Origin of the sequence: Flavihumibacter fluminis, assembly GCF_021491375.1 — a bacterium.
GTDB lineage: Bacteria > Bacteroidota > Bacteroidia > Chitinophagales > Chitinophagaceae > Flavihumibacter > Flavihumibacter fluminis.
On record NZ_JAKEVY010000003.1, the window covers coordinates 865071 to 919634 of the forward strand.

The following is a 54564-nucleotide window of genomic DNA, read 5'->3' on the forward strand; positions in this document are numbered from 1 at the left end:
CCCCTTTTACATTGGCAATGTTTCCGGTTACTTCTTTTCTTTTGATTGCGGTTCCGTAACCCACAACAACCACTTCCTGTAAATCTCTATCTTCTGCAGAGAGTGAAATGTTGAATAAACCGCGGTTACCAATAGTGATTTCCTGAGATTGGCTCCCAATGGCCGAAAACACCAATACCTTTGCATTGGGAGGGAGAGTTAATGAAAAACTACCATCTTCTCCGGTTGTAGTACCTACCGAAGTTCCTTTAACCAAAACAGATGCATTGGCTACTGCATTGCCACTAGCATCTGTCACTTTTCCGGTCACCGTGCGTGACTGGGCCAATAGTTGACTATTGAGCATAATGATGCCCAACAACAACAAGACGATTTTTCTCATGTGCGTTTAGTTTTGACTAGAAATTAAAAGAGTGTTAAAAATAAAGACAATTGATGAACGGTAAATGATGCATGCTAAACGGTTCGAAATAGAAAATTTTGGTAAATGCTATAGTTATTACAGTATAAAAAATATTATATATATATGTAATTGTAAAGCAGAATATTTGTTTCGAAAAACAAAAAAGAGACTCAAATTAAAGAGTCTCTGTATATTAAATTTCTAACCTAATTCTAATTTGTTTAAGATTTTTTTAACCCTTTTGTGAGATCAATTAACAGGGAAGGGAGCAAAACCAGGTTGGTTATGGTTGCAATAACCAGGGTCAGCGAGGTCAGCCAACCCAATCCCTGGGTACCCCCAAATCCACTGAAACAGAAGATTACAAAGCCCGCAATCAATACCAGGGAGGTATAAATAATACTGATTCCAGTGGAATGAATGGTTTCAATCACCACCTGCTGGCGCTCTTTCTCGGATCCGCCCTGCTCCTGTTTGTAGTTTACCAGGAAGCGAATGGTAATATCAATAGCAATTCCCAATGCCACACTGAAAATAAGTACGGTTGAGGGTTTAAGCGCCACACCTGCCCAGCCCATAATCCCGGCGGTAATTATCAGGGGCACCACATTAGGTATCAGGGAACACAAGAGAATACTGCCATTTTTGAAAAGGTATAACATACAAAGGGCAATCAGCAGAAAAGCCCAGAAGATACTTTCCTTTAATCCGTTGATGATAAAGGTACTGCCCTCCAAAAAAGTAATGCTACTACCGGTTAGGGTTACCCGATACTGACTGGTATCAAAATACTGATCGGTTTTGGTCTGAATTTCATTCAGGATTTCCGGCAATCGCTTACTGCCCACATCTTTCATGTTCACGCTGATCCGGGTCATCTGTTTGTCCTCATCCATAAACGAACGCACCAGCTGGCCCATCTGATCGCCCTTGTCTTCCGAACCTTTCATATTCAGGTAAACGGCCAGGAAACTGATGTCAAAACTGTTGGGTAAGCCATAATTACTGCTGTCGCCATCATAATAAGCCTGGCGGGCAAATTTCATTCCTTCCACCACTGATAATGGCCTTGCCATTTCTGGTAACCGGGTGATATAATTGGATAACGAATCAATGCGCTCGAATAATTGCAAAGGCTGCCGGCGAAGACCATTTTTAATTTTGGTATCAACCACAATCTCCAGCGGCATTACGCCTCCAAAATGTTGTTCAAAAAATTTCAGATCGGTATAGATTCTGTCTGTTTTAGGAAGGTCATCCACAATAAAGCCTTCTGATTTGAGCCGGAGAATGCCCAATATGGCAACAATAGTAACAGCCAGGGTGGTGCCATAAATCAGCTTCCGGTGATTGAGCGACCAGCGTTCCAGCCGGTCAAGAACAGCCTGGAGCCACCTGTTTTCCAGGTAGCGGGTATGCCTGTTCTTAGGTGCCGGCAGATAACTGAGCACCACCGGAATAAAAATAAAAGAGATCAGAAAAATCACCATGATGCTGATACCTGCCACCACACCAAACTCTTTCAGCACAGCACTTCTGGTCAGTGCAAAAACTGCAAAGCCAATCGCGGCAGCGATATTGCAGAACAGCGTCACAATCCCCATTTTTCCTACCATGGTCCGGATCGCTTCTTTTTGAACACCTGTCTCATTCCAGGATACATGGTATTTGTTGAGGAAGTAAATACAGTTGGGTATGCCAATCACCACAATCAGCGGTGGAATCAGCGCGGTGAGCAGGGTAATTTTATAACCGATCAATACCTGAATGCCGACACTCCAGATAACTCCCATAATTACTACCGCCAGGGAGATTATTGTGGCACTGATACTGCGGAAGAACAGCAACAGGATAACCGCCGATAAGGCAAGCGATCCGATCAGCAGCCATTTCATTTCGCGCGCAATCCTGTCTGCGATTTGCGTACGGATCAGCGGTAATCCACTATAATGTATTTCCAGCTGATGCGCCTTACCAAATTCATCAACTCTGCTGACAATATCCTGGATGATTTTTGTCCGGGCCGGAGAAGCCATCAAATCCCGGTTCATGCCCAGTGCCATCAGCCAGCTGCTGGTTTCCGGATTATATAGCAGTCCGCGATAAAAAGGAAGACTCCGGAACAATACCTGCGCACTGTCCAGTTCTGCCTGGCTGACTGTAGTATCGGGAAATATGCGTTGTGATTGAAGGCGCTCTGAAACCGGGTCCTTCACCAGGTTAACGGCACCTGGAATACCCAGGATATTTTCCACCCCCCTGATTTTTTTCAGGTCTTTCTGCAGGAGGCGATAGGACTCAAATATCGGTTGGCTAAAGAGTTGATCGGTTTGAATGCCTACCACTACCAGGTTGCCATCTTCTCCAAACTGTTGTTTAAATGCGATATAGGCCTGGTATTTCGGATTATCGGTGGGAATTGCCTTGGCGAATTCATAACTCATTTCCACCTTGCTGGCATGATATCCCATAAAGCCGGTAGCCAGCAGCAGGAGCAGAATCAATACCAATCTGTTTTTCAATACAAAAGAACCCAGTTGATGCCACATGAACAGGAGGTTTTGCAATTATAGCACGCAAAGAAAGCCATTTTAGCGCTATTAATCGGTTAAAAGCCGGACTGAAGCGGTTAACTTTGACATCTTATGCGTTCCCGCTGTCTCGTATTCGTATTGATTTTCCTGCTTTCAACTGCCTGTTTTGCTCAACCAATCGGTACCTGGCAGGAGCATTTATCCTACCAATCTGCGATCGCAACAGGAACTGATGGCAGTCAGCTGGTAGCCGCCAGTCCCTGGGCAGTTTTTCAATATGATCCCCAGGCAGCGACTTTCACCCGGTTTTCCAAAATCAATGGATTATCTGAATCCGGTATTAAAACCATTTACATAGATGGACCGCTGACGATCATTGCTTATACAAGTGGTCAGATCGATCTGTTGGAAGATGGTAAAACAAGAAGTGTAAATACCCTTCGACTCAGCAATATTCCGGCAGATAAAAAAGTGAATGCCATCTGGAAGGAAAATGAACGTTGCCTGCTGGCTACCGGCTTTGGAATTGCTGTGTTGAATATAGAAAAAGCAGAAATCGGGGATGTATATCTTATTGCTAACGGTGGAGTCTATTCGAAAATAAACAGCATCGCAGCAGATGCTGATTATTATTATGCAGCAGGCGAAGCAGGGCTCTACCGGGCTTCCCGATCAGCATCGAATCTCGCAGATTTTCGCAGCTGGACCCTCATGAGCGGATTGCCAGCCGGTGCAGTACATAAGGTGTTTATATGGCAAAATGAACTATACGTGCAAATCGGAAATCAACTTTTTAAAGAGGAGGCAGGTGGTTTCATTTCCATATATGAAGACAATTGGCAATGGCAGGGAGTTGATACCAGTTCATCAGGAATTTTACTGGCACAACGAACTAACGGTGCCGCAAGAGTGCTGCTTATAAACAATGCAGGAGAAGTTCAAACTTCACTGGTTCATCCACTGATTCAATGGCCTCATCAAACAGTTTATTTTCAGGAACAGTATTGGGTGGCGGATTCATTAAACGGACTGATAAACATAGACGGCAATTTTGTAGAGCGACTGGCGCCTAACTCACCGGCAGGAATAGGAACAGGCGGACTGGTGGCAGGAGCTACAGGCTGGTGGATGGCAAACGGAAATCGCTTAAGCCGGTTTCAAGATGGAAACTGGCAACTATCAACCACATTTGACGCTATTGGTCCATTGCTTGAAACCGGTGATGGAGGACTCTGGGTGGGATCAATGAATTCAGGATTGGGGCTGTTTCGGGATGGCAACCTGCAGGTTTTTCGGGAGGAATTGCTGGATGAATCTGTCCAGGAGCCAGGTATGTATAAAGTAGGAGGACTTGCATTGGATGCAGGCGGACAACTCTGGATCAGCAATGATGAAGCAGCAAGGGGGGTGCTGGTTAGAAGACCGGATGGTACCCGCCAGTCCTTTGAGATTCCTTTTTTTTATCCGTCACTTCGGGTAAGGGAGATCGTTATAGATGAACTAGATCAGAAATGGATCGCTTCTCCGGGAAATGGACTCTTTTGTCTGAATGGCACGAATGACCAATGGCGGTTCTACCAGGCAGGGGCCGGAAATGGTAATCTGCCTTCCAATGAGGTTCTTAGCCTTGCCAGGGATCAGTTTGGTTTTATCTGGATTGGTACCGCAGATGGTATCGGAATCATACAATGTGCCAGCCAGGTTTTTTCAGGCGATGGTTGCGATGCAATCCTGCCGGTTGTGCAATCCGATAATTTTGCCGGTTTCCTTTTTAAGGGAGAAGCTGTTCAGACCATTGCGGTGGATGGAGCCAATAGAAAATGGATAGGGACAAAAAATGGTGTCTGGCTAATCAGTGCAGGTGGTGAACAAACCTTATTAAGATTTACGACAGCAAATAGTCCCTTGCCGGATAATGATATTCGTAAGATTGCAATTGATCCTAAAACCGGAACGGTTTTGATTTCAACTGCAAAAGGACTGATGAGCTATCAGTCAACAGCAACCGAAGGGAGCAGAACGAATACTAACGTACTGGTATATCCGAATCCCGTTCCTCCCGGATATACTGGAACGATCGCCATTCGTGGCCTGGTAAGCAATGCGGTGGTCAAGATTACAGAGTTAAATGGTAGATTGATTTACCAGGGACGCGCATTAGGCGGGCAGTTTATCTGGAATGGTTTAGACCTGAACGGGAAAAAAGTTGCTACGGGAGTATATCCGGTTTGGATCAGTAATGATGGAAGAACAGAGCAGGCAGTTACTAAAATTGTTTTTATTCAACAATAGTCATGAATTTTCATACCAAAGGAGTTGTGTTGCGGACAGTAAAGTATGGAGAAACAAGCGTCATTGTTTCCATCTTTACCGAATTGTTTGGTATGCAATCCTACATTGTAAATGGCGTACGATCCTCTTCAAAGAAAGCAGGCACCAAATCCAACCTATTTCAGCCTACGGCTTTGCTTGACCTGGTAGTCTATCACAATGAACAGAAAAATCTGCAGCGCATTAAAGAGCACCGGTGGGCGGTATTGTATGAACACCTTTTTTTCGATGTTTTCAAGGGAGCGGTGGCAACCTACATGGTGGAATTATTGCAGAAATGCCTGAAGCAACCGGAGCCCAATCCGGATCTCTTTTATTTCATGGAAGATGCATTACTGCATCTGGATAAAGCTAGTCCGAAAATGGTTGCCAACTATCCGCTGTTTTTTTCATTGCACCTGGCTAATTTTTTCGGATTCCGGCTGGTTGATGAATACGATGAAGCGCATAACATACTGGACTTGCAGGAAGGTATGTTTTTGAATCAGTATCCAACACATACGCATTATCTTGAAGGGTTCAATAGTGAAGTAATAGCAACCTTATTACGTGTAATGCAACCGGAGGAACTAAACCAGGTTCACTTACCCGTCAGTACCCGAAGATACTTGCTGCAGCAACTGGAATTGTATTACGCCCTTCATGTGAGTGATTTCGGACATCTGAGGTCAATGGCTGTCTTACAGGAAGTTTTAGGTTAAAGTAGTCGTGTAACCTTCCAGTCCTTCAAAGTGATCACCCCGGGTGTTTTTGCTTTTTCAAAACTACCGAGTTTGTTTTCCATATTTAATGCCTTTGCTCCATTGTATGTAGCCCATTGAAGCAGGTGTTCCAACGGAATTTCCGGGTAGAAGCCTGCCAGTAATTTCAATTCTTCGGTTATGGATAACTGGTGGTTAGAAGCCAGGCTGTCGGTGCCGATTACAATTTTATCAACTTGCGATTTCAGCAAGAACCCCGGAGGAATACTTTGATTGATATATTGGTTTGCACCCGGACAAACACAAAAATAAGTTTCGCCTATTGGTTGCTTTTGCAGGAAGGCAAGATCATCCGGACTGGTTACAACATTGTGTACCAGGATCAGTTTCGCTGCCTTGTTCAGATAGGAGAGTACGGCCTGCATACTGGTGGTGCCGGGTGGTTCAAAAAAATCTACGTTTACTCCAATTGCTGTGAAGAGATCCCGCATGGGAGATTGTCCACTGATAAAAAAATCATTCTCGGCTTTTGATTCCTGGTTGTGCATGGTAAGCAAGGTACCAGGATCGAAGTCGTTGATCAGTTGAAACAGTTCGGGAGATACGGAATAAGGTGCATGGGGGGATATACTGGCAGGACCAATCTCCCGGAATTTTTGCCATGCAGTTCTGGCCTGTTCAAACCGGTTTTGAGCAGTGGCACCAATGAAACCGCTGACTTCGACAAAGCTGTGGTATTTCAGCGTACTCAATTTTTTTATATCCAGGCTATTAAGAGTATTGCATATATCTCCCACGGCTACGATACCTTCCTGCTGCATTTGCTGGTCGGCATGATAGCTGGCTTCCTGGATAGCTTCGATGCTAGCCTGACGGTGAGTCATAACGCTCAGCAGAAAGGGGATCATGCCAGTATGGGGTGGAATTTTTCCTGCCATATGGCTGAGTTCCAGGTGACAATGGGCATTGATAAATCCAGGGGAAATGATTCCTTCTACCGGTTGAATATCATCGCCGGCTTCTGCAATTGGAACGATCGATTCAACCTGTCCATTTGATTGGGTGATGAGTACGGAATCCTGCGGAGCCCAGGATTTTCCGGTAAAAAGTTTTGTTCCCCGAAACTTTCGATATGCCATGCCTGCTTTTCTGTTAATTTTGCCAACCTTTTCCCGGTATAAAAGTAAGCAACTATGTTAGACAAGCTGGAAGCGATTGAGGCAAGATTTAAAGACCTGGGCGTGGCACTGACCAACCCTGAAATCGTGGGTGATAATAAGAAGTTCAGTGCCCTGAGCAAGGAATACCGGAGCCTGGAAAAGATTGTTGAGCAATACAACCAGTATAAGTCTGTTTTGTCTGATGTTGAAACCTACCGGGAGGCGTTGGCAGGAGATGATGAGGAATTGCGTGAACTCGCCAAGGAAGAACTACCGGTACTGGAGGAAAAGGAAGAAAAGCTGCGTGTGGCCATCCGACAAATGCTGATTCCAAAAGATCCGCAGGATGAGAAAAATGCCATCCTGGAAATACGTGCCGGAACAGGTGGCGACGAAGCTTCTCTGTTTGCCGGAGACCTGCTGAATATGTACCTGCGCTATTGTAATAGTAAAGGCTGGAAAACAGCTATCCTGAGCGAAAATGAGGGAACTGTCGGTGGCTATAAGGAAGTGAATGTGGAGGTGATTGGAGATGATGTGTATGGAACAATGAAATTTGAATCAGGTGTACACCGGGTGCAGCGGGTGCCGGCAACCGAAGCAAGCGGAAGAGTGCATACCAGTGCGGCAACTGTGGCAGTAATGCCGGAAGCAGAGGAAGTGGATGTGGAAATCCGGGATGCGGATGTTAAAATGGAAACTGCCCGAAGTGGTGGAGCCGGTGGTCAGAATGTGAACAAGGTGGAAACCAAAGTAATGCTGACGCATATTCCAACCGGAACGGTAGTGATTTGTCAGACAGAAAGAACCCAGCTGGCCAACCGGGAAAAAGCCATGCAAATGCTGAGAACCAAACTCTACGAAGAGCAGGTGCGTAAGCAGGAAGAAGAAATTTCCCGTCACCGGAAAAGCCTGGTAAGCAGTGGTGATCGCAGTGCAAAAATCAGAACCTATAATTTTCCGCAAGGAAGGGTTACGGATCACCGGATTAACTATACCGCCTACAACCTCGACGCTGTTTTGAATGGCGATATCCAGGAATTTATTGAGCGTTTACAGTTTGCAGAGAACGCAGAAAAAATGACGCAGCAACAAGGAAATTAATTTTGTTTTTACGGAATTAATGTGGTAAATTCAGTAGGTGATCGGGTGAATCGAAATTGCTGTTGTTTTTACTTCTTTTTCTATCATTTTGTACTACGAATACCCTGAACAGGGTATATCAAACGTTTGCGTAATCCCTACGAAAGCAGTCGTGATGCGGGGTCCTGTTAATTATTTTAAAAATCAAAAGGGTACTGATTAAATAGCGGAGATACTGTCGTTACTTTGTGTTATCAACGAAAGAGAGAAAGCGAAAAAGTAGTGATTGGTAAATTTCAAAGTTCTTTAACGATTCGAAGCACACTATTTGGTCACTTTGATCGTTTAGTATAATAGAAAATAGATTCAACGTTTTTGACTCTCACTTAAGCAGTCAATTTTCTCATAAGCAGTTAGTTTTGGTTACGGCCCCTGTTTCCACAGGGGCCTTTTTTTATGGTGAAAAGTGAAAGGTGAAAGGTGAAAGAAGGTGAGACGTCAGACGTGAGATGTGAAAACTAGGTGAAAGGGGGGCGTTTGATTTTTTTTGTGAACCAGAGTCCGCCGATGAGGCCTGCAAGTGCACCGATACCATCCGCCAGGGCATCCATCCAGTCGAAATCGCGGTGAATAAGCGGGGATGCTTGCATGAACTCTACAATAATTCCATCTCCTATTGCCAGTAATACAATGATAAAATTCCAGGTTCTTTTCTGGTGTGGGTTGAGGTCGTCTTTCAGGTTAAAGAAAATAATCCAACTACCAACCATCAGTGAGTATAGCCCGAAATGAACCAGTTTATCGGCATGAGGAATAAGTTCGATTTTTTCTTTGCCGAAACTGCCTCCTGGTAACAGCAGGAGGAAATGAACAAAAACCAGCAACACTAAGGGGAATGTTCGTCTTTCAAAAAACGAGTGCAACATGAAAATGTAATTATACTTTTCCTAACACATACATAGCCGTCAGCGTAGGACTCTGACTGCCGCCTGCATTTTCCAGGGTGATAGCAAAAGCTTCTGCACTTGGAATATTTTTCATTTTCACCAAACCATCTCCGGGTTCAACATCAATTACACCCGCATCTACAGGTTTACCATTAACGATCGCCCACAATTGATATTGTTTTCCTGGTTCAGGTTTCGGTAATTGGTTTACCAACAGATAAACTTCCGCAGAATTTTTATCCCAATACACAGTAGTTAAACTATTCGTATTATTTACAGCTGTCATTTTAATCGGCTGTATGTTGGGATTTTTGATCCTGCTCAAATCCGTTTCCAGGTCGGTCAAACGGGTTTGCATGCTACTATTATTCTCGGCGAGCTGCTGCTGCTGGGCAAGCAGATCTTTGTACAAGGAATCAGATTGCTGATAACGGTTGTATAGGTAAATATTGAGAGCGGCACTTCCAGCCAACAGCACAACCGAAGCAGCTACGAGGTATTTTTTCCAACCGGCACCAGAGTACGCCTCCGGAGTTGGCAGTTCAACAACTGGGGCGGGCTGAGTGAGAGAACCTGATTCAGGTTGGGTGATTTTTTCAAAAATGGACTCGCGAAGTGCAGGAGGAGGTGCAACCGCACCGGCCATAGCGCTGGCTTCGAGGCTGGCCTCAAAGGCATCGCGGGCAGCCCGAACCTCAGGATAAGCAGCGCACATACGCTCCAGTTCCTGCTGTTCCGCCTGATCAGCGAGCCCCAGCACACAGCTTTCTATGCTGCCACTTTCTATGTATTCCTGCACATTCACGTTAATAATTTTCTAAGTTGCAGCAAGGCGGCACGGATTCTCGTTTTCACGGTCCCCAGGGGGATCTCCAGCAGCTTTGCTATTTCCTCATGCGTATATCCTTTCAGATAAGCCAGATCTATTAATACCCGGTGTTCTTCTTTCAATTGACCGATTACTTTCGATAAGCCGATATGGTCCAGAGATGGGTTACTGCCGGCTGACGGTATATGTACGTCAGAATCCAGTTCCCGGTTTTTCTGGCTGTTCTGGTAAGCTTTTGAACGGGTCATATCAATGGCCGCATTCCGGGCGATGTTCAGCATCCAGGTAAACAACCTTCCTTTAGAAGCATCATATGTCTCCATCCTGCGCCAGATATTTAGAAAAACCTCCTGCAAAACATCAGCTGCAAGGGCCTGGTCAGGAATGATTTGAAGAATCACACCATTTAGGGCACCTGCATAATGATCGTACAGATACTTAAAAGCAGTCTCCTCTTTTTGCCTGAGCAGTTGAACCAGTTCCGGTTCTGTATATGTGTTTGCAGTTGTCAAGAAGGGATTATCCGATCAGTGTCTTGTAACCTTCCGCATCCAGCAGGCCATCCACATCAGCCGGATTGGAAACTGTCATTTTGATCATCCAGCCTTCACCATAGGGGTCGGAGTTAACCAGCTCAGGGTTAGCAGAAAGGGCTGGATTTACTTCGTTAATGGTTCCACTAACCGGTAAGAACAGATCTGATACGGTCTTTACTGCTTCTACTGTACCAAATACAGCTTCCGCTTCCAGGTTTTTACCAACTGTTTCGATTTCCACATATACAATATCACCCAATTCTCCCTGAGCGAAATCAGTGATGCCAATGGTTGCAATATTTCCTTCCAGTTTGATCCATTCGTGATCTTTCGTATACTTTAATGCTGCGGGGATATTCATATCATGAAGTTTAGTGCTGCAAAATATGGAGAATTATGAATTAAGAAGTATGAATTATGAATTAGGGTCGGCGGACGAGGCGGGCTTTCTTTATCACCACCGGCTCAAGGGGGCGATCTCCACCCGTACGGCCACTTGTTTTTACTACGGCGATGGAATCAACAACCTCCAGGCCACTGATCACTTCTCCATAGATCGTATAGGCCTGATCCAGGTGCGGAGCACCTCCAATTGTTTTGTAAACTGCCCTGTGTGCTGCAGGTAGTTTCCGGCCATTCAGGCGATGGATTTCTACCGAGTCCAGGGACTGATCTGTAAACACCCTGCCCTGCACAATATAAAACTGGCTGCCACTGCTGGCTCTTTCGGGATTCACATTATCGCCCATACGGGCAGCAGCCAGCACGCCCTTGCGGTGAAAATACTTTGGACGTATCTCGGCCGGAATGGTATATCCTGGACCCCCGCTTCCCAGCTTAGTGGTGTCTGGGGCTTTTTTGGATTTGGGATCCCCCGCCTGAATCATAAACTGCTGAATCACCCGGTGGAATTGAATGCCATCGTAAAAATCGGATCGCACCAGGCGGATGAAATTATCACGATGAAGGGGTGTTTCATCGTATAGCCGTAGCCGTATGGTCCCCTTGCTGGTTTGTAGTTCCACATCGCGTTTCAGCAGGCGTTTGGGAACAGGTGCCCCTGCTTTGGGACTGCAACCAATCAGCAAAGAAACTAAAACCAGCAACCAGGCGATCGGTCTAAAACTCATTTTTATCAAAGTAGAGTAAAACATGGTCTTTTAAAAAGAGTTCCTGCTCATTTGGTGGCAGTATTGGCAGGTCTTTCAATTGCCTGAAATGAGGCCAGCCATCGCGATCGCGCCCTTCCAGTTCATAATAACCACTTTGAGCCAGCAGGCTGCAAACAGCCACATGCATCAGATCCTGTTTTTGCTCCTTACTGAATTTCTCCTTTACTTCTCCCAGTTCCTGGATCCCGATCAGGAACAAAATCGTTTCCATATCGGGCTTCTTACCGAAACGCTCCACCAGCTTAGCTTCCAGGTTCCACCAGCGTACCTGTAAATCGTCCTGTACATTCATGGTACAAAGATAACCGGACGGGTCACTTATATTTGCGTCAAATTCAAAAAGAGATGTTACAGGTGAATTTTATCAGGCAGAACGCGGATTTCGTGAAGGAAAGACTGGCCGTAAAACATTTTTCCCAGTTGAACCTCGTGGATGAGCTGATTGCACTGGATGAAAAAAGAAGAAAACTCCAGTTTGAGCGGGATGAATTGCAAAGCAAGGTGAATGCGGCATCCAAAGAAATCGGCAACCTGATGAAATCGGGCAAAAGGGAGGAAGCGGAGGCGCTGAAGGCGGAAGTAGCTGCCATTAAAGTGCAAATGGAAGATACTTCTGAACTGGCTGACCTTGAAACAGCGGTTCACAGCATCCTGGTGCAATTGCCCAACCTGCCGGCTGCGGAAGTGCCTGTTGGTCGCACACCGGAAGAAAATGTAGTGGTTCGGGAAGGAGGCGTGAAGCCGGTTCTGGCTGCAGGCTCCAAACCCCACTGGGACCTTGTATCGCAGTATGGTTTGATCGATTTCGAACTGGGTAACAAGATTACAGGAAGTGGTTTCCCCGTATATAAAAACCAGGGAGCTAAATTGCAACGTGCACTGATCAGTTATTTCCTGGATTATAATACGGCTGCTGGATATGTGGAGTATCTGCCTCCACATATGGTGAATGAAGCATCTGCTTACGGAACAGGACAATTGCCCGACAAAGAAGGGCAGATGTATCACGCCACAGCAGATAATTTTTACCTGATTCCAACTGCTGAAGTTCCGGTTACCAATATTTACCGCGATGAGATTCTGAATGCGAATGAACTTCCTGTGAAGATGACTGCCTATACACCCTGTTTCAGAAGAGAGGCTGGTAGTTATGGTAAAGATGTTCGCGGCTTAAACAGACTGCACCAGTTTGATAAAGTGGAAGTCGTTCAACTGGTACATCCTGAAACGAGTTACGAAGTATTAGAGGAGATGGTGTTGCATGTGGAGAAGTTATTACAAAGCCTGGAACTCCCTTACCGCATTCTTCGGTTATGCGGCGGCGATATGGGCTTCACATCCGCACTGACCTATGATTTTGAAGTGTACAGTGCTGCCCAGGAAAAATGGCTGGAAGTGAGTTCTGTTTCCAATTTTGAAGCCTATCAGACCAACCGGATGAAAATCCGTTTCAAAGATGAAAAAGGCAAAACACAATTACTTCATTCTCTGAATGGTAGTTCTATGGCCCTGCCGCGAATAGTGGCAGCGCTGCTTGAAAACAATCAAACCCCGGAGGGGATAAAATTACCCAAAGCGGTTCAGCCTTATTTTGGTGGGGAGTGGATTAAATAAATTCTGTATGAAGCGACCCTTCTTATATCTTGTTTTAGTTTTTCTTGTACTATTGGGTTGCAGGAAAGATAACGCATCAGATAAGAGCCGCGGATTATTAGGTGTTACTCCCTGGCCGGCTGATTTCACTCTTGAGGAACAACAAAAAGCATTGGCCTTTATCTCAGCTGATTGCGATTTGGTTTCACATCATTTTGATGATGGTATTCCCTATCAGGAAAGTTTTACATCATCCGAAATGCCTTCCGGTTTAATAGCTGATGTACAATTCATAAAAAGTCAAACGGCTGGGAAAAAAAGACTGCTCAGTGTGTCAGCTTTAGACTTGAGCCGAAAAGCAATGGCTTCCTATTACAGAGATTCTCTTGCTGTTTCAGCAGCGATACGGCAGCATTGGAAGAGCTTACCGATTGATCATCCAGACAGAATTACTGCTTATGTGAAATATATTGGCTGGTTGGCAGATCAGTTTAAACCCGACTGGATTAATTATGGTGTAGAAAGTAACCTGGCAGAATGGGATCCTGCTGAATTTCAGCAATACAAAAAATTTCTGCAGCAGGTTTACAAAGCACTTAAAGCAAGTTACCCGCAAACACCAATTTTTCTTAGTTTAATGGTTACTGAGCAAGCATTGTCTATTGCCCATGCCCGGGAGTTATTGCCTTTGTCGGATTTTGTTGCGTTGAGTGCCTACCCTTATACTCATGTAAGCAGTAGCAGTAATGGGAATACCGATCCGTCACTTTTCCCAGACCGATATTTTGAGCAATGGTTAGACCTTGCACCAGAAAAACCCTGGTGTTTTGCGGAAACTGCCTATATCGCAGAACCACTTTCAGTTCCTGAATATTTTTTAAATAAAGAGGGGAATGCAGCCTGGCAAAAAACTTATCTTGACCAATTATTGAAATTGCTGGATCAACGGAAAGGACAATTTTTAGTTTGGTTTTGTTATAAGGATTATAATGCTGCTATTAAGCGATTAAAAGAGTCCGGTCAATATCAGCCGCTGTTTTCTTTCTGGCAGGATACGGGCTTGTTTGATGAAAAAAATCAGCCCCGACCTGCTTTGCAAAGTTGGAGAAATTATAGAAAATAACAAGGCAGGTTAAACTTACTCTTCTAGCGAAAGTCTTATACCAAACATTGGACTGTGAAAGATACTCAAACAGCTCTTCAACATCTTGCGTGGAGGGCAGGGTTTGGTCCTGCAGCAGCAGAACTCCCTAAAATCCGAAAAGCGAAGTTGGCAGAATTCAGAAAAGCGCTGCTTACTAATTCCGTTAGCCTGCCAGCTTTTTTGGAAGCAGTAAAGAATCCCTACGAAGGAATGGCTCCTGAAGAGGTTATCCAAAAAATGAGAGGCGCCAGTGAGGAAGCCAGAAAGGAATTGAGAGCGTTTAATCAGGAAGGAATTAAAAAGTTGAATCGGCTCTGGATTAAGGAAATGATCAGCAGTAAGGCTCAACTCAGGGAGAAGATGGCTTTTTTCTGGCATGATCATTTTGCCTGCCGCTCTGGCAATGTGTTACATGTTCAACAATATCTTCAGATAATCAGAAGCCATGCATTGGGAAAGTTTCCGGATTTATTGCTGGCAGTTAGCAAGTCTGCTGCTATGATCAATTATCTCAATGCGAATCAGAACAGAAAAAACAGTCCGAATGAAAACTTCGCCAGGGAAGTAATGGAGTTGTTTACTGTTGGTAAAGGCAATTATTCAGAAGAGGATATCAAAGAAGCAGCCCGGGCTTTTACCGGATGGACTGCCACCTATTCGGGTGAATTTGTATTCAGACCCGGACAACATGATGCAGGCACCAAACGGATCTTCGGCCATACTGGTAATTTTAACGGAGAAGAAGTGTTGCAACTTTTAGTGAAGCAGCCAGCAACAGCTCGATTCCTGACTGAAAAGATTTACCGGTTTTTTGTGAATGAAGAAATCGATGAAAAAATAGTTTCCTCACTTGCCAATGGGTTTTATGAATCAGGTTATGATATCGCTAAACTGATGCAAACGATTTTTTCATCTGACTGGTTTTATAAAAAAGAAAATATCGGGAACCGGATCAAATCGCCTATTGAGTTGTGGGTTGGAATCAATCGCCAACTTCCTATGGATTTTGGTAATGAGGATGCGGGTATTAGCTTTCAGCGGATAATGGGCCAGACACTTTTTAATCCGCCCAATGTAGCCGGATGGCCTTCAGGAAATGCCTGGATTGATAGCACTTCATTAATGTACCGATTGCAACTTCCTAAAATCGTCAGTGCCGGAACAGATTTTGCGATTACACCAAAAGCAGATGATGATGTGCAGATGGGAAAGACAGCCAGGCCCATCCGGGCGCTTTCAGCTATGATAAAATGGCCTCTTTACTTCCAGTCTTTCGCAGCTATCGATCCTGAAAAATTGCGGGAGGCGGTGAAGCTTTTTTTGCTGCAATCCACTACCTGTCCTTCAGATAGTATGCTGGATAAATACAGTAAAGAAAATAGCAGAGAATCGCTGCTTTCAAGCCGGACCATCCTGCTGATGCAGAGTCCCGAATATCAATTATGTTAATACCTTATTGCTATGTTAATAAAAAGAAGATCATTCATTAAAGGAACGGGACTTGCAACTGCCTCCTTATTGATGCCACGTTTTCTGCATGCATTTGATGCAGATGGAAAAGTACCTCCGGGAAATAAGGTGTTGGTGGTATTGCAGCTGAGTGGTGGCAATGATGGATTAAACACAGTGATTCCCTATCGCAATGATATTTATTATAAATCCAGACCTGGAATTGCAATTGCAAAAGAAAAAGCTATCCGTCTGACGGATGAAGCTGGTCTGCATCCTTCTTTGAGCTTTTTGGGTCAGTTGTTTGCAGAAGGAGAGATGAGTATCCTTAACAATGTAGGCTATCCGGAACCCGATCGCTCACATTTCCGAAGCATGGATATCTGGCAGAGTGCGAGTGGAGCAAAAGAGTATTTGGAAACGGGCTGGCTGGGCAGATTGCTGGATGAACAGTGTAAGAACTGCGAACATTCAACGCAGGCCATTGAGATTGATGATATGTTAAGTCTCGCTTTAAAAGGAAAATCAAAAAATGGATTTGCGTTTAAGGATCCCCGTAAGTTGTACCAGGCGGGGCGATCACCATTTCTGCAGGACCTGTTGAATGCACATGATCAGGAGCACGCGGAGCATACGGTATCTTACCTCTACAAGACATTGGCAGACACCAAAAAAAGTACTGCCTATATCTATGAGCATAGTCAGCAGGTAGCGACTGGTGTGTATCCAAATCATGAATTGGGCAGGAATTTAAAGACGGTAGCTTCTTTGATTCTCTCAGATATAAATACCAACGTGTATTATGTATCCATTGGTAGTTTTGATACCCATGTGGGACAGGATGTGCAGCAATCGCGCTTGTTTGGTCAAATAAATGATGCATTGCAGGCATTTGTATCTGATCTCAAAAAGAACAACCGCTTTGAGGATGTACTGATTATGAGTTTTTCAGAATTCGGAAGAAGGGTGGCGCAGAATGCCAGCAGGGGAACCGATCATGGCAGTGCCAATAATATGTTTTTCATTTCGGGTGGCTTGAAGCAGAAAGGGCTGCTGAATGAACTGGATGATTTAACTTCTCTGAAGCTCGGCGATCTGCAATACAAAATAGATTTTCGCCGGGTTTATGCTACGGTACTGGAGAACTGGTTAAAAGTAAAAGCAGAGCCGATCCTGGGCAATGCCTTCGAACCGCTCCGCTTTGTATAGTTAGTTACCTCACCGGTCGGGTGCCACCGGTCGGGTGAGGGGAAGATCAGAGTTTGCGAACCCAGATATTCCGGAAGCTAACAGGATTGCCATGGTCCTGGAGTTTGAAACCCATTGGACCATGCTTTTTGTAGGTAGCAATTCCGATGAATTCGGTGGCGCCGGCAATAGTGGTATTGTTCTGAATCAGGACACCATTGTGCAGCACGGTAATTCTTGCAGGAGATTTCAGCATACCATTATCAAGGAAGCGGGGCGCTGTGAAAATAATATCGTAGGTCTGCCATTCACCCGGACCTTTACTCGCATTCACCATTGGCATACTCTGTTTGTAAATGCTTCCGGCCTGACCATTTGAATAGGTCGTGTTGCCATAACTATCCAGGACCTGCAACTCGTATTGTTCCATCAGGAAAACTCCGCTGTTACCTCTGCCCTGGCCTTCGCCTTCTATCTTTGCCGGTGTTCTCCATTCGATATGAAGTTGAAAATCTTCAAAAACCTGTTTGGTTTTGATATCACCAGATCCCGGTTTCACAGTGAAGATGCCATTCTCCACTACCCACTCAGCGGGACTTGTACCATCTTTTGCACTCACCCATTCGGAGAGATTTTTACCATCAAAGAGTACGATGGCATCTGATGGTGCCTTTTGGGCTGAACCTGGATTGATAACCGGGGGAACCGGATTCCATTGTTCTGTCAGTTTGGGATCTTTCTGTGCAAAACAGGCACTGAAGCTAAAGCCTGCGAGGAGGCATGCCGATAAGAATTGTTTTTTCATATTACTTGCTTGCGTATCGTTGAAGAATAAGTGTGAAATCTGTTTTTAAATGTAAGCAATCCGACCCAGTTTTACCGGATCAATTGCAAACTGCCTTTTTTCCGGTAAGCATTACCGTTATAGTCTTCTCCACTGATGACCCACACATAGGTGCCGGAAGGCTGTTCGATGCCACCCAGGCGACCATCCCATCCATCGTAACTGATGCCATCATAAACCAGTTGTCCCAGGCGGTTGTACACCCGGAAATAGTCAACTTTTCGCATGCCTACAGCCAGGAAAGAAAAACGATCATTTTTGCCATCTCCATTGGGGGTAAAGGCATTGGGAACATATAACTCGGGACCTTTAAAAACCCGGATATGAACGGAGTCTGTGGTTGCACAACCTACATCCGTAAAAGCAGTAAGGACCAGGGTAGTGGGCCTGTCCAGCGTAGCAACAGGATTCGGCAGCGTTGGATCATTAACCGCACCGGCTGGCGACCAGCTATAGTATTGTCCGCCTGAGCCATTTAACTGAATTGGCTGATTGATGGCGGCGATGGTATCTCTTCCGGCATTTGCCCTGGTCTGAAAAAAACTGGCGATATGTTCTATCGGATCACTCCAGCAACCATTGGCACCTAGTCCCCGCAACTGAATGGGGAAATCTCCTGCTCTGTTGCTGATTAAACGAAATTGTTCTGCTGCTGCAATTCCAATTCCGGAAATCCAGGCCCATTCTACAACAGGATTGGAGGGCAGGTTGGAGCTGGCTTCGAGGAAAACTTCATCTCCCACACAGGCCGCACTTACCTGCGAAGGAAGGCTGATGGCCGGTTTCTCCAGGAAATAAACAATCTTTTCGACAGTGCCGGATTCACAGCCTTCTTTGGTTTTGACATTGAGTCGCACGGGGACCTGGGCCGGACCATTAATCTGCATTTCAGGTGGAGATTGCCCGTTAAAAGGTTGTCCATTTATTGACCAGTTCCATTCTGTGATGGTGCCATATTCAACAAAGGATCGATCGGTCGCTTGCAGGATGGAACCTCCGCAGATGGTATCTGGTATAATAAAATCTGGTTCCGGAATGGATCCGATGGTGATGACCTGCCGGAATGTATCTGACCAACAGCCATCATTTCCAAGTACTGCTGCAGAGATGGTGTAATTGCCGGGTGTAGCGTAAGTATGTGGAGGTGGTATCTTTTGATTATAAATGGTGCCATCGCCATAATTCCAATGCCAGGCAACTATATAACCAAAAGATTGGGCCTGATCAACCAACTGGATTTCCTGAGGCGCGCAGGTTTCAGGGGATGGAACAAATTCGAATCCTGCTTTCAACGAGGTGCAAAATCGCTGGTGATTGTTCGCGCCACCGGTTGCTGAGGTGAAGCCCCAGTAAACAGAAGGATCATTTCCAAAGACATCTTTAATAAGGTCAATAGTTGCTGTTACCCGGAGTTCATTATCTATAAAAGCAGAAAAAATTTTGTTATCCGCATCCCATTTGATGGTAAATGCATGCCATTGACAGTCTTCAATATTATTATTGTTAAGAATGGCAGTTACTGGTCCCGCAAGGTTATTACTGCCGCCATGTCTAATATCGCCATTCAATTGAATGCTGATATGATCATAGGTGGGATCATTGTTCTCCAGGTTTTGCCAGGTATCAATTTCAATAGCCACTGATGGACGAACGCCATCGTATCCTATACCTCCACCCTGTGATCCGATATTGGTGGAAATGGGTTGCAGCATAAATACCATACCGTCGGCACCATCGGCATCTTTGCAACCGAGGTTTACATCGAACTTGAACTCGAATGAATTATCCAGCCGGATTTTATTCATGTTCCACACCGAGCCTGATTGTGCATTGGCAGCATCCGTCAGTGTGTAGCAGTTGCAATTTTCTTTGTATGCGGATCCATTCAGATGATAGGGAGGGTCAATCGTGGATTGACTAAAAACAGCGAAGGGAAACAGGAGCACCAGGGAAAGTGGGACCCAATATGGACAAAATCGTTTACTCACAGAGTATGAAAATAAAAAAAAGCACCTGCCTCACAAAGAACAGGTGCTTTTTTATTCGTTGAGTTGGAAAATTACCAACCTTGTTTAGCGATGCCGGCTTTGATAGCAGCAAGGGCTTTCTCTTCACCCAGCATGGTAGTAAGTTTGTTACCCTTACCATCATTACCCTGTGCCATATAACCGCCTCTGGCAGTTTTAGTGATCACTGCGTCTTTGATCTCTACACCTTTTTCCTTGGTCTTTACGTTATATGCGGTCAATTTGATATCTGCCATGTTTTAAAAATTTTAAATGAACAATAGGGTTAAAACGCGCGCACAAGCTAGCCAAAAAATCTTAGAATGACCCTGATACGCGGATATAAATAGGAAAATTTTAATATCAGATGTCGATTTTGGCGTATTTAGCGTGACTTTCAATGAATTCGCGGCGTGGCGGTACTTCGTCGCCCATCAGCATACTGAATACCCTGTCAGCTTCTGCAGCGTTTTCAATGGTGACAAGTTTGAGGGTGCGGGTATCCGGATTCATGGTAGTCTCCCAGAGCTGCGTGGCATTCATTTCTCCCAAACCCTTATATCGCTGAATGGTTACACTGTCTTCCTTGCCTCCACCGAACTTTTCAACAAGCATTTTTCGGTCTTCTTCGCCCCATGCATATCCCTGCTCTTTTCCTTTTTTAACCAGGTAAAGAGGCGGCTGTGCCAGGTATACATATTTATTAAGAACCATTTCAGACATATACCGGTACAGGAAGGTCAGAATCAATGTGGCGATATGTGATCCATCCACATCAGCATCCGTCATGATGATCAGCTTATGGTAGCGAAGTTTGCTGAGGTTCAATGCTTTAGGGTCTTCCGGGGTGCCTACTGTTACACCGAGGGCGGTATAGATATTCCGGATCTCCTCATTCTCATAGATCTTGTGCTCCATGGCTTTTTCCACGTTCAGGATCTTACCTCTGAGTGGCAGGATGGCCTGGAAATTCCGGTCGCGGCCCTGCTTGGCAGTACCACCCGCTGAGTCTCCTTCGACCAGGTAGAGCTCACAACGCTCAGGGTCCCGCTCCGAACAATCTGCCAGTTTACCAGGCAGGCCACCACCCGAAAGAACTGTTTTCCGCTGCACCATTTCGCGGGCTTTTTTAGCAGCCACACGAGCCTGGGCAGCCAGGATCACTTTGGAGATAACATTCCTTGCTTCCTTGGGATTTTCTTCGAGGTAGGATTCCAGCGCGCGACTCACAGTTGTTTCCACCACACCGCTAACATCACTGTTGCCAAGTTTGGTCTTGGTTTGTCCTTCGAACTGAGGCTCCGGAACCTTCACTGAAATGATGGAGCTGAGACCTTCGCGGAAGTCATCCCCTTCCACTTCAATTTTGGCTTTTTCAAAGAGTCCTTCCCGGTCGCCATAGCTTTTGAACACGCGGGTTAAAGCTCTGCGGAAACCTGTTACGTGGGTACCACCTTCGATGGTGTTGATATTATTTACATAGGAGAAGATATGCTCCTTGAAATCATTGTTATAGGAGAGAGCCACTTCCACCGCCACATGAGAGGTTTCATCGTACCCTTCTACATAGAGGGTTTTGGCAATGAGTGGTGTACGGTTGGCTGCCTGGTCGAGCATCTCCACAAATTCAGTGATACCACCTTCAGAATAGAAGGAGCTGCTGTAATGCTGACCATTTTCATCGAGTTCACGCAGATCGTTTAGAACGATATTGATTTTGCGGTTCAGGAATGCCAGTTCACGCAGGCGGCCTTCCAGAATTTCTCTGTTATATACCAGGCTGGTGAAGATGGTATCATCTGGCCAGAAGTGAACACGGGTGCCGGTTTTCTCAGAACTGCCAACTTCTTTTACGGCGTACTGGGGAATACCAATTTTATATTCCTGTTGGAAAATCTTGCCTTCGCGCTCAACAGTTACTTTCAGATCGCGACTGAGGGCGTTCACGCAACTCACACCCACCCCGTGCAGACCACCGGAAACCTTGTAGGTGTTTTTGTCGAATTTACCACCTGCGTGCAGCACGGTCATAACCACTTCCAGGGCAGATCTTTTCTCCTTGGAGTGCATGGCAGTGGGGATACCCCGCCCATCGTCCTGAACAGAGATGGAATTGTCTTCGTGAATGGTAACTTCAATATTCTTGCAATAGCCTGCGAGGGCTTCATCAATAGAGTTGTCGACCACCTCATAAACCAGGTGGTGGAGACCTTTTACACCGATATCACCAATATACATGGCAGGGCGCTTCCGAACTGCTTCCAGTCCCTCCAGTACCTGGATACTATCTGCACCATAACCATTGTTGTTTGCTAGGGTTTCTTCCTGAATTTCTGTACTCATAAATACTGGTCAATACGCTTAAATGGTAGAAAAAAAGACTATTGGCAAATGTACGGAAAAGAGGTCAGATGTGAGACGTGAGACGTGAGAAGGGAAGAAGGGTGAATGGAGGAGGGAGAAGGGAAGATGGAAGAAGGCGCGCGGGTCCAGAAATGACAGAGGCATGACAGGTGGAGGGGGGATTGATGGCGGACCATTTACCTGAACTTGCCTATTTTTGCCTGTTGATGTTTCAGTCTCCTGATATATTATCCATAGCCCGGAAAGCGCCGGTGATGTACAATGAGTTGGAACTCCTTTACCAGAAGGAGCAGCAGATTCCGGGTTCGGTTCATTATACCATCCACCGGTATCGTAAAAACAGTGCCTTTGAGATGGATGATACAGGTTTCCTGGTTTATCACCGGGTGCCGGCGGATGAGAAACAGAATTACCTTGAGTTACGCTTTTGTATTGCTGGTAATATGTATTGCCGTCAGTATCAGACTGAGTGCGATAGCTGCCGGGTTACCCAAACCCCTGCCTGTGAGCATCGCACCCCTAGTGTGGATGTGATGAGTTTTGTATTCAGTCCGGCTCATTTATCGCAGTTTGTTGGCTCCGGCAACATGAATTCCCTGCAGGATGATATCATCCGGTTTCGCCATCGCACTACCTTTTCCAAGGCCTTGTCACTTTGCAGCCGGACACGCTCAGTATTGGAAACCCTGTTGAATCACCAGTACAATGGTTCGATGGAGAATATCTTCATCAATGCACAGATGCAGATGTTGTTGTTGTTCAGCCTGGATTGTATGGTGGGAGAGAAGGAAGAGATTGCTTTCTCCTGCAAGTTCCTGGCTAATGACAATGACCGGGTGAAAATTGAAAAAGCACGCGAACTATTACTCCAGCATATTGGTGAACCAATCACCATTAAAGAACTCAGCAAGAAAGTCGCCATTAATGAATGTTACCTGAAAAAGGGCTTCAAGGAAATGTATGGCACTACGGTTTTTGATTTCTACCAGAGCCAGCGCATGGAGCATGCCCGCTATCTGCTCTACGAAAAAGGCCTCAGTGTTACAGAGGTTTCCATGATGCTCGGATATTCCTCCATCTCGCATTTTTCAACAGCGTTTAAGAAGCATACGGGGATAAAACCTTGCGAACTATTACTCCATTGAGGTGAGACGTCAGACGTCAGATGTGAGAAGTGAGAAGTGAGAAGTGAGACGATTAGGCTGATGACTCGGATTGTTTAATTAAGTTTGAGAGAAGGGCAAAACAATGATTCATCAGGCCGGAGATGGTTGAATTCGATACTGCATCAAAATAACCCAGGTGATAGCTTATTTCGAGGGCGGCATCTACTTCGATTAAAGATGCTCTGGCAATTTCAAAAAACCGAATTCTTTCTTTGGCTGTTTTTCTTCCGGCGCCTTCTGCAATATTTAGAAAAACAGAAACTGCTGCTCTCCGAATTTGTTGTGTAATTCCAAATTTTTCAACTTCAGGAAATAATCTGGTGATTTTATAACATTCTATTGCACAATCTCGGGCAATTTGAAAGACAGTAAGCTTTTGATGTTTTAGTTCTAATAACATAGCCCCATATTTCCTGTAAAGAAAATATGGGGCCATTGATTTTAGTAGAGTGTTTTCACCCTTCTCACGTCTCACTTCTCACGTTTGACGTCTGACGTCTCACTTCTCACCTCCCCTATATGCCATTATATCCCTGTCAAACAAATACAACCCACTCTTGTCCTCGCCAATCAGTTCTAATTTTTCGTTGAGTGTACGGGCGGTACGTTCTTCTTCCATCTGTTCGGTTACATACCACTGTAAGAAATTGTGGGTGGCGTAATCTTTTTCGGAGAGGGAAAGATGTACGATATCGTTGATGCTGTTGCTGACTTTGATTTCGTGTTTGAGAAATTCGGCAAACGCAGATTGCAAACTGCGGAAGGTCAGGATGGGTTGCTCTAATGGGGGTACCATCGCGAAGCCCCCGCGTTCATTGATAAAGCCCATGAGTTTCAGCATGTGCATTCTTTCTTCGTCTGCTTGTTTGTAAAAGAAGGCGGCAACACCTTGTAGTCCTGGTTGAATATCAGCCCAGGAAGCCATTGCCAAATAGGCTTGTGAGGATTCGGCTTCCATTTGCACTTGTTTGTTCAGGGCATCCTGCATGGTCTTTGAGAGCATAAAACTATTTTTCTGGAAGATACAAAATCAGCCTCATCCCGGGAAACTCAATTTGCCCATCGATACGGTTGGAATACCATTTCGACCTTCCCCAAAATTCACCCGGCCACCTGTTAGCCATTCATTTGCCAACACCGCAAACAGGACAGCTTCTTTGGCATCGGGATCAATGCCCAGTGCATTGGTATCTGTAAATTGTATACCGGGAAGTAAATCGCGCAGATTGTCCATCAACACCGGGTTGTGCATGCCGCCGCCACTTACATAAAATTGAAAGTTGGAGGGCGCATCGATTTGTGATTTCACTGCCTGGGCTATACCTTCCGCCGAAAACCGGTTTAAGGTTGCCATGGTATCCGCTTCTGAAATTGCAGTGATGCCAGCCTTTCTTTTGGCAGCATCCAGGTAAGCCAGATTGAACAATTCCGGTCCGGTTGTTTTAGGAAAGGGTTGTTCAAAAAAAGGATGATCCAGTAATGCCTGCAGGAGTTTTTCGTTTATTCGTCCCTGTGAGGCGAGCTCACCATTGGCATCGTAATAGGTACCCGGACGCACTTTCTGTATATACGCATCCATCAGGGTATTGCCTGTTCCGGTATCAGAACAAAAAACGCGGTCGGGATTCAAGTCGCCCGGTAAAAAAGTGAAATTGGCTATGCCTCCAATATTCAGCAAGATCCTGTTCTCCCCGGCTTTGGAAAAAATCAGGTAATCGCCATAGGCAGCCAGTGGCGCCCCCTCACCTCCTCCGGCAATATGTTTTTGGCGGAAATCGCTGATCGTGATAATGCCGGTTTTCACTGCCAGGTGATCACCATCGCCCAGCTGCAGAGTACCATTACCAAATTTCTCGATCCGGTGTAAGGATTTGGGTGCATGAAAGATAGTTTGACCATGACTCGCAACGATGTCGATCTCTTCGGGTGAAATCCCCCATTTTTTTAATGCCTGGCCAATCAGCGCTGCATGCTGTTCAGCAATCCAGCCATTCAGCAGACAGAGTTTTTGCAGATCCACCTGGGATTTTGAAAATACCGAAGCAATTTCTTCTTTGAATTCCGCTCCATAGGGTAGAGTGATGAACTGCTCTAACCGGATCTCAGTATCCATTCCATTCCCCCTGAACCGGCACAGGGCGATGTCCAACCCATCTACAGAAGTGCCTGACATGAGCCCGATGATCCTCCTTTCCGGACGGGAAGCAATCCGGTACAACTTATCTAAATACTGATTCATAAGCAGAAATTTAGCGGTTAAAAAGCCTGTTTTTGCGGAAATATTCTTGAATATACGTAAGTTTATGCAATTATATGCAGGTATATGCGGTTATCTTCTGCGTTGCCTGAGTTTAACTTCAACAGCATGGCATACCAACGAATTACAGAAGAAGCATCCAACTACCGGCATCTCGAGACCTGGAGTATGGGAGAGATCCTGCGTACCATAAATAAAGAAGACAAATCAGTACCGGACGCAATTGAACAAGTGATTCCCTCCATCGAGGCATTTGTAGAGGCAACGAGTGATCGCATGCTGGCAGGTGGCCGCCTGTTTTATGTCGGAGCAGGTACCTCCGGGCGCCTCGGCATTCTGGATGCAGCTGAATGTCCACCTACTTTTGGAGTGCCACCCACCCTGATCATTGGTGTAATTGCCGGTGGCAGCAAAGCCATCCAGCAGGCAGTTGAAAATGCAGAGGATGATACCGAACAGGCCTGGCTCGACCTGGCCCCCTATAAGCCAACTGAAAGGGACACCATCCTGGGAATCGCAGCAAGTGGTTCTACCCCCTATGTCATTGGCGCCCTGAAAAAAGCCAGGGAATTGGGCTTGCTGACCGGCAGCCTGAGTTGCAATCCCGATAGTCCCATTAGCGCCTGGGCAGATTATCCCATCGAATGTGTAGTAGGACCAGAATTTCTCACCGGCAGCACACGTATGAAAAGTGGAACCGCGCAAAAACTGATCCTGAATATGATTTCCACTTCCTTAATGATTGCACTCGGCCGGGTGGAAGACAACAAAATGGTGAACATGCAACTGACCAATCAGAAACTGATCGATCGCGGCACCAAAATGATCATGGAGAAAACCGGCCTCACAGAATACGAGCAGGCAAAGCGTGCCCTGTTAAAGTATGGTTCAGTAAAAAACGCAATGCAATCTATTAGTATCGATATTTGATTTCAAACGCTGTCATCATGCAACCGGCCAGTCCGCACTATTCTTTCAACACCTTACAGGCTTCCTTGTCGGGCGATCTGTATTTTGATGATTCCTCCGAACACCGCGCGGTACGAATGGCTTATGCAACTGATGCATCCGTGTACCAGGAATTGCCAATTGCGGTTGCCCTTCCCCGTGAGGAAGCCGACCTGGTGAAGCTGGTGAGTTTTTGCCGGGATACGGAATTGCCTATGATACCCCGAACAGCAGGTACTTCCTTAGCCGGACAAGTTGTTGGAAATGGATTGGTGATTGACTTATCGCGCTACATGAATGCCCTGCTGGAAGTAAACAAGGAAGAAAAATGGGTACGCGTGCAGCCAGGCATCGAACGCGATGTGCTGAATGAATTGCTCCTGCCGTATGGATTGTTTTTTGGTCCCGAGACTTCCACCTCTAACCGGGCTATGATTGGGGGTATGATTGGTAACAATTCCTGCGGCTTGCATTCTATGGTTTGGGGCGCTACGCGCGATCATGTACTGGAAGTAAAAGTCATTCTTTCCAATGGGGAAGAGGCGGTTGTGGGAGCATTGGATGCAGCGGGACTCGAATCAAAACTTACTAAGCCCGGGCTGGAAGGAGATATCTACCGAGCTATGCACCAGTTGTTGGGGGATGAGATCAACCAGGCTGCTATTAAAGAAGGTTATCCCGATCAAAAAGTAGTGCGCAGAAATTCAGGGTATGCACTGGATGCTTTGCTGGATGCGGAACCCTATGGCGGATCAGCTTCGTTTAACCTTTGCCGTTTGATTGCAGGATCAGAAGGCACGCTCGCGATGATCTCCGAGGCCAAACTTAACTTACTTGAATTACCACCAACAGAGAAGGGATTGGTTTGTGTGCATTGCAGCAGTTTGAAAGAATCGCTCCTTGTAAACCTGGTTGCGATTAAACATGGCTGTTATGCCAGTGAACTGGTGGATGATGTGATATTGAGCTTCACCAAAAATCACCGCGAGCAACAGAAGAACCGGTTCTTCATTGAAGGGGATCCTGCTGCGCTATTGATGATCGAATTCATGGAGCAGGAAGTGGAGCAGATGCAGGCAAAAGCAGTGGCATTTATAGATGAATTGAAATCCTTGCAACTGGGATATGCGTATCCGCTATTAACGGGATCATCTATTAATAAAGCATGGGAGTTGCGCAAAGCGGGACTAGGATTACTTCGCAATATCCAGGGGGATGCACAACCGGTGAACCTGATTGAAGATTGTGCCGTAGCGCCGGAGGATTTACCTCATTATATTGAAGACCTGCAGGATTTGCTGCGCTCCATGAATTTGAAAGCATCATACTATGCGCATGCAGGAGCAGGTGAATTGCATGTGGAGCCTTTGATCAATCTGAAATCAGAGGAGGGGAGGATACAGTTCCGGGAATTGTTGGCGCGTACTGCAGCCATCGTTAAGAAATACAAGGGATCCTTAAGTGGTGAACATGGGGATGGCCGGTTGAGAGGGGAGTTTATTCCCTTTATGATGGGCGATCGCTGTTATGAATTGTGTAAGGAAACTAAAAAAATATTTGATCCGAAGCAGTTGTTCAATCCGGGTAAAATCACTGACGCACCTCCCATGGATGCAGCTTTCCGGATGCCAGCAAAACCGGCCGCAACCAAAGTAGCAACGCATTTTAATTTCGACCGGGAGGGAGGTATACTTGCCTTAGCAGAGAAATGTTCCGGATCTGGCGACTGCCGGAAAACGCATCGGGCAGGAGGTACCATGTGCCCGAGTTATATGGCCACAAGATTTGAAAAAGATACCACTCGGGCCAGGGCCAATGTACTACGCCAATTTCTAACTACAGATACCAGTGCCAAGGCCTTTGATCACGAAGAAATTCATGCAGCGATGGACTTGTGTTTATCCTGCAAGGGATGTAAAGCGGAGTGTCCGTCCAGTGTGGATGTTTCCAAACTGAAAGCCGAATTTCTGCAACAGTATTATGAACTGCATGGGGTACCACTGAAAGCGCGATTGATAGGAGAGTTCCCGGCATTAACGGCATTGGCGAGTAAGTTTCCGGGGGTGTACAACTGGTCCATGAAGCAGGGGATATTCAGTAAATCGCTTAAGAAAATCCTGCATATGTCGGAGCATAGAGAGTTGCCCGCATTATATAAGTTTACGTTGAAAGAATGGGCAGGGAAGAGGGGGACAAAGGAAGCAAAGGAGACAGGGAGACGGGTCTATTTCTTCTGTGATGAGTTTACGAATTACAATGATGTAGAAACTGGCATCAAGTGTATTGAATTACTGGAGCGCCTGGGATATGAGGTGATCCTTCCGAAGCATATTGAAAGTGGGCGCACGCATTTATCAAAGGGACTGGTAAAACGGGCAAAGGAAATTGCAACAAAGAATGTACAGTTGCTGGAGCCGATACTGGCGGATGAATATCCAATCATTGGGTTGGAGCCATCGGCAATTTTGAGCTTTCGCGATGAGTACCTGGACCTGGTACCAGCGTCCTTATTGGAGCAGGCCAAAAAGCTGGCTGCCAAATCATTCCTGGTAGAAGAGTTCCTGGCAAAGGAAGCTGCGAGCGGCAGGATTGGTCCGGCTCAATTCCATTCGGATAAAAAAGAAATCATCGTACACGGGCATTGTCATCAGAAAGCATTGTCTTCTGTGTCTTATGTGATGGAGATCTTATCGATTCCTGCGAATTATGTAGCCACCGCGGTGAATTCGGGCTGTTGTGGTATGGCAGGATCCTTTGGCTATGATAAGGAGCATTATGAAGTCTCCATGCAAATCGGGGAGCTGGTCTTATTTCCAGCGGTACGCAAGCAGTCTGCCAACACCTTGATAGCAGCCTCGGGAACCAGTTGCCGGCACCAGATCAAAGATGGCACCGGTCGGGTGGCGATGCATCCGGTGGAGATATTGTATGATGCGTTGGTAAAGTAAGATCACCAAAGCGCTTCTACAATTCAACCCCAAGAACTAATAATCCCACAACATGGTTTCCCTGGAACAGCTGGTTGATGAAAATCATCTGAATTTATTGTTGTAACCCAACCTCAGATAAAATGGTATCAAAGGAGTTGTCTTAAAATCCTGAGTGATTACTTTTCCAAAATTGAGCGTAATATCTGATTTCTTAAAAGAATATCCGGTTTGCAATCCATAAGAGAAATTACCACCTGTAGCAGGTTCATACCATCCATCTTTTACATTCTGATAGATATCTTTTTTGTATGTATCGGAATGTTTGAAATGTGTTAGAATGGCTTTATCAAAACCAACTTCACATGCCACCAGCCATTTTGGTTTATAGTAACCGAAGGTACCTTTCACCTCACTTCCAATATTCTGTAAACGAACTAAGTCGTTTTCAAATCTGCGATATATTCCATTCAAAGTTATTATTCCTTTGAAAGTAGGTTGATTGAGCAAGACTATCTGACCACCAATTTTTGTTTTGAAATCGTCCAATAGGTTTTCTCCGGAAGCTTTTGTAAAATTCAAACTTAAAACTATCGGAAGTTTAGTATTTAATTTATAGCCGTATCCAGCGGAATAGGATAAACTATAATCCCATGCAAAACCAGCAGTCACTATATGTTTAGAAGAATCTATTGTTTTCCAATTGATAGTTTGACCTTTTACGGTTTGAAATAAGCCCAAAGCTATGATTGTTATTATTAAAGGTTTCATTATCTGAGAGAATTTAGGTAGTTAATTAGTAAGGGTTGAGTAATATTGTTCCAGGTATTTAATTGATCAAACATTCCGGAATGTCCTACTCCATTTATTTTCACAATTTGCTTGTTGGGTAGTGTACTTGCAATTTTTTGTGCCCAACTATCGGGGTATGCTTTGTTATTCTCGCTATAAAGAAATAAGATTTTTTTCTTGAATTTTTCTATTCCTTCTGAAAAATCAGGTTTGTACTTATCGGCTATTTCATAGGCTGCAGCACTAATTACAGCTCCATCCCTAACATTTGGATAATGTTGCTTATTTGTGCCTAAAATCGAACCAAAATCACCAACAATATCGTTTCTGGATGACAATAAAAGCGCTTTGTAATCTAAAATCGCATGTTCATTTTCTTTACCTGTTATGAATTGATCAAAAAAGGTAGCATCATTTAATAATTCACTCCAGAGGTTAAAACTTCTTGAAGCCTTAACATAAGTAATTACATCATCCCACTTGAATCCACCGGGCTCCGCTAAAATGAGTCCGTCTATTTCAGCAGGATACTTTCCTGCATAGCCGGTGGCAAGTATGGAGCCCCATGATTGTGTAAGCAGAATAACTTTCTGATCTGGATGCGTTTTATAATGCGCAATTACGGCTTTCAATTCATCGTAGAAAATGTTATTTATTCCATTTGCTCCAAAACTCGTGTAATAGGATTTTGGTTTTCGTTCAGAAAGCCCGGCTCCTACCTGGTCATAGTACACCATTCGATACCCTTCATTTGCCAATGAGATGGTATTTAATAAATATTGGTAGTTATCACCAGGGCCTCCATGAATGCAAATCACTAAAGTACTATCCTGTGGCCCGAAAGCCTGAGCATGTAATTTTGCACCATTTGCTTCTATAGAAGGCAAACCAGGATCTTCCACGACAGTTTTTGGTACCAAACTGTCGGGATCATTAATTTCATTTTTCTTTTCGCAGGATACCAGGAGGGTAAGTATCAATCCCAAAGCGGTAAAACTTTTTAATGCCATTCTTTTTTTGTGTTTTAAAATTCATGGCAAAAGTCTGTGTTGGAAGGATACCAGTCGCCCCACTATGAAAAGTGGAACCAATCATTCCACATTCTACTTAACGGATTAATGTTATGATAATCAGGTAATTGTGAGAATTGAACCAATGTTTTAGGAAATGGAACCTGTTAATTTGAGACTTTTTTGATTTCTCTTAAGTATGCTGATGGAGATATTCCCGTTTGGTTTTTGAAATTTCGATTAAAGGATGTTTTTGAATTAAACCCGCATTCCAAGGCTAGAGACAGGATTGTGTACTTTTGATTTTCGGGGTTGGCAAGAAGTTTCTTAAACTCTTCAATCCTTAAGTAATTTATGTAGTCGAAGAAGTTCTTTTGTTCTACTGAATTGATAACTTGAGAAAGTCTGTTTGGGTGTACATTGAGTTCTTCAGACACCATTGCCAAAGTAAGTTCGGGTATTTGGTAAAGTTTCTTTTCTTTCATTATGTGCACGAGCCTTTGATGGATTTCCTGGGATTGATCTTCAGGTAATAAGGAATTTTCATATTTAATATTACTTAAAGGAGTATCCAATAGCTCGATTTCTTCTGTAGATTTTGAAAATACAAATGCTGCTAACGGTGGCTGATTGCTAAAAACACCAACTTGTTTAATACCATAATATCCAATTAACACAACAAACAGGACAACGGAAGAGAATATGATTTTATCATCAGCAAAGAGAACAAGGAACCATATACATGATAAGCTGAGAATTATTCTAAAAAGCCAAAGCAGGTTTATTCTTTCAATATAGGAGAAATTGTTCTTAAGCTGTATTTTATATCTTCTTAAAACTAGTAATGATAATATAGTATAGGTAATTCCCGACAGGATGATTCCAACAAAAATGATCGTTAAAATGGTTTCGAAACCCTTACCTTTTTTTTGGTAAACAAGAATTTTCTCATCCGGGCTAAGGAATAGGAACGGGATTATTGCGATGAATGCAATTGCATAGGGTAGAAAATGGAGAAGAATTTTTGGTCTAATATCTTGTTGAGAAGTGAGTGTCAAGGTGTACAGATAAAGAAAAGGGCCATGAAGCAGGGGTAATGGTATTTCAAGTCCTAGGAGGTACGGAAATTTCAAATATTCATTGGAAGAAATAATCGAATACAAAATCAAATGCACCAGAATCAAGCAAAGCCAAATGAATAAAATTGTATCTGCTATACTTTTTCCTTTTTTGGTCAATAAAAGAAATGAAAGGAAGGAGGTTATGATTATTCCGATTATGTATATCATTTATTTACTATGTCCTTTTATCTGACGTACAACGTGCTGGTATTTCCAAGTGTGTTAACTTTTGCAAAAGCAAGTTAAGTTTTAATATAGATCATGAATTAGCAATGGTACTTAAATTCTGATTTTTTCAAATCGAAGACCTTGTACTTGATGTGGCTCTATCCAAGGCCAGGAAAGTACAGATAAGTCCGACCAGCCATATTAATGACCTCACCCAGTTCATGTTGCCCCATTCAGCAGCTACTCTTTTTAGCGTTTCGGTATCGGGAAGTTGTGCTGAAAGAAACATGATCTCATTTCTGGGATAGAAATAGGTAAAGGTTAAAATCAGGGAGGAAATAAAGCAGAGTAAAGCGATCCCCAGGAATACTCGGATGGAAGTTGATTTTTTCCAAAACAGTATTAATGAAAGCGCTATTAAAAGCAGGTTAGGTAGGTCAATTAGTTTGAAGAAACTGCCCGGATTGGCAACTGTAAAAAAGTCTTTAGTGGCTTTAATTGAATAAGGGATGTTACTTTCCCAGTTAGCCGCATTTACAATGGAATTATAAATATTGGTAAAAAATAAACCGCTTGATAACGCGATAGCTACGTAAAGAACTAACTTTTTCATATTTCGATATCTTTATTTCAGTAAAAATATCTATGAAAAAAAGGCGGCTATAGTAAGAAAACGACAAAATCAGAGTTTGTCCCAGTCCAGCTGAAATTGCATATGCTCTTCTCTCAACTCTTTGTAAACCAGGGTAGGAGTTTGTTTTGCGAATTCCTTAAAATCTTTAATAAAGTGCATGTGGTCAAAATAGCCCACCTTATAAGCCAGATCTGTCCATGCAATGGTTGGCTTCGTTTCAAGAATTTTATATGCCTTATGGAACCTGGCGATTCTTGCATACAGTTTGGCCGAAATCCCCAATCGTTCCCTGCATTTTCGTTCAAAATTTCGCAGGCTCATACAAGCCATACCTGCAATCTTATCGATGCTTGTATTGTAGTTTAGGAACAGGTGTTGCAGCGCCAAATCAATGGGTAAGGGTTCTTTTACCTGGGAAAGTTTACTGAGAAAATAGGATTGGATAATTTCATCCAATTCATCAAAAGAAATAGTTTCATGTGATTTATCCAGCAGTTCTTCTATTTCCTTTCCTATAACTTCTCGGGCACTGTAACCATTGTCGAAAAGTTCGGTCATCGGAATATTCAAAAACCGGTTTAGTCCGCCTGGTTGAAAAATGACGGATACCGATTTATGACTTTCTTCTGCCAGCAGTTTGAAAGGGGTAATATGTGCTCCTATTAAGGTGCAGGAGGTAACGGTGTTATAGCTTTTTTCTTCAGATTTTCTGGACTTAAACCGGGTATACAGATTGATAAACATGGCTTGCTCCGGCGAAGGCATATAATTACCCTCGATGCTAGCGGGATTATCGCCGAAATCAGCTTCAATAAAAACGATATGCCGAATTAGCGAACGTAATGCAGGATGGATAAGGCGTTTATGTGTGGATATAGTTGGCATTATATCGACTACTAGTTTTTCAAAGTAGCTTGCAAAGGCTAATTTTTGTCTGGATTATGCTGGTAGCAATAACCATTTCCTATTCGGGTCATGTGTTTACAGCGGTTTCCTTGTTTGGTAATACCTTTGCATTGAACAGTTTCTTTTTGCGTTCCTGATTTTGGGGATAGAGTAGTTGAAATCAATGACAATGTTTTTGGTTTACATATTTTACAGGGCTGCAGCCCCAATTTTTGCGCTTCAGCAACAGTTATCTGTCTTGATACATTTTCAACCATCCGGCAGGTTTCAAGATGATATTTTTGGCCAGAAGGAGTTTTAAAAATATTTTGACTACTTGCTGAATAACTAAACAGGAGTAGAATAATAATTTTGATCATTGCATTATTTGTGGAATATACTATCCACCTTTACGTTTTTTTTTGGAAAAAAGAAAGGTTCATTATATTCCTTTGAATAAATTAAAAGTCTCTTGGATATCAGATGTGGGCATACAGGTACAGGAGTATACAAGCACTGTACTTGAAAATAAAAGTACAGTAAACAGTATGAGATTTTTCATAAGAATAGTCTATTGCACTGGCATTGTGTTAAGGAGAAAGTAATTGTCTTTCGAATTACCGTTAACGTAAAGGTTTTATTGTGCCTTGCAGCTTACTTAGTTGAAAGTCTTCGCTTTTTGTGAAATACTCAATTGCCAAAACCAATAACATAAAACAGATAAAAGTAACCTTTTGCATTACGGCCAACAATCCCCAATCTCCCGCCCCATACAAGAACAAGGTCAAATAGAATATAAGCATACTCGCAATACAAAAAAACTTCAACCAATGGAGCTTTGTCCTTAGTATAAATACTGTAATGTAAAATAAGCCAAGCATGGTAAGTGTACTCGAGATTGTTACCATAAGGTCATGCAAAGGGGTAGCTATTAGAATGGTAAAAACCATGTTGGCAATACCCACTGATTTTAAAACCAATTCGGTATGATTATGGGGTATCTTACGCGCAGTATGCATAAAGAAAATGCCATACCCGATTGAATGGAAGACCATTCCGATGAATGCCCAAAGTCTTGATGGGTTATCAGTACCATTTAGAGCCTTTGGTAAAAATAAATTACTGAAGAAATTCTTTGACCAGGTAAACCCTACCGAATTTTTGTCAAGGATTGATCCACCTGGATAGAGAAAGGTTGCTATTAGCAGAAAAATGATAGTTATGAGCACGCATAGTAGAACTGAATATTTGCGCATTCGTTTTAGAGTTTAATTATTACCATATAGTTCTGGCAAAAAGAATTCAAAATTTCCAACTTCTTCTATGTTATGTTTCAGCCAGGCTGTTCCCATTTCGTTGGTAAAAATTAGAGGTCTGACATACGAGTTAAAGATATTCTTCCAAAATGCGTTACTTGTTCCAATGATCATTTTTGATTTATAAATCGTATTGTTTCCATCCTTGATAAAATCGTGTTGGAGAGAAAATACTTCAATTTTCCCAATCTTTCTTGTTAATCGCATTCCTGTTTCATCAAGTTTTTCAACTAGTTCTATACTGTCAATTAAGAATTTCATATTTCGGTCGAATGCTTCAACAATTCTAAAATATGAACCCGGTTCGATTTTATTATTTGCTGAAGATTTTTTCAAACTCCAATGTATATGATCTTTTGGATGCCAAACCAGGTATTTCGGGTATGTTTTTCCTTGATAAGTCATTTCTCCGTCTATATTTTGGAACCACCAACAGAGCATTTTCGGTGTGACACCACGTAGTATATCGTGTTCAATTGTTAAATGAAAGACGTTATTTTTATCTATTAAAAAATTTGTTTTGGCTGAGGCTAATGTTTTCATATTCCATCCAAAATCCCTTTCTGGTGGAAGCGTCCATTTGGTATATAAGTTTGTCAAATTTGGCATTAGTCAAAGTGTTAAGTATATCTCCGAAATGAATACGTTGATGTCTTACATTTTAATTTGCCTATCATCTCCATTTGTTTACATGTTCAACTTTTTCGTCAAATTGTGCTGCCAAAGATTTAACTCTGGATTTTAAAAGTAATTTTCTTCCTTCAATTGTTCTTGTGAAAATCAACTCGCAAGATCCTACAAGTTTTTCCCATTGGCTTTGAAAATATTCAGCTAAAAATTTGTTTCGGCCTAGTATTTCTGGAACAGAATGATAGTCTTTCTGCTTTATGAAAAGAATAAATCTATTTTTTCTAATAATCACATATCTTGGATTGTCAATTGGAGCAATGATTTCTTGAAGAGCGTTTATAAATGTTGATTTGTCAAAGGTAGTTCCACCTTCTAAATGACAATAAACAGCCCCCCAATTGTCAACAGAGGTTTCAACTTTTAATTTTGAGTAGTCTGTGCGAATTACTTCTGCTTTAATTAATGAATTCAAAAGTGCGTCACCGATTTGATGAATGTCTTTTGAAATATCTCGGTATTTATAATAAAGTTTCAATGTCTTGTAGGTCTGTCTTCCGAATATAGCCATACCAATAGTTCCAAGAATTGCTAGAAATATATAAAGATCTTGAGTTGTTTTGATGTTTCTTCCTAATCTGCCAAGTACTTGTAAACTTTCGAAACCAAAAACAATAAATCCTGAACCTAAAGTTGCCAATAGGTTTTTAATGGTTTTGTCAAAATACATTGACTTTACAGTTTTGTATTCCCGTTCTTCTGGGAAGGGAATTTTAATTTCTTCTACAAGGTTTACACCTGTTGCCAATGCATTTTTCCAACGATATTTCAAATTTTCTCTGTCACTTGCATAGGTAAACATTTCAAGGTTTATCTTTGCAGCTTCTTCTTTAAGGTGAATATTTTCGGGCAAATTCAATCTGCTAATTCCGTTTTCAATTCCGGAATCTTCTTTGAAGGAAACACCTACAAAACTTCTGAAACGTCTTTTTAGTAAATCAAAATCGTCTCCACCTGTAGGTGTAGTTGGGTCCATACAGACCAAATGCCAAATATTTCCTGTCTTGTCGCTATTCCCGTTTTGTCTTCTAATTGCTCTACCGCGCATTTGATTGGAAAGCACAAACGAACCTACAAAACTTGCCAAAATCAAAGAATTGATTGCTGGTGCGTCCCATCCTTCACCTAACAAGGATTTTGTACCTATTAAGACTTCAATTTCTCCTTGTTGAAAGATTTGGGTTACTATGTGAACAATGTCGTGTTTGAGTTGCTCTGTTTGACTGATTAAAACGTAATTACTATCGAATGGAACAGGATTAGAACTAATTTTCGTAATGCCATATTTAGCGGCCTTAGCTTCAAATGTAGGATAAGCACTAACAGGAATTATTATCATTGATCCTGTCAAAACTGCAATTTTCTTGTTTTCCTTATTTTCTCGTCTTAACTTTTCAAATATTGGAATGACACCGAGTTTATTTAGCTCAAGATTATTTTCAGGAGCGTTGATATAAAACTCTTTACGAATGAAATCGGAAAGGATTACTAAACGTAAGTTGCTACCTAATTTATTATATTCAAAATCAACAATTTCATTAATACCGTTTAGCTTACTGATGCTTGATGTCAAAAAATCTGTAACTCGTTTATTATGTGAAAAATCAATTTGTCTTCTTTCTATTGCTCCGTATTTTCTTAGTCTTATTTCAAGTGATTTTTGATGTTCTTCAAAAGCCTTAAAGTGTTCCTTTTCTTTATATAGATAAAAATCCAAAAGTGTTTCAATCCACTCGTAATCGAGTTTCGGAATTTCAAACATTTTATCTCCAATTACTTCAAGATGAGTTTCGGGGATGTCCTTATCGTTGGCTTTTAGAAAAATTAAACAGGCTGAATAATAGGAGAGGTTGTTATAAATCCAATCTAACTGCTCTATCGGGTTTTCCCAAATCGGATGTTGTTCAACTGCCTGAATGATTGTTTTATCATTTTTTATTTCCTGAAAAATATTCTCAATATTTTGTCTAAAATCAATAATACTTTTATTTTCATGCTCGGTTGGGAGTGTGAAATAAACATAATCCTGATGAGGGCATAAATCTCCTTCTATCACTAATTCAGGAACCGAAATTTCTGTATCAACAGGTCCGTTTAAGTCAATGTATCGTTGCCATTCTGTGGCTGTGACGTCATACGGCGGTGTGGCTGTTAGTCCTACAATAATCGGTTCTAAAGAATCTTTAACTTTTGTCAGCGTTTGCCACCATTCATTTTTTAAATGGTGTGCTTCGTCAACAACAATCGTTTTTATATTTTGAGCTTTTAGTCCGTTTACAATGTTGTCAAGATTATAATTTGTTATTCTGCCATTTTCGTTTGCTTGTTCTGTTTCTTCTTCTTCGCTTTCAATTTCTTCTTCGTCAATTCTCCAGTTATTACAAGCTGCGTGAAGACCTTGATACGTTACAACTGTCATAAATTTGGGATTTCGAATGTCTTTTGAAATCCATTCAGGAATCTTGTTGGTTTGAAGGAACAGTTCACAAAAACGTTGTATCCATTGGTTACGAATTGCAATTGTCGGGGCAAGAATTAAAGTCGGTTTGTTAATCCGAATAGCAACTTCAAGACCTAAAACAGTCTTTCCCGAACCTGGGGGAGCAATTACGTGTAAATGTCCGTCAGTTAAGTGGTCGTCCAAGTCGTCAAGCACTCGTTGTTGGTATTTTCTCCAACAGTATTTGAATTTTATTTCTTTAGGATATTCTGTCAATGTGTCGGTTTCTTTTAATTAAACTCCCAATGTCTTTATTCTACATTCTTTTTAGTCTGTACCCCCAAGAATATTTAGTTTGTCAAATAGGTTCGCTGTGAAATAGAACGTAGATGAGATAAATATAGCAAACATGATTGTGATGATTATTACTTTTAAGTTACTGGCAACCTTTATCTTACTTAATAATTTCTTTCGGTTAAGATTAAGGCTCAAATTTAATCCGATTATTATTGAAGCTGAATAAATCATAACCTCCCATCTGCTTATTTTTACTTCGCTTGTTTCAACAGTGTCAAATAATAAAAGCGCAATAATCAGGAGTCCCACAAGTATTACAGGAATTAATAACTTTAATATCATTGATATCTTAGTTCTCCATATTTTTCTTGAAAGTGCGATTATGCTACCAATTGAAAGGAGAAGCATACACAGATATAAAATAATGACGAATATTGTATCATGATCCATTATAATTATTTATTTGATGTGCTGTATTTCATGACTATAACGCTATGCCTACTTTAGTCCTTTCGTCTTTTAGGAAAATTTCCAATCTTGTAGATTCCGGACCATCTTGACCCCCCTGTTCCGATTCAAGTTGACCCCCTTATTCCGGAGCAACTTGACCCCCGGGATTTTTTCATGATTGGCGGCATTCTGGGATGTTGACCCATCAGATTGCCAACTTATTCCGGATGATCTTGACCCCTCTAGGGTTGTTTTTATCCACTGGCATTCCGGCACAAGTTGACCCCCCAAAGGATGTAAAAGAGCAGTTGTAGTTTTAGACTTGCCTCCTTAAAAAACAGCGTTAAGGATGGCAGCAAAACCAATTGCAATGGAACAGCTCAAACAAGTGCTTAAATTGAAGCAGGAAGGTCACTCCATCAAAAGTATAATACGATTGACCGGCCTGGCTCGCAATACCGTAAAAACCTATCTCAAACGCATACTGGAAGCTACTGGCGGCACTACTACCGATAAAGAATTGGCCGGTTTATTTTATAACCAGGATACACCGCTTCAGCAATCATCCCGTTTACAGCAGCTCCTTCGGCATTTTGAAGGTATTGACAAGGAACTCACACGGCCTGGCGTTACGCGGCAACTACTATGGGGCGAGTACAAGGAACAGCATCCGGATGGATATGACTATAGCAAGTATTGTGAACACCTGAACAGGCCCTGAACAAAAATGACGTGGTTATGCAGCTGGAGTACAATCCTGGTGAAGAGATCATGTGTTTGGTGCCACTCTCCCTTACAGTGGCCTGATTTTCTGTATTGCGCTGGAACACCAGAAAACAGCCGACCTGTTACATGGCATCAATGAACTGCTCCGTTACCTGCAAGGCGTAACACAAACCATCACCTGTGATAACATTCGTACGGCCGTGACTAAAGCAGACCGATACGAACCTGTATTTACGGATCTCTGTTATCAGATCAGTGAACACTATGGTACTACCTTCTCTGCCACCAGACCGGGTAAACCCAGAGACAAAGCGATGGTTGAAAAAGCCGTCAACCTGGTTTACAAGTATGTGTATGCGCCGTTGCGGAACCAGTGTTTTACTTCTTTATTGGAGATTAATTATTACTTCCGGATCCAGCTTGATCAGCCTGGCACGAGTATGTCAGCGAACCTATGATTGATGATGCCATAATGGACAGACTGACAACCAACGCACACCGGATAGAATTGAAAGGCGACTCCCTGAGGAGAAAAAAATAACAAGGTATCGCTTAAGATAAATACTTTTGAATCCTACAACTGCTCTTTACATTGCTGCACTTTTAGGCCCTAAGAAAAAGGGGGCAACATCACCCTGAATGCCGGGGTCAAGATTATCGGAATTTACAATAATAAAATTTGGAAATATTTAACCTATCGCTCATTAGAATTAAATCTTGTTGTGCGTTCGCATTTCTGTCACATGTGAACTGGCTCCTTGTCCATGATGAAAATTGTCACACTTGGTGGATGACCTCCCAATCTTAAATTTACAGACGCTGTATCGTCTCCAAGTTTATTTATAAGCATGTTAGCATGTGCAGTGTCAATAGGCAAATAGGAATATGATATAAAAATCCACTTGTCATTCCCCAAGTAAATTGGTTGCTCAGCTAATGCTTGTCCATTGTCAGCAGTAACTTTTTTTACATATTTTCCTTTTGGTAAAGAAATATTAGAAGTATTTGAAAGGTCTGGCTGAATGCCTGTGTATCGTATACTGTCATCCAGAACTTTTTTGGCTGCTATAGATACTTTAATATCTACTGCTTTTCTTTCTTTACTAATGTTACTTATAAAAAAATAAGCGGTAGGTCGAAACCAGTTGCACCCTGTCAAAAAGATAGTCAGAAAAGCAATAAGGAGGAGTCGGAATATTTGCATTATTAGTTTGTCTGTTCAAAGTGACGCACAACGTTGACGTATTTGTTTTTCCAGGACCATTACTAATGTCCATATTTATAACCAAAAACCCAATTGAAAACTTGACAAGCCTGGGCTAATTCTCATCAATGGTCTACTGTTGAAGTTTCAATTTTCCGCACTTTTAATAAAAATACACTTATTAGTAGCTGTACTGTAACTAATTCTAACGAATTAGCCTTTCAATTTTTTTAGTGATCTTCTCCGCTTCCCAAGAATATATACACTGTCCAAATTTTACATGCTCTGACTTATAAATAAATGTGAGCTTACTTGTACCATAGTCATTTACTTCAATGTCCGGATCTATTGGCGAAAAATCAATGTTGGAATTATATTTTGTATCATAGGTTTTACTATTAATATTAAACAAAACACCCTTCCTTATAGTAATCGCATCTTTATTTACAAAAACAATTTCCTTTAAGTATGTAAATCTCAAGTATCTCAGAAATACTAAAAAGGTTAAAACAAGACCAGCTAATGAAAGAAAATTTCCATACCCATGGTATTGACAAGTAAAAACAAATATGTGAATAATATTAAACCAAGCCCCATAATAATAAGAATTATAAGATTGAATACCTTTTCAAATCTTTTTATTGTAGGATAGAATGTAATAATTATTTCGTTACTATTAGCTTTCAATTTCATTTTATCGAGAATTGTATAGCCGCTAACGTGAATACATTTTTTAACGGCTGTCTTATCAGTTCATGTTTTTCAAGTCCATATATAATGAGAAAAACATGCTACCTAAAGTCACTGCAACCATCGAAAAATTGATTATTGCGGCAATTGCTTTGATATACTTCAGTTTTTCCTTTCTTACAATACTGATTATGGTAAATACTAGCCCAAGTATCATACTTAATAAGAGACATATTATTGTTATAGCAAGGAAAGCTGGATTGTTTGAATTTATTCTAATTATCGCTGTTATGTTTGCAATAAAAATGAAAAAAATAGAAGTTGTAGCAATTGAAAAACCAAAGGCTATTTTAGAAAACTTTGGCGATTTTCTATTTAGCGAAGGCTCGTATTCTACTAATAAGTTATTCATTTGGTGGATACTTAGTTGTTAAATCTTTATGTATCTAGGAATTGAAAGATGATATCACTTTAGTTTGTCGAACAGATAACTAATTACTTATACGGCTTGTCGATATACTGTTCTGTTTATTTGATCCCTTTCTACCAAAATTTCCTCCACGGTTTTACCACAGGATTTGTTTCGCTTCTTTTTAAATTTGCAGTTATTTGCTTCTGTTCTTGAAACCAATTTTCGGTCAGCTCGATTGCTTTTATAGTGAAGTTTCTAAAAGGTGTAGGTATTCCTTGAGATAACTCACCATAGAGAAATTGAACACCTGTTTCAATGCCAGGTCCACCAAACAAAACCTTGAAGTCGCATGCTCGCCCCTTTTTGTCTGGAATATCATATGTCTTTCCAAAGAAATCCTCCATTTCTTCGGTTGCAAAAGGTTTTAGTTGCGCAAACAAGTTATCCCTGGTAACTCCTATGAACAAGTCGTTGTCTCTACAATCAGGACTTCCATTGCCTTTTCTGTTTATGGAACCTTGTTCATCAAGAACAATAAAAAGTACTTGATTCCCCGCAACCTCTAATGTTATTAAAGTCTTATTAATTTTGTCCAGTGTTGTCAAAGTCGAATAATTTAGATTTAGAACTTGTGTTCTCCGAATGGCGCCAATGTTCATCGGCTTTGCGTTCGGCGTGGCATTCTGTGTTCCGTCGCTCCTGGACTGCTGCCGATGTTTTTACTAATGTACAAATTTTATTCTTCTGCTCAACTGCGTTCCATATTGCCGATAACTGAAGAAGAAAAACGTTACTATTGTTGATGCTGCGTTGAGTCGCCCTCCGCAGATGCAAAACTACTGTTGTAGGCCGTTTTGTCTGCTTTTGGGATAGCTTTTCTCTTTTTAATCTTTAGCATTGGTATCCACGAAAAGTACAATTCAATAGCTAATAATGGAATTATCCAACTTATCCATTCCAGCGTCGTGGCCCGAATTTCAGCTGATTTAATAAAAAAGAAAAGCTTTTCCTGCGGAATGTACCTACCAGTCGCAGAAAGATAAACACCAATGCAAGCGCATAGCTCCTTATCTCGAATAGCCTGTGTCCAACGATGTTTCCGTTCTTGATAGTAATCCAGGCAGCAACAGTCATAAATATCCAAGTAAGCGAAAGCAGGAAAAGGGGGCCACGATACAGGTAATAAGTACTCAATAATACCAGTGTCAGCCAGAGAAACTTATTTAAATGTCGTTTTTTCAATAGCAGTTAGATTTTGTTTATCAGCTTAATGAAGTTTTTACGTTTTGTTGTCATTTCGGTAATAAAATGGCCTACAAAGGATACGCGTGTTAGTGGTTGGTTTTTTATCGTCGTGCCTTAAATTTCCTTTCATAAATTGTAAAAGGCATTTTCTAAAATATAGAATTCCTTTTCGTATTTATCTATGAGTTGATTGTCCAATTTATGTTGATTGACAGCTTGTCCGGTAGAATAATTATCAATTTTTATTATTTTGTCATCAATTATGTCAATAACTAAGGTGTCGAGAAGTTCGTTAGTTGGCAATTCCGACGTCTGGAAGATTACGGTCTTGTTATCTGTAGTTTTGCAAGCATAAATTACATACTCCGTGTTTGAAATAAACTGAAAATAATAGTCAGTTATTCTGAAAGTGTGTTCAGTAGCTGTTTTTATTGTTTTAATATGTTTATTGAATTTGTTAATTCCTCTCAAATAATAAATAATTGCATTTAATGTAGAAAGTCCAATTAAAAAAAGTTTTGAATATTCTGTTGGAATATTTATTTTGAATTTTTCACTAAGGATTAATAATAATATAATCCCAAAGAACGTAAGTATTCCAACTATTATGCTCTCGCTGAGTACTTTTTTAATTTGTCTTGCTTTTTGCTTATAGTCAGAAAGTCCTGAAGTTGATAGTTTTTTCTCAACAGTTATCATGTCCTAATAGTCGCGTTTTGATTGCTATATCAGTCGCAGAACTTGCCACTAACGAGCAGGTATTGCAGACGGTGGGGAATTTTTTATTCGTCGAGCCCTGAACCACAGTACAGCGCAATTACTGCTGCTGATTGCTCCAATGTCTATCCCCATTATCGCCAGTACCATGTTAGTGGCATGTAGCTTTGAATTAGAGTGTCGATTTTGATTTAATAAATGAATATAGTAACAAACATACAAGCCCGACAATTGCTAACCATCCAAATATGTCTCCAATGAGAGGATACAAAGTCCAGATTTTTCTATTCGGAACATCTCCAGACATAATCCATGAATTAGTGGCAAAATGATCCATCTGGGAAATGATTTTTCCCCTTGGATCTGTTATAATTGAAAGTCCATTTCTTGTTTGACGAACTATAGAACAACCATTCTCAATTCCCCTAAAAACAGCAACATTTGTATGTAACGGGGAAATCTCTTTCCAATTTGACGCAGGTATCAATAAAACATCGGCATTAGATTTTCCAATCTGCTTTACAATTGATGGAAAATCTGCGTCCCAACAAATTAAAGAAGCCAACTTACCATATAGAGTCACACTTGTGTTAATTGTTTTGTTTCCTTCCAAAGTGCCTTCCATAAAATTGCCACCATATTTAATGTGTTTGGATAATAACTCACCTTTGGGTGAAAAAAATAAGATTTTATTTTCTGAAATGGCAGCATTAGTACCTATTGAAAAGGGGTTCGTTAATAAATATATTTTTTCTTCTTGAGCAAGTGTTCTAAATACATTGACCAAACTATCTTCATCCTTATCTAAGATTAAGGTTGATATTTCACTCCAAACTATAATTTTAGATTTGTTTTTTGCTTCTGCTTTTGTTTCATTAATTAATCGACTAATGATTGAATTTGAAATTTCTTTAAACTGTGTCGTGTCTTTTTTACTGAGTACAAAATTCATTTTCTCTCCTTCTACAACCTTATCATGTGTATGAATTCCTGAAATTCTCACAAAGCTTTTCTGCAATGGCATATTGATTCTCACAACTCCATAAACCAATATTGATGCAAGCAAGGAAAAATATATAAGTCCACCTATAAATCTTTTTTTCCATTTAAAACGATTGTCAAACAACCAGCATATAACAGAACCAAACCAAGTTATCATAAAAGTCATTCCCCACATTCCAGTCAAGGAAGCAAGCTGTGAAAAAGCTAAAAAATCTAATTGTGTATACCCTAAAAGTCCGGCTGTCCCAAAGGGATTAAAAAGACTAAGTAAAAACTCAAATGAAGTGTAAGCAAGCGGGAAAATTAATGTTGCAGCAAATTCTTTAATTTTTTGATAAACAATTGCATCAATGTAAAATACATACCCGTAATAGATTCCAGCTATAAATGGTATATAAAATAGATAACTTCGAGTATTGTCATATGTAAATTTCCAGAATGATAATTGACTAATTATCCCGAAGATTAAAGGAATAACTAAGAAAGAAAATATTCCTTTCTCTCTCCTTGAAACTAATATAAACGGTATTGAAAATAACCAAGTTGCAATAGAAAAGAATATTGTTCCATTACTGAAATAAAGAAATAATGCTCCAAATAAAAGAAGCGTAAATATGGTTATTGTTCTTGGAATTTTGCCTTGAAAATCAATCATAATATTCGATAGTTAAAATAGAACCGTTAATGCCATTGCCACTAACAGCGGCACCTTTGAGTTCGGCAGGGCAGTTGGAAAACGTCCAGCCAGAAAGTGCAGCCGATTAAGGATACTGAATTTGAAAATATATTCTATTGCTCGTCCTTGTTCGGTCAGTCGGATATGTAGATGGTAGTAGTACTGCAGATGAGAATTTATTCGTCGCCCCCTGCTGACGAAAAACCGAATGTTGGAAGAGGCACATCGTCACTTGATGCCATTCTCCTTTAATAATTTCGTAAACGCCCTACCTCCCCAATCCTTTCTCAAGGCTGGGTTTGTCTTGGCTACTTCTACAATACGTTGATCTATTTCTTTATCCTTTAAGGCAATCAATACTGATGTTGCTTTTAAATATATATGTGGATTATCTTCTGTCTTAAGTCTATCAAAAAGTGATGATACAAAAGAAGTGTCTCTAATTTTTAATGCTTTGTCTGCGAATGTTGGAAACTGATGTACGTTAATCTCTCTTATATTTTTGTTGATTAATTCAATGGCATAGACTCGGTCCCGCACTAGAATTGTGTCAAGCATTATGTCTAAAAGATTTACATATGTTGATTCATCGTCACTGAAACTACCTGTGTTGAGATAGTAAAAATCGTCTGCATTTTTAAGTGTCTTTTTTGTTAGTTGAAATGCTCTGTCTGAATTTTTTATGTAAAGCAAGTTGAACACTTTTTCATTTATTTTATTTTCGTCTCCCCACATTGTCCAAAGAAGTTCATCGTAAATTGGCGTATAGAAATCTTGTACAGCTAAGAAAATAAAATCAATGTGATATTCTTTTATATTTTCATGTTTAACTTGGGTAAAAGGAATTGTAAGTAATTCAAGAGCATTATTACTTTTATAGCTGGCAATAGCTTTATATAATTCCCTCCATTCCATGCTGTAATGTTCATCATTTAATGTTAGCATTAGTTTATTTTCAAGAAATGGAAAAAAGTCTGGGTGTGGGAATTCACAAATTGCTCGATAAGTAAAAAAGTAACCATCATCTGGATTTTTTCCTTTTTTGTTTTTCAGAATTAGCGGAATATCTTGTTCTTTTTGGTATTTAGCTAAAGTGACCAAAGCTTCTTGGTTTTTATCTTTAATTACTAAATCCTTGGCTCTTGCATAAAACCTTTCCGTCAATTTTGCTCTACTGATTGCTTCTTGTTTTGCGTAAAGATTGTTTGGTGTATAAATGAGAATACTGTCTATAATGGCAAATTGAAAACTGTCAAGTTTTTTTGAATTTATGTTTACATAGTTAGGTGTTGCAAGATTTATGAAGAAGTCTCCAACTTTTTCACTACTTACTACACATCCAAACATAGTTCTCACATTTTCATCGTCGGAAATATGTTTTATAAGTATTGGAAGCAAGTTGATTGAGGTATCAAAAGTTAATGCCCAAAACGAATAGCAACGAACTACGCCATTTGGATGGTTTGTTAGTTCTTGTAGTTCAATTGTTGTAGCTGTGCTTTTTAGTTCTGTGAAGTTGTCAAATTGTTTAGGTCGAATGCCAGCGTTGCCAACTGCACTACCCATTAGCATATTTTCTTTTTCAATTTTAGCAACGATTGTTTTTGTTTGAATTGAAATCTTTGTCTTGTCAAACTGATACCGCTGTCCATAACAGTTTAGGGTAAATGTCACGATGATGAAGGTAACAAGTTGTTTCATTTGTATTTCTGCCTACGTTTTTGGGCTTGGCGATTTGGCGGAAAATTAGCACAAAAGTTCAATAGAATAACTGCCATTGAACCTTGCGTAAATGTTTCATAGAAGCACTTCAGCCGCCATATTGCCAAACCGATTTTGTGCGTTCGTATTTCTAAAATTGCTTTTCAAATGTATTTTCGTTAAACCTAAATATATTTCCGTCTGCTATTCCAAAAAGCAAATTGTTTTTGTTGTCTTTATAAATAGTCCAAATCATTGGGTTAGATAGTTTGTCACTAATTGAATAGTTTGTCAAAGTTTTACCATCATATTTCCAAGCTCCTGTATATAAATCTCCAAACCAAATATTCCCTTCTGAATCTTCTTCAATAGCAAAAGGGTGTTCTAATGTGCCTGGTTCTGATTTATTTCCATTTCTTTTACTTGTTGGATGAATTAAGTGATGCTTTTCAGAAAAATTAATTGTTGAATTGCCTTCCATAAGTAAAACACCAATTCCATTATTTCCTATCCAAATTCGTCCTTTTGAATCTGCTAATACACTTCTTATGTGTAAACGCTCATTAACTTTTAAGTTTAAATTTTCTTTATCAAAGATATTTACCATTTTACCATCATATTTAAATAGCGCTGCATAAGTAGCAATCCAAATTTTACCATCTTTATCTTTTGATATACCCGTAACACCGTAAGTATTGTCAGCATTATCAGCATTTTTATTTTTGGGTTTTGGGAAAATCAAATGGTTCATATTTATTCCGTCAAAACGATTTATTCCGTCTTCTGCACCTGCATTAAACCATAAATCTCCATTGGTTTTATTCCAATCAAATATTGGGTTGTTATTTATAAATGGATAATTAGTAAACTTTCCTTTGTCATACACACTAACACCTCTTGCAGTTCCAAACCAAATTTTCCCATTTTTGTCCTCTTGAATTGAACGGATTTGATTGTCGGATAAACCTTCATTTGCTGTAAAGTATTCAAATGATTTTCCATTATAAAAACTTACACCTTCATTATGACTGCCAAACCAATAATTGCCTTTACTGTCCTGAAAGATAGCACGTACTCCAGAAGTAAATTTTAAAGTGTCAGCTTTTGAAGTTGCAACCAATTCAGGTTTGTTAGTTTCTTTTTCTAGTGATTTCTTTTCAAAGCAAGAAAAGTTAAGTGTCAATATGAGTATTAGGTAAATCAATTTAATTTTTTTGTCCATTTCAGGTTTTTATGATATAACGCCCAATGGTGGCAGCTTGGCGCTGGTGGGGGATTCATGTTTGTCCACGCGTACTACCGCTGATTATTAATCTATAGTTCAAATATATTTACCAAAGTCCTTACTGCACTTCCGCTGAAACTATTGATTGGTTCTTTACTTCCAATGATCTTTTACCCGTCCAACCCACTAGCGCCAAACTGCTCTGTTGTGCGTTCGTGCTTCAGTCGGCTTCCCAATTATAATTAGATTTCGTTAATTTATCCCCAATGGCTATTAGTACGTTATGATGATTTTCACACAATAGCCATTCTTTTTCCTTGTCGATTATGTAATACTCAAAACTAAAACACTCTCCGATGATATCTTTAATTACTTTTGGATCGCAATCATAGACAGGATAAAATGGCTCCTGATCATCTTCAGCTATTAGCCAAACATTTCCGTCATACAACGGAATTATACTGTCTATGTAAGTAAAAGGATAGTCTAAACCTATTACCGAGTATGATGGTAGTTTAAAATTCTCCCACCACCAACGTCTGTCGCCAGATTGTACAAAATATTTAATGCATTCGTCAAATATTTTCTTGCCTGAAGCTGTATCTAATAGCCGAATGCTACTTTCGTCAAGTCGTAGTTTATTTATAGCATTTTGTATTTCATCTTTTACTTCTCCCATCTTGGGTAGTGTTGGTTAGCATGACGCCAATCCGATTGTTGTACGCCGTCTTCGTTTCTTTCAATGCTCAACCGCTAAAGCGTCAAGTCTATTTGCTAAGTTTGATGCCGTAAGAAAAACACTGTCTCTGGATTTGTTTATTTCTGGACACCTGTACCACATAAATCGATATTTCATGCGATTTGACATTTCAATAAAGATGTCTTCACCATCCATGCAGCCATAGTCGTCACCATTTTGAAGGTCGCTTTGTGATGTCAATGTCCAATACTTATTAAGATTAAGACTGTCAACTGAGGTATGTCGAAGTACAAGTGAATAGTCATTGTAAGTGCTGTCGACTTTGGTTCGGTAAAACGATATTATTCTTAAAGTCCATTTGCTAAAACTGTCCGGCTTGGCGATAAAAGCAACTTGAGGGTCGTATGAACCCGATAAATACCAAACTCGAATTTCATCATTTGCTGTTCCGTCAATGAGAGATCCGATTTTTAGTGACTTTTCAAATGTTCTTGTCTGGCTGAAAGCGTCACGTGTCATTCGCCCTGCCCATGTCCTTGATGTGTCGGGTATAACCCGGCTCAAAGCATTAATTCCTGTGTCGCCTTGATTGCGACAGGATGCAAAGAAGAAAAGCAATATTGCAATTGGTAGTCTCACTGATGGCGTACAACTAATACCGATTGACGATATGGTGGTATTTGAAAATTGTCAGTCCGTAGCCGGTGTTTAATTCATAAATATAAGTTCATTGTTTATTCCAGTGCTAGGTTGTATACTACGGTTGAATATTGAACATAAAGTTGATTTTACATCCGTCGCCCCGCCATATTTCCAAACCGCCTGGTCTATGCCTGTCGCACTGGCTTTTGATCGGTTGTCACTGTATTTAGGGTTCGAATTATCAATAGTTTCATTAGGCATATCTGAAGCTCACAAAGTCCTATTTACTTTTTGTTTGGGTATGCTATTCACTGTATCTTTCTCGAAAATGAATGCATTGGCTATCCAACAGTCTGACTTTTCTGTGCCGATTTCATGACCATTTATGCACACTTTGTTTATACCATTTAAGCCATCTAATCCACAACAGCCGTTTAGTCTGCTTGCATCTGGATGATCAATGCAGTTAAGAAGATCGAATATGTTTATAATCAGTTTTCCTTCCGAGTCTGTAAAGTACTCACCGCTACTAATCACATAGTATCCTTTCTGAATGAACTCTTCTCCGTCTTGTTCATTCAGTAATGAGCTTTCAGGTAGTTCCTGAAGGATGTTTGAAACTGGGATATTACATTTTCTGCAAAAAAGCTGCATTTAGTTGGTTTGAAAGGCGTACAACGGTTAACAGTTTGCTGCAATAGCGGCATTCTGTGTTCGTTAGCTTAAATTTAGGACTTAGTTCAATATAACTCCAGGTTTTGAGCCCTTGTTCGTCAAGCCGCTATTGCAGCAAGCTGCTGTTGTACGCATCGTCTGGTCGGAAAAGAGTGGGGCCAGCCTAAGTTGTCTTTCTTGATGGCTCACTACATTGTCTTTGGCTTAATTTTTCTAATTCCGCGGTTTTATTGCCGGAGGTCTAGTCAATCAAGATTGTAGGGTCAAAGATTTCCTGTCGCTTTGCTATTATGCTGTCTATGGAAATATTTGGATTTACTGGCCTTGATAAGTAGGTTTCTTTAGTGTGATAGAGTTCAAATATTTTGGTCTTAAGCTTGCTGGAAGGTTTCGCCAAATAACTTTCGCAAAGGCAGATTGCTAGCTTCCGCTTCGCAGACTCTAGCTCCCAGTCGTTCGATATTGAGTGTCCAGGAAGGCTCGGCAACTCTTTCTCTTCTCCCTGATAAACGTTGTACTTAACAACACAATTGTCATATTGTATGGTTTCCACCTTGTCCTTACAACTCAAAAACAAAATTGAAACAAGTCCTACAAATACATATCGCATTCGACGAGAGGTGAGTTTTGGTTTGCGCACAACGGGCATGCATTGGTGTAGGCACTGCATTTAATCTATGCTGCCTGGTACTAAAGCTGATCCTTTATAAATAGTTTATTGAATAGTTCATACTTTCAGTAGCACCACTGTCGCCGAAACAATAGCTGATCAGTGGAATTATCGATGAAGCGTTATACGTCCGCCGTGCTTATACTAATGCAATTGTTGTGTACTGTATTTATTCTATTCTCCAATCTAATTTTTCTTCCTCACTTAATATTTTAAATATTTGGTAGCCGAATTCTGCTAAGTAGGTTAAAAGTCTATCCATTGTTCTATAGTCAAATACTAACGGCACCACCTCTCCTTTCAGTTTGTTAAACGGAAACAAATATTCAAAAAGTACATTATAATAATCGCTTTTCATGAGTTTAATAACTTTTAATTCTCCTTGGGAATGGGTAACTGCATGTCGGACTTCAGCGAAAATTGTAAATATCTCTTTGAACTTGAAATTGTGATTGTTATCACGAGAATACTCTTTAAAACGCAATCCGCCAGCTTTCTTTATTAAATCAAATATTGCGTCCCCTCCTTTCAAACTGTCTCCAGTTGAATATTTTTTATCTAATAGCAAAAGTTGAAATTCTTGATTATTCCTTCCTTTTTCTCGTGCAACTCTTTTTAAAAACCTTTCAAGAGCTTCAAAACATTGTGCGAACGCCAGCCCAAATTCCCGTGACAGGACTGCGTTTATTTCGTTCGCATAATTTTCTTTGAATGTAGACTTTTGAATGCCTGTATGAAATTTGAGCTTCCAGCCATTATCTGTGGGTCCAGTCCAGTCTCCGATTACTAGTGCTGTTCCTGAAAAGAATCCTGCACCTTCAGCTGTATAAATTTTCACGTCGTTAAGCAAAACCTTGTTCAAACGGTTCGCGGCATGTTTGAAATCTGTGATTGTCTCGAAAAAAGAGTTTAAATGAAATCTATAAGGATTGGTCATAGTTAATATAGCACACAACGTTCAGGGCTTGGCGAAGTGCGGGACATCTGCGTTCCGTCTGCCTGGCTTACTGAAGTTGATGAATGTTTTATTGGTCAAGTTATAGATTTTGTTCGATAGCGTTCTGTCAGCTGATACAAAAGCTTAGTTGAAAAATTGCAGTTGAAGAAAAAGTTCCCTCAGCCCGCATTTTGCCAAACCCCTTGTTGCCTGCTGGCTTTCGTCACTTGTGTGATGAAAGCCAAACGCTGTCGTTTGCTTTCGTTGTATAATTCCATAGTAGTTCGTCGTCAATTTTACCTTCGTAAAATATCTGTCCTTTAATGTCTATCCATTTATGATTGTAATATGTCAACACTTGCTTTATTCCTTCGTAATATTTTTTGTCAAGCGGATTTCTGTCTTTAGAAAACTTACCTTCTTTCTCATAAGTGGGATAATACTCAAAGTATTTATTTGTCAAGCCTGCTTGGTTAAACCAAATGTTTTTAAAATAGTCTTTGTCGCCAACAGAGTATGCCCAATCACTTCTTTGCTTAATTAAGTCGCTGCTTGTTCTGTAAGAAAGCGAACTGTCGCCTTTGAAATGAATTGTCAAAGAGTATTCTTGCAAATATTTATAAGGTCCTTGGGGAGTTGAACTATTCCAATTGTCAATAAAGTCAACGACTTGGTCAGTTGTCAAGGGTAATGAAACTGTGTCAAACTGTTTACGAATTTCTACATATTCAACATTGTCTTTGTCCACCTTTTGTTTATCGTTGAATGTACTAATACAAGATGTCAAGAAAAGCGATATGATTATTAGGGACTGTCTCATAAGCTTTCAGGCAACGTTAAAGCATTGGCGATGTGGCGGTATTCTGTGTTCCGTCTGCCCGGTGCCGCTGCTGTTTAAAAATACAAAAGCTCATTGTTTATTCTATTGCTCGGCGTTATTCATTTGCCGAAACTGAAGCTGAGTAGCGATTTGTTGCTGATGGTTTATTCGTCACCCGCCATATACGCCAATGCACTGTTAGCGGCAGATTTTCGTGTCAAGTTTCCCAATCTAAAATGAACTGTTGAATTTCGGTAGTCGTCTATTTTCCTTGTAATATTTGTAAAGCAAAAGTGCTTCAATATAAGCTGGTGGTTCGTCCTGTTTTGAATATATAATATAAAAATCCAGCGTCCTAATTCTGTGCTCTGCCATTAGTCCTTTAATGTAGTCGTTGGTTTGAAGATCCTTTTTCGTCACTTTATCCTTTCCTCTAGATGCCAACAATCTATTTTGAATAGAGTGATCACCCAACGTGCCGTCGGTCTTGATTTTTCCTGCCATACCGATATAAACGATTTCCCCTGTTTCCTTGTCAATCCAAATGTATACACCGTGCTTTCGACCAACTTTCTCTCGGATTGTCTGGTTATATAGTTCTCGTCCGTTGTCTTGGTCAAAAATTGTTTTCTCGATTTGGAAGTTTACAATTGGTTCGTCCACAAACTCCTTAATGATTTCTTTTGCGTCGTCAAGTTTCATGTGTAGAATGATATTGTCAATTTGCCGCTAACGGCCGGCAGCTTTGCGCAGTGCTGGTAATGAAGCACTATTGCCGGATCCGCTGTTCATTTATTGATTACTGTTTCAATCTCTGTTCTTTTGATGAATCTGTACATAGCCTGAATTGCTGTACAGAAAGGAACTGCTGTTCATTGTACCGATGTCCCGCCAGCATTGCGCAAAGCATCTATGTAAAAGCGATCAATTAAGCTGCCCAATTTTTGATGTGGTATAAGTATTCATTACCCACTAAAATTTCGAACTATGCAGTCTCAAATGATCGCTACACTGAAGTTATTTATTGGCTTAGATGTACACAAAAAAAGTTGGCAGGCCCACCTTCGAACTGACATTTCAGATCATAAAGGCTTTAGCTTACCCCCCGATCCGGAAATTCTGGCTAATTACGTGTTTAAA

General features: G+C 41.2%; 51 protein-coding genes (1 of these 51 cut by a window edge). 14 read left to right on the forward strand and 37 right to left on the reverse strand.

The window, feature by feature from the left end:
* Both L0U88_RS14935 and L0U88_RS14940 read right to left on the reverse strand, forming a co-directional pair.
* A protein-coding gene (locus L0U88_RS14935) for a SusC/RagA family TonB-linked outer membrane protein (protein WP_234866879.1) crosses the window boundary here: on the reverse strand, window positions 1–382 show its beginning. The gene continues 2756 nt to the left of window position 1, outside the view; 382 of the gene's 3138 nt are visible here — the first part of the coding sequence; it begins with the start codon at window positions 380–382; its stop codon lies beyond the left edge, outside the window.
* Window positions 383–624: 242 nt separating this feature from the next.
* Entirely contained in the window at window positions 625–2952 is a 2328-nt protein-coding gene (locus tag L0U88_RS14940) for an efflux RND transporter permease subunit (protein ID WP_234866880.1), read from the reverse strand.
* Window positions 2953–3048: 96 nt separating this feature from the next.
* On the opposite strand from L0U88_RS14940, the gene porZ reads away from it, so the two are divergent.
* Window positions 3049–5229 (forward strand): type IX secretion system anionic LPS delivery protein PorZ, encoded by a 2181-nt coding sequence (porZ, locus tag L0U88_RS14945; RefSeq protein WP_234866881.1) that lies wholly within the window; start codon window positions 3049–3051, stop codon window positions 5227–5229.
* A gap of 2 nt (window positions 5230–5231) precedes the next feature.
* On the forward strand, window positions 5232–5969 hold the full coding sequence (recO, locus tag L0U88_RS14950) for a DNA repair protein RecO (protein WP_234866882.1): 738 nt from the start codon (window positions 5232–5234) through the stop codon (window positions 5967–5969).
* Here recO and L0U88_RS14955 read toward each other — a convergent pair.
* Entirely contained in the window at window positions 5966–7108 is a 1143-nt protein-coding gene (locus L0U88_RS14955) for an amidohydrolase family protein (protein WP_234866883.1), read from the reverse strand. The genes recO and L0U88_RS14955 overlap by 4 nt on opposite strands.
* A gap of 54 nt (window positions 7109–7162) precedes the next feature.
* Between L0U88_RS14955 and prfA the strand changes: the two genes are divergently transcribed.
* On the forward strand, window positions 7163–8233 hold the full coding sequence (gene prfA / locus L0U88_RS14960; RefSeq protein ID WP_234866884.1) for a peptide chain release factor 1: 1071 nt from the start codon (window positions 7163–7165) through the stop codon (window positions 8231–8233).
* A gap of 497 nt (window positions 8234–8730) precedes the next feature.
* Here prfA and L0U88_RS14965 read toward each other — a convergent pair whose 3' ends face one another.
* The 6 genes from L0U88_RS14965 to L0U88_RS14990 all read right to left on the reverse strand — a co-directional run bounded on the left by L0U88_RS14965 (window position 8731) and on the right by L0U88_RS14990 (window position 11988).
* Window positions 8731–9138 (reverse strand): VanZ family protein, encoded by a 408-nt coding sequence (locus L0U88_RS14965; RefSeq protein ID WP_234866885.1) that lies wholly within the window; start codon window positions 9136–9138, stop codon window positions 8731–8733.
* 10 nt (window positions 9139–9148) lie between these two features.
* Entirely contained in the window at window positions 9149–9964 is an 816-nt protein-coding gene (locus L0U88_RS14970; RefSeq protein ID WP_234866886.1) for an anti-sigma factor, read from the reverse strand.
* Window positions 9961–10500, reverse strand: a complete 540-nt coding sequence (locus tag L0U88_RS14975) for an RNA polymerase sigma factor (protein WP_234866887.1) — start codon at window positions 10498–10500, stop codon at window positions 9961–9963. Before L0U88_RS14975 ends, L0U88_RS14970 begins: the two co-directional genes overlap by 4 nt.
* A 7-nt stretch (window positions 10501–10507) precedes the next feature.
* Complete coding sequence (gene gcvH / locus L0U88_RS14980; RefSeq protein WP_234866888.1) at window positions 10508–10885, reverse strand: glycine cleavage system protein GcvH; 378 nt, start codon at window positions 10883–10885, stop codon at window positions 10508–10510.
* Between the two features lie 61 nt (window positions 10886–10946).
* The gene (locus tag L0U88_RS14985; RefSeq protein ID WP_234866889.1) at window positions 10947–11654 is read right to left on the reverse strand and encodes a peptidylprolyl isomerase; all 708 of its coding nucleotides are present in this window, start codon (window positions 11652–11654) and stop codon (window positions 10947–10949) included.
* The gene (locus L0U88_RS14990) at window positions 11644–11988 is read right to left on the reverse strand and encodes a hypothetical protein (protein ID WP_234866890.1); all 345 of its coding nucleotides are present in this window, start codon (window positions 11986–11988) and stop codon (window positions 11644–11646) included. Before L0U88_RS14990 ends, L0U88_RS14985 begins: the two co-directional genes overlap by 11 nt.
* A gap of 53 nt (window positions 11989–12041) precedes the next feature.
* Between L0U88_RS14990 and serS the strand changes: the two genes are divergently transcribed.
* The 4 genes from serS to L0U88_RS15010 are packed head-to-tail and all read left to right on the forward strand — an operon-like array spanning window position 12042 to window position 17091.
* Window positions 12042–13310, forward strand: a complete 1269-nt coding sequence (serS, locus tag L0U88_RS14995) for a serine--tRNA ligase (RefSeq protein WP_234866891.1) — start codon at window positions 12042–12044, stop codon at window positions 13308–13310.
* 7 nt (window positions 13311–13317) lie between these two features.
* A complete protein-coding gene (locus tag L0U88_RS15000) occupies window positions 13318–14412 on the forward strand; it encodes a hypothetical protein (RefSeq protein ID WP_234866892.1) in 1095 nt (364 codons plus the stop codon).
* A gap of 54 nt (window positions 14413–14466) precedes the next feature.
* Window positions 14467–15882: a DUF1800 domain-containing protein gene (locus L0U88_RS15005; protein ID WP_234866893.1), complete on the forward strand. Its 1416-nt coding sequence runs from the start codon at window positions 14467–14469 to the stop codon at window positions 15880–15882.
* A 12-nt stretch (window positions 15883–15894) separates the two neighbouring features.
* Entirely contained in the window at window positions 15895–17091 is a 1197-nt protein-coding gene (locus L0U88_RS15010; protein ID WP_234866894.1) for a DUF1501 domain-containing protein, read from the forward strand.
* 46 nt (window positions 17092–17137) lie between these two features.
* Here L0U88_RS15010 and L0U88_RS15015 read toward each other — a convergent pair whose 3' ends face one another.
* The 4 genes from L0U88_RS15015 to gyrB form a co-directional block, all read right to left on the reverse strand.
* Complete coding sequence (locus tag L0U88_RS15015; protein WP_234866895.1) at window positions 17138–17875, reverse strand: 3-keto-disaccharide hydrolase; 738 nt, start codon at window positions 17873–17875, stop codon at window positions 17138–17140.
* Window positions 17876–17946: 71 nt separating this feature from the next.
* Window positions 17947–19902 carry a lectin-like domain-containing protein gene (locus L0U88_RS15020; protein ID WP_234866896.1) on the reverse strand — a complete coding sequence of 652 codons (1956 nt, stop codon included), beginning with the start codon at window positions 19900–19902 and terminating at the stop codon, window positions 17947–17949.
* A 71-nt stretch (window positions 19903–19973) separates the two neighbouring features.
* Window positions 19974–20177 (reverse strand): hypothetical protein, encoded by a 204-nt coding sequence (locus L0U88_RS15025; protein ID WP_039133489.1) that lies wholly within the window; start codon window positions 20175–20177, stop codon window positions 19974–19976.
* Window positions 20178–20283: 106 nt separating this feature from the next.
* The gene (gene gyrB / locus L0U88_RS15030) at window positions 20284–22263 is read right to left on the reverse strand and encodes a DNA topoisomerase (ATP-hydrolyzing) subunit B (protein WP_234866897.1); all 1980 of its coding nucleotides are present in this window, start codon (window positions 22261–22263) and stop codon (window positions 20284–20286) included.
* Window positions 22264–22490: 227 nt separating this feature from the next.
* Here gyrB and L0U88_RS15035 point away from each other — a divergent pair, with 227 nt between their 5' ends.
* Window positions 22491–23429 (forward strand): helix-turn-helix transcriptional regulator, encoded by a 939-nt coding sequence (locus L0U88_RS15035; RefSeq protein ID WP_234866898.1) that lies wholly within the window; start codon window positions 22491–22493, stop codon window positions 23427–23429.
* A gap of 52 nt (window positions 23430–23481) precedes the next feature.
* Here L0U88_RS15035 and L0U88_RS15040 read toward each other — a convergent pair whose 3' ends face one another.
* From L0U88_RS15040 to L0U88_RS15050, 3 genes are all read right to left on the reverse strand, one after another.
* The gene (locus tag L0U88_RS15040) at window positions 23482–23850 is read right to left on the reverse strand and encodes a four helix bundle protein (RefSeq protein ID WP_234866899.1); all 369 of its coding nucleotides are present in this window, start codon (window positions 23848–23850) and stop codon (window positions 23482–23484) included.
* A 99-nt stretch (window positions 23851–23949) separates the two neighbouring features.
* On the reverse strand, window positions 23950–24453 hold the full coding sequence (locus L0U88_RS15045) for a ferritin (protein ID WP_234866900.1): 504 nt from the start codon (window positions 24451–24453) through the stop codon (window positions 23950–23952).
* Window positions 24454–24486: 33 nt separating this feature from the next.
* Complete coding sequence (locus tag L0U88_RS15050) at window positions 24487–25689, reverse strand: anhydro-N-acetylmuramic acid kinase (RefSeq protein WP_234866901.1); 1203 nt, start codon at window positions 25687–25689, stop codon at window positions 24487–24489.
* Between the two features lie 126 nt (window positions 25690–25815).
* Here L0U88_RS15050 and murQ point away from each other — a divergent pair, with 126 nt between their 5' ends.
* Together murQ and L0U88_RS15060 are read left to right on the forward strand one after the other, a co-directional pair.
* Entirely contained in the window at window positions 25816–26637 is an 822-nt protein-coding gene (gene murQ, locus L0U88_RS15055) for an N-acetylmuramic acid 6-phosphate etherase (RefSeq protein WP_234866902.1), read from the forward strand.
* Window positions 26638–26654: 17 nt separating this feature from the next.
* Window positions 26655–29603 carry an FAD-binding and (Fe-S)-binding domain-containing protein gene (locus tag L0U88_RS15060; RefSeq protein ID WP_234866903.1) on the forward strand — a complete coding sequence of 983 codons (2949 nt, stop codon included), beginning with the start codon at window positions 26655–26657 and terminating at the stop codon, window positions 29601–29603.
* Window positions 29604–29687: 84 nt separating this feature from the next.
* Here L0U88_RS15060 and L0U88_RS15065 read toward each other — a convergent pair whose 3' ends face one another.
* The 9 genes from L0U88_RS15065 to L0U88_RS15105 all read right to left on the reverse strand — a co-directional run bounded on the left by L0U88_RS15065 (window position 29688) and on the right by L0U88_RS15105 (window position 38911).
* Window positions 29688–30353, reverse strand: coding sequence for a hypothetical protein (locus tag L0U88_RS15065; RefSeq protein ID WP_234866904.1), 666 nt, complete (start codon window positions 30351–30353; stop codon window positions 29688–29690).
* Entirely contained in the window at window positions 30353–31276 is a 924-nt protein-coding gene (locus tag L0U88_RS15070; RefSeq protein WP_234866905.1) for an alpha/beta fold hydrolase, read from the reverse strand. The genes L0U88_RS15065 and L0U88_RS15070 overlap by 1 nt, the downstream gene beginning before the upstream one ends.
* Window positions 31277–31551: 275 nt before the next feature.
* Window positions 31552–32673: a helix-turn-helix domain-containing protein gene (locus tag L0U88_RS15075; protein ID WP_234866906.1), complete on the reverse strand. Its 1122-nt coding sequence runs from the start codon at window positions 32671–32673 to the stop codon at window positions 31552–31554.
* 127 nt (window positions 32674–32800) lie between these two features.
* Window positions 32801–33286 (reverse strand): anthrone oxygenase family protein, encoded by a 486-nt coding sequence (locus L0U88_RS15080; protein ID WP_234866907.1) that lies wholly within the window; start codon window positions 33284–33286, stop codon window positions 32801–32803.
* Window positions 33287–33355: 69 nt separating this feature from the next.
* Window positions 33356–34192, reverse strand: coding sequence for a helix-turn-helix domain-containing protein (locus L0U88_RS15085; protein ID WP_234866908.1), 837 nt, complete (start codon window positions 34190–34192; stop codon window positions 33356–33358).
* A gap of 38 nt (window positions 34193–34230) precedes the next feature.
* Window positions 34231–34572: a DUF5763 domain-containing protein gene (locus L0U88_RS15090; protein ID WP_234866909.1), complete on the reverse strand. Its 342-nt coding sequence runs from the start codon at window positions 34570–34572 to the stop codon at window positions 34231–34233.
* A 243-nt stretch (window positions 34573–34815) separates the two neighbouring features.
* A complete protein-coding gene (locus tag L0U88_RS15095) occupies window positions 34816–35448 on the reverse strand; it encodes a hypothetical protein (protein ID WP_234866910.1) in 633 nt (210 codons plus the stop codon).
* 12 nt (window positions 35449–35460) lie between these two features.
* Window positions 35461–36051 (reverse strand): hypothetical protein, encoded by a 591-nt coding sequence (locus tag L0U88_RS15100; protein ID WP_234866911.1) that lies wholly within the window; start codon window positions 36049–36051, stop codon window positions 35461–35463.
* A 130-nt stretch (window positions 36052–36181) separates the two neighbouring features.
* Window positions 36182–38911: a DEAD/DEAH box helicase family protein gene (locus L0U88_RS15105; protein WP_234866912.1), complete on the reverse strand. Its 2730-nt coding sequence runs from the start codon at window positions 38909–38911 to the stop codon at window positions 36182–36184.
* An 820-nt stretch (window positions 38912–39731) separates the two neighbouring features.
* On the opposite strand from L0U88_RS15105, the gene L0U88_RS15110 reads away from it, so the two are divergent.
* The 3 genes from L0U88_RS15110 to L0U88_RS15120 are packed head-to-tail and all read left to right on the forward strand — an operon-like array spanning window position 39732 to window position 40649.
* Window positions 39732–40103, forward strand: a complete 372-nt coding sequence (locus tag L0U88_RS15110) for a helix-turn-helix domain-containing protein (protein WP_234866913.1) — start codon at window positions 39732–39734, stop codon at window positions 40101–40103.
* Between the two features lie 52 nt (window positions 40104–40155).
* On the forward strand, window positions 40156–40566 hold the full coding sequence (locus L0U88_RS15115; RefSeq protein ID WP_234866914.1) for a hypothetical protein: 411 nt from the start codon (window positions 40156–40158) through the stop codon (window positions 40564–40566).
* A 14-nt stretch (window positions 40567–40580) separates the two neighbouring features.
* On the forward strand, window positions 40581–40649 hold the full coding sequence (locus L0U88_RS15120) for an ATP-binding protein (protein ID WP_234866934.1): 69 nt from the start codon (window positions 40581–40583) through the stop codon (window positions 40647–40649).
* Window positions 40650–40847: 198 nt separating this feature from the next.
* On the opposite strand, the gene L0U88_RS15125 is transcribed toward L0U88_RS15120, so the two are convergent.
* On the reverse strand, window positions 40848–41312 hold the full coding sequence (locus L0U88_RS15125) for a hypothetical protein (protein WP_234866915.1): 465 nt from the start codon (window positions 41310–41312) through the stop codon (window positions 40848–40850).
* Between the two features lie 788 nt (window positions 41313–42100).
* Here L0U88_RS15125 and L0U88_RS15130 point away from each other — a divergent pair.
* Complete coding sequence (locus L0U88_RS15130; RefSeq protein WP_234866916.1) at window positions 42101–42436, forward strand: hypothetical protein; 336 nt, start codon at window positions 42101–42103, stop codon at window positions 42434–42436.
* A 109-nt stretch (window positions 42437–42545) separates the two neighbouring features.
* Here L0U88_RS15130 and L0U88_RS15135 read toward each other — a convergent pair whose 3' ends face one another.
* The 11 genes from L0U88_RS15135 to L0U88_RS15185 form a co-directional block, all read right to left on the reverse strand.
* Window positions 42546–43019 (reverse strand): hypothetical protein, encoded by a 474-nt coding sequence (locus L0U88_RS15135; RefSeq protein WP_234866917.1) that lies wholly within the window; start codon window positions 43017–43019, stop codon window positions 42546–42548.
* 343 nt (window positions 43020–43362) lie between these two features.
* The gene (locus L0U88_RS15140; protein WP_234866918.1) at window positions 43363–43656 is read right to left on the reverse strand and encodes a DUF2306 domain-containing protein; all 294 of its coding nucleotides are present in this window, start codon (window positions 43654–43656) and stop codon (window positions 43363–43365) included.
* 129 nt (window positions 43657–43785) lie between these two features.
* A complete protein-coding gene (locus L0U88_RS15145) occupies window positions 43786–44358 on the reverse strand; it encodes a hypothetical protein (RefSeq protein ID WP_234866919.1) in 573 nt (190 codons plus the stop codon).
* Window positions 44359–44548: 190 nt separating this feature from the next.
* A complete protein-coding gene (locus tag L0U88_RS15150; RefSeq protein WP_234866920.1) occupies window positions 44549–46033 on the reverse strand; it encodes a nitrilase-related carbon-nitrogen hydrolase in 1485 nt (494 codons plus the stop codon).
* A gap of 249 nt (window positions 46034–46282) precedes the next feature.
* Window positions 46283–47755: a hypothetical protein gene (locus L0U88_RS15155; protein WP_234866921.1), complete on the reverse strand. Its 1473-nt coding sequence runs from the start codon at window positions 47753–47755 to the stop codon at window positions 46283–46285.
* A gap of 151 nt (window positions 47756–47906) precedes the next feature.
* Window positions 47907–48977: a ligand-binding sensor domain-containing protein gene (locus L0U88_RS15160; RefSeq protein ID WP_234866922.1), complete on the reverse strand. Its 1071-nt coding sequence runs from the start codon at window positions 48975–48977 to the stop codon at window positions 47907–47909.
* A 223-nt stretch (window positions 48978–49200) separates the two neighbouring features.
* Entirely contained in the window at window positions 49201–49659 is a 459-nt protein-coding gene (locus tag L0U88_RS15165; protein ID WP_234866923.1) for a DUF6756 family protein, read from the reverse strand.
* Window positions 49660–49719: 60 nt separating this feature from the next.
* A complete protein-coding gene (locus tag L0U88_RS15170; protein ID WP_234866924.1) occupies window positions 49720–50319 on the reverse strand; it encodes a hypothetical protein in 600 nt (199 codons plus the stop codon).
* Between the two features lie 1517 nt (window positions 50320–51836).
* Entirely contained in the window at window positions 51837–52604 is a 768-nt protein-coding gene (locus L0U88_RS15175; RefSeq protein WP_234866925.1) for a hypothetical protein, read from the reverse strand.
* 223 nt (window positions 52605–52827) lie between these two features.
* Window positions 52828–53352 carry a hypothetical protein gene (locus tag L0U88_RS15180; protein WP_234866926.1) on the reverse strand — a complete coding sequence of 175 codons (525 nt, stop codon included), beginning with the start codon at window positions 53350–53352 and terminating at the stop codon, window positions 52828–52830.
* A 303-nt stretch (window positions 53353–53655) separates the two neighbouring features.
* On the reverse strand, window positions 53656–54126 hold the full coding sequence (locus tag L0U88_RS15185) for a hypothetical protein (RefSeq protein WP_234866927.1): 471 nt from the start codon (window positions 54124–54126) through the stop codon (window positions 53656–53658).
* Window positions 54127–54564: the final 438 nt, after the last annotated feature.

Coding starts and splice junctions, on each gene's coding strand:
- L0U88_RS14940 (WP_234866880.1), bottom strand. CDS start 2,952: ATGTGGCATCAACTGGGTTCTTTTGTATTGAAAAACAGATTGGTATTG.
- porZ (WP_234866881.1), top strand. CDS start 3,049: ATGCGTTCCCGCTGTCTCGTATTCGTATTGATTTTCCTGCTTTCAACT.
- recO (WP_234866882.1), top strand. CDS start 5,232: ATGAATTTTCATACCAAAGGAGTTGTGTTGCGGACAGTAAAGTATGGA.
- L0U88_RS14955 (WP_234866883.1), bottom strand. CDS start 7,108: ATGGCATATCGAAAGTTTCGGGGAACAAAACTTTTTACCGGAAAATCC.
- prfA (WP_234866884.1), top strand. CDS start 7,163: ATGTTAGACAAGCTGGAAGCGATTGAGGCAAGATTTAAAGACCTGGGC.
- L0U88_RS14965 (WP_234866885.1), bottom strand. CDS start 9,138: ATGTTGCACTCGTTTTTTGAAAGACGAACATTCCCCTTAGTGTTGCTG.
- gcvH (WP_234866888.1), bottom strand. CDS start 10,885: ATGAATATCCCCGCAGCATTAAAGTATACGAAAGATCACGAATGGATC.
- L0U88_RS14985 (WP_234866889.1), bottom strand. CDS start 11,654: ATGAGTTTTAGACCGATCGCCTGGTTGCTGGTTTTAGTTTCTTTGCTG.
- L0U88_RS14990 (WP_234866890.1), bottom strand. CDS start 11,988: ATGAATGTACAGGACGATTTACAGGTACGCTGGTGGAACCTGGAAGCT.
- serS (WP_234866891.1), top strand. CDS start 12,042: ATGTTACAGGTGAATTTTATCAGGCAGAACGCGGATTTCGTGAAGGAA.
- L0U88_RS15000 (WP_234866892.1), top strand. CDS start 13,318: ATGAAGCGACCCTTCTTATATCTTGTTTTAGTTTTTCTTGTACTATTG.
- L0U88_RS15010 (WP_234866894.1), top strand. CDS start 15,895: ATGTTAATAAAAAGAAGATCATTCATTAAAGGAACGGGACTTGCAACT.
- L0U88_RS15015 (WP_234866895.1), bottom strand. CDS start 17,875: ATGAAAAAACAATTCTTATCGGCATGCCTCCTCGCAGGCTTTAGCTTC.
- L0U88_RS15025 (WP_039133489.1), bottom strand. CDS start 20,177: ATGGCAGATATCAAATTGACCGCATATAACGTAAAGACCAAGGAAAAA.
- gyrB (WP_234866897.1), bottom strand. CDS start 22,263: ATGAGTACAGAAATTCAGGAAGAAACCCTAGCAAACAACAATGGTTAT.
- L0U88_RS15035 (WP_234866898.1), top strand. CDS start 22,491: ATGTTTCAGTCTCCTGATATATTATCCATAGCCCGGAAAGCGCCGGTG.
- L0U88_RS15040 (WP_234866899.1), bottom strand. CDS start 23,850: ATGTTATTAGAACTAAAACATCAAAAGCTTACTGTCTTTCAAATTGCC.
- L0U88_RS15045 (WP_234866900.1), bottom strand. CDS start 24,453: ATGCTCTCAAAGACCATGCAGGATGCCCTGAACAAACAAGTGCAAATG.
- L0U88_RS15050 (WP_234866901.1), bottom strand. CDS start 25,689: ATGAATCAGTATTTAGATAAGTTGTACCGGATTGCTTCCCGTCCGGAA.
- murQ (WP_234866902.1), top strand. CDS start 25,816: ATGGCATACCAACGAATTACAGAAGAAGCATCCAACTACCGGCATCTC.
- L0U88_RS15060 (WP_234866903.1), top strand. CDS start 26,655: ATGCAACCGGCCAGTCCGCACTATTCTTTCAACACCTTACAGGCTTCC.
- L0U88_RS15065 (WP_234866904.1), bottom strand. CDS start 30,353: ATGAAACCTTTAATAATAACAATCATAGCTTTGGGCTTATTTCAAACC.
- L0U88_RS15075 (WP_234866906.1), bottom strand. CDS start 32,673: ATGATATACATAATCGGAATAATCATAACCTCCTTCCTTTCATTTCTT.
- L0U88_RS15080 (WP_234866907.1), bottom strand. CDS start 33,286: ATGAAAAAGTTAGTTCTTTACGTAGCTATCGCGTTATCAAGCGGTTTA.
- L0U88_RS15085 (WP_234866908.1), bottom strand. CDS start 34,192: ATGCCAACTATATCCACACATAAACGCCTTATCCATCCTGCATTACGT.
- L0U88_RS15090 (WP_234866909.1), bottom strand. CDS start 34,572: ATGATCAAAATTATTATTCTACTCCTGTTTAGTTATTCAGCAAGTAGT.
- L0U88_RS15095 (WP_234866910.1), bottom strand. CDS start 35,448: ATGCGCAAATATTCAGTTCTACTATGCGTGCTCATAACTATCATTTTT.
- L0U88_RS15100 (WP_234866911.1), bottom strand. CDS start 36,051: ATGAAAACATTAGCCTCAGCCAAAACAAATTTTTTAATAGATAAAAAT.
- L0U88_RS15110 (WP_234866913.1), top strand. CDS start 39,732: ATGGCAGCAAAACCAATTGCAATGGAACAGCTCAAACAAGTGCTTAAA.
- L0U88_RS15125 (WP_234866915.1), bottom strand. CDS start 41,312: ATGCAAATATTCCGACTCCTCCTTATTGCTTTTCTGACTATCTTTTTG.
- L0U88_RS15130 (WP_234866916.1), top strand. CDS start 42,101: ATGCTACCTAAAGTCACTGCAACCATCGAAAAATTGATTATTGCGGCA.
- L0U88_RS15145 (WP_234866919.1), bottom strand. CDS start 44,358: ATGATAACTGTTGAGAAAAAACTATCAACTTCAGGACTTTCTGACTAT.
- L0U88_RS15150 (WP_234866920.1), bottom strand. CDS start 46,033: ATGATTGATTTTCAAGGCAAAATTCCAAGAACAATAACCATATTTACG.
- L0U88_RS15155 (WP_234866921.1), bottom strand. CDS start 47,755: ATGAAACAACTTGTTACCTTCATCATCGTGACATTTACCCTAAACTGT.
- L0U88_RS15160 (WP_234866922.1), bottom strand. CDS start 48,977: ATGGACAAAAAAATTAAATTGATTTACCTAATACTCATATTGACACTT.
- L0U88_RS15165 (WP_234866923.1), bottom strand. CDS start 49,659: ATGGGAGAAGTAAAAGATGAAATACAAAATGCTATAAATAAACTACGA.
- L0U88_RS15175 (WP_234866925.1), bottom strand. CDS start 52,604: ATGACCAATCCTTATAGATTTCATTTAAACTCTTTTTTCGAGACAATC.
- L0U88_RS15185 (WP_234866927.1), bottom strand. CDS start 54,126: ATGAAACTTGACGACGCAAAAGAAATCATTAAGGAGTTTGTGGACGAA.